The sequence below is a fragment of the Kitasatospora sp. NPDC127121 genome (assembly GCF_042677305.1).
In the GTDB taxonomy this organism is placed as follows: Bacteria; Actinomycetota; Actinomycetes; order Streptomycetales; family Streptomycetaceae; genus Kitasatospora.
In genome coordinates, this window is the sequence record NZ_JBHXTQ010000064.1 from 1 (window position 1) to 51,059 (window position 51,059).

Genomic DNA, 51,059 nt, shown 5'->3' on the forward strand with positions numbered 1-51,059 from the left:
AGGGGGGACCCTGTGGGAGAGTAGGACGCCGCCGAACAATCATTCACAGAGAACCCCCATCCGGGAAACCGGATGGGGGTTCTTTGCATTTCCGGCCCACGGGAGCACCTCACCAGGGCCCCACGAAAGTCCCCACGAAAGTCCCCACGAAAGTTCAAAAAAGTTCGGCCGGCCATGTCGAGAACCCGTGGCTGGCTCCGTCCCCGGGGTGGACGCGGCCACAATGGGTCGCACCAGCACCGAGGAGAACATCATGGCCAAGTACCTGCTGCTCAAGCACTACCGAGGCGCCCCGGCTCCGGTCAACAACGTGCCCATGGACCGATGGACGCCCGAGGAGATCTCGGCGCACGTGCGGTACATGCAGGACTTCGCGGACCGGCTGGAGAAGACCGGCGAGTTCGTCGACGGCCAGGCACTCGCTCCCGAGGGGACGTTCGTCCGGTACGACGGCGAAGGGCGCCCGCCGGTGACCGACGGCCCGTTCGCCGAGACCAAGGACCTGATCGCCGGCTGGATGGTGATCGACGTCGACAGCTACGAGCGCGCCGTCCAGCTGGCCGGGGAACTGTCGGCCGCTCCCGGGGCGGGCGGGCGGCCGATCCACGAGTGGCTGGAGCTGCGTCCGTTCCTGGCCGCGCCGCCCACCGTCACCGAGTGACCTCCCCGGTGGACGAAGTCCTGCTCCGGAGCCTCGCGCCGAGCGTGCTCGGTATCCTCGTCCGCCGCGGAGCCGACTTCGCGGCGGCCGAGGACGCCGTGCAGGACGCGATGGTCGAGGCGGTCCGCGTCTGGCCGGCCGACCCGCCGCGGGACCCCAAGGGCTGGCTGGTCACCGTGGCCTGGCGCCGGTTCCTCGACGGGGCCCGGGCGGACGCGGCCCGCCGCCGACGCGAGGACCGGGTCGAGGAGGAACCGGAGCCGGGGCCCGCGTCCGCGGTGGACGACACGCTCCAGCTCTACTTCCTGTGCGCGCACCCGTCGTTGACGCCGTCGTCGGCGGTCGCGCTCACGTTGCGGGCCGTGGGTGGGCTGACCACCCGCCAGATCGCCCAGGCCTACCTGGTGCCCGAGGCGACCATGGCGCAGCGGATCAGCCGGGCCAAGCGGACCGTCTCGGGGGTGCGGTTCGACCGGCCCGGCGACGTCGCCACCGTGCTGCGCGTGCTCTACCTGGTCTTCAACGAGGGCTACTCCGGGGACGTCGACCTCGCCGCCGAGGCCATCCGGCTGACCCGGCAGCTCGCGGAGGCGATCGACCACCCCGAGGTGGCGGGGCTGCTCGCCCTGATGCTGCTCCACCATGCCCGGCGCGGGACCCGGACCGCGTCCGACGGGAGCCTGGTGCCGCTCGCCGAGCAGGACCGTGGCCGGTGGGACACCGGGTTGATCGCCGAGGGCGTCGGGATCCTGCAAGCGGCCCTCGGCCGCGACCGGTTGGGCGAGTTCCAGGCCCAGGCCGCCATCGCGGCGCTCCACGCCGACGCGCTCACCGCCGAGGAGACCGACTGGGTGCAGATCGTCGAGTGGTACGACGAGCTCGCCCGCCTGACCGAGAGCCCGGTCGTCCGGCTCAACCACGCGGTGGCCGTCGGTGAGGCCGACGGACCGCGCGCCGGGCTGGCGGCACTCGGGGAGCTGGACGGCTCGCTGCCCCGCCACACGGCGGTGGCGGCGTACCTCCACGAGCGCGACGGCGACCTGGAGACGGCGGCCCGGCTGTACGCCGAGGCGGCCCACCGGGCCCCCAACCTCGCCGAGCGCGACCACCTGACGCGCCAGGCCGCCCGGCTCAACGCCCGTCGGCGTCGCTGACGGACCAGGTGGGTGACGCCGCGTCACCACGGCCTGCCCGTTGAAGGAACGGGACCAAGAGACGGGACCGTCCGTACGGCGAGGGCTCAGAGGCGGCCGGCGGCCTTGAGGGTGAGGTAGGTGTCCGCGAGGGCGGGGGCGAGCTGGGCGGGGGAGGCGTCGAGGACGGTGACGCCGTGGCGGCTGAGGAGGTCGGCGGTGGCACGGCGGTCGGCGCGGGTCTGTTCGGCGGCGGCGGCGCCGTAGACGGCCTCCAGGGTGCCGCGCCCGGCGGCGAGGGCGTCCAGGTGGGGGTCGGCGACGGAGGCCAGGACCACCTCGTGGCGCTTGGTGAGGAGCGGCAGCAGCGGGCGCAGGCCGTCTTCGACCGGGGCCGTGTCGAGGCCGGTGAGCAGGACGATCAGCGAGCGGTGCGGTGCCATCTTGAGGGCGGTGGAGACCAGTGAGCGCATGTCGGTCTCGTGCAGGGCGGGTTGGAGGGAGGCCATCGCGTGGGTGAAGGCCGGCAGGATCTCGCTGGGCGAGCTGCCGGCGACCGCGGCGCGCTTGCGGGCGTCGTGGGCGAGCAGGTCGACGCGGTCGCCGGCGCGGGTGGCGAGGGCGGTGAGCAGCAGGGCGGCGTCGAGGGCGGCGTCGAGGCGGGGTGCGTCGCCGACCCGGCCGGCGGAGGTGCGGCCGGTGTCGAGGACGACGAGGATGTGCCGGTCGCGTTCGGGGCGCCAGGTGCGGACGGCGACGGTGTTGCGGCGGGCGCTGGCCCGCCAGTCGATGGAGCGGACGTCGTCGCCGGGCAGGTACTCGCGCAGGGAGTCGAACTCGGTGCCCTGGCCGCGGGTCAGGACGGAGGTGCGGCCGTCGAGTTCGCGCAGCCGTGCGAGCCGGGAGGGCAGGTGCTTGCGGCTGTTGAACGGGGGCAGGGCGCGGACCGTCCAGGGCAGGTGGTGCGAGCCCTGGCGGCCGGCCAGGCCGAGTGGCCCGAGCGAACGGACCGTCACCCGCCGGGCGTGGTGGTCGCCGCGGCGGGTCGGGGTGAGTGCGGTGACGGCCCGGCGCCGCTCGCCGGCGGGGACGTGCAGGGTGTGCCGGGAGGCGGCCTCGGCGGTGCCCGGCCGCCAGGCGGACGGGGCCCAGGCGTCGCGGATCCGGGCTCGGAGGGGCCGCCCGGAGGGGTTGGTGACGGTCAGTTCGACGGAGGCGGGTTCGCCGAGCCGGACGGTGGTGTCGCCGCCCCGGCCGAGTTCCAGGCTGCGGACGGGGGCGGCGAGCACCAGGTCGATCACGGCGGCGAGCAGCACGGTGCCGGTGACGAGGCCGATCCCGGCCCAGGACGGCAGCAACAGGCCCACGACGAGCGTGCCGAGCGCGGCGAGCAGGGCGGTTCGCCCGGTGAGGGCCATGCGGTGCGCTCCTTCGGGAACGGGTGGTTCAGCGGGGGGCGGGCGTCTGGGTGAGGACGGCCTGGATGACGGAGTCGGCGGTGACGCCCTCCATCTCGGCCTCGGCGCGCAGCGCGACGCGGTGCCGCAGGGTGGGCAGGGCCAGGGCCTTGACGTCGTCGGGGGTGACGTAGTCGCGGCCGGCGAGCCAGGCCCAGGCGCGGGAGGCGGCCAGCAGGGCGGTGGCACCGCGCGGCGAGACGCCGATGGACAGCGACGGGGACTGCCGGGTGGCCCGGCAGAGGTCGACGATGTACGCGAGGATCTCGGGGGAGACGGTCAGCTTGGCGATCTGCTCGCGGGCGGCGGCGAGGTGCGCGGGCCCGGCGACCGGGCGGACGCCGGCGGCGGCGAGGTTGCGGGGGTCGAAGCCGGCGGCGTGCCGGGACAGGACCTGGAACTCCTGGTCCCGGTCGGGCAGCGGCAGGACCAGCTTGAGCAGGAAGCGGTCCAGCTGGGCCTCGGGCAGCGGGTAGGTGCCCTCGTACTCGACCGGGTTCTGGGTCGCGGCGACCAGGAACGGGACGGGCAGTGCGCGCGGCACGCCGTCGACGGTGACCTGGTGCTCCTCCATGGCCTCCAGCAGGGCGGCCTGGGTCTTCGGCGGGGTGCGGTTGATCTCGTCGGCGAGCAGCAGGTTGGTGAAGACCGGGCCGGGCTGGAAGGAGAACTCGGCGGTCCGGGCGTCGTAGACGAGGGAGCCGGTGACGTCACCGGGCATCAGGTCGGGGGTGAACTGGATGCGCTTGGTGTCCAGGTTGAGCGCGGTGGACAGGGTGCGGACCAGCAGGGTCTTGGCGACGCCGGGGACGCCCTCCAGCAGGACGTGGCCGCCGCAGAGCAGGGCGACGACGAGGCCGGTGACGGCGGCGTCCTGGCCGACCACGGCCTTGCCGATCTCGGCGCGCAGGGCGGTGAGTGCGGCGCGCGGGTCGACGGCGGTGTCGGGGGTGCCCGGGGTGGCAGCCGCCGCGCCGGGGGTGCTGGACGGGGTGGCGGTGGCCTGTTCGGTCACGGGTTCCGTACCTGCCTTTCGAGGGCGTCGAGGTCGTCGGCGAGCCGCAGCAGTGCGGCGTCGTCGGTCGGGGGCGGGCCGAAGAGGAGGGCCCGGACGTCGCCGGCGGGCTGCTCGGGGAGGCGGTCGGCCACGGCCGCGCACAGGGTGTCGGGGTCGGGCGCGCCGGCGTGGAGCGGGACGCCCAGGGCGGGGGCGAGGCGGTGCGCGGCGGCCCGGCGCAGGGCCTCGGCGGCGCGGCCGCGGGCCTTGGCGCGGCGGTAGAGCCGGGCGCGGCCCTCGGTGGTCTCGGCGGCGCGGACCACCACGGGCAGGTTCTCGCTGATCACCGGGCCGAGTCGGCGGCCGCGCCACAGGGCGGTCAGGACGGCCGCGGCGGCGAGCTGGTAGCCGGCCCAGCGCCAGCCGTCCGGGATGTAGTCGCCGAAGGTCTTGTCCCGGGTGCCCTGGGCGGGCGGGACGCTGTAGTCGGGCAGGTGCCAGGTGAGGCGGGGCTGGGAGCCGAGCAGGCCGAGGGCGAGGGCGGCGTTGCCGTCCTTGGCGAGCTGCTCGTTGTGCAGGAAGGCGCCGGTGCCGAGCACGATGACGTCGCCGCCGGCGGTCGGGGCGCTGACCAGCGGGTAGCCGTGGCCGCGCGGGTAGCAGCCGGCGCCGCGGCTGCCGCTGGTGTAGAGCATCCCGCCGATCTCGGCGCTGCCGGCCCGCACGGCCTCGGTGAGCGGGCACTGTGCGGCGGTGCTGCGGACGGAGGCGTAGGAGGGCCCGCCGTCCTCGTCGGAGGGGCGGATGCCGGGGGCCAGGGCGCTGAGTGCGGCCGGACCGGGGGCGATGAGGACGAGCCGGCTGTGCCGGGCTGCGGCGACGGCGCGCAGTTCGGCGGGGCCGAGCAGGTCGGGTTCGGGCAGGACGAGGGTGTCGGCGCCGCCCGGGTGGCTGATGAGGTCGGTGGTGAGGTCGGCCTTGAGGCCCTGGTGTTCGAGCAGCGCGAGGACGGCGTGGGTGCCGTCCTGGTCGTAGGAGCGCGGGTCGAGCGGCGGGTAGCGGCGGTCCTGGCCGAGGGCGGCCACGGCGGTGGCGCCGATCAGCAGGATGGCGAGGACGAGCAGGTACCAGCGGGCCCGGCGCCAGAGGCCGCGGCCGGTGAGGGCGAGGCTGGTCGTGGCCGTCCCGTCGGGGGCAGGGACGGCGGGCGGCTGCGGCGCGGGCGGCGCGGGGGTGGTGCTGGTCATGCCGCTCCTCCCAGGGCCGGGCGGGCGCGTTCCAGGGTCCGGTCGAGCTCGCGCAGCAGCTGGTACGCGGCCTGGTCTGCGGTGCGCTCGCCGTAGGCGATGTCGTCGAAGGTGCGGGCGGCGGCGGCCAGGGCGGCGGCGTGGTCGGGCAGGGCCCGGCCGGCCTCGGTGGCGGCCTCGTCGGCGGTGCGGCCGGGGCGGACGTCGAGCAGGGTGCGTTCCTCCAGGGCCCGGACCAGGGCTCGCATCTGCGCGCGGACGGCCTCGTTCCAGTGCCCGGCGGCGGCGTGCCGTTCGGCGTCGGCCCGGTACTGGCCGGCGCCGCGCGGTCCTTCGACGCCGTAGACGTCGAGGACGGTGCGGGCCGCGCGCCGTGGAGCGCCGAGGCGCCACCAGAGGGCGGCGCCGATCAGCAGGGCGACGATCAGGAAGAGCACCAGGCCGGTGGTGCCGCTGGTGCCGTTGCCGGAGATGCTGTCGAGCGCGTCGGTGATGTGGTCGTTGAGCCAGGTCATGACCCGTTCCAGGACGCTCGGGTCGTGCTTGTGGTACTCGGCGTTGAGCAGCTCGTCGCGGGCGGCGTCGCGGGCCGGGTCACGCGGGACGGTGACCGGGGCGCCGTCCGCGACGAGGAGCCTGTCCCCCCAGGTAGGCATCCGGGTCAGCGCCTCGCGGGGGGTCGGCCGGCCTGGTCGCCCCAGCCGGTGGCGCCGGGCTCGGCGAGGCCGGCGGCGCGGGCGAGTTCGATGTCCAGGGCCTCGCGGCGGATCCGCTGGTCGATGTAGATGAGGACGCCGAGGGCGGCCCGGAAGGGGATGGTGAGGGTCGCGGCGATGATGCCGGCGATCGCGGTGGTGATCAGCATCGCGGTGGGCTCGTGGGCCGCGGTGAGGTCGACCTGGCGGTCGAAGTCGCTGAAGCCGAGGACGAGTCCGGCGAAGCGGAACGGGATCGCGATGACCATGGCGACGATGAAGGTCAGCACCTCGCCGAGCAGCGAGATGCCGAAGATGCGCCACCAGGAGCCGAGGGTCAGGCGCCGGGAGCGGGACAGTGCGGTCCGCACGCCCTGCTTCTCCAGCATCAGGGCGGGGGCGGCCAGGCTGAACCGGATCCACAGCCAGAACCCGACCGGGATGGTCAGGATGCCGACGAGGAAGAGGAGGGCCTCCGTCCCGGGGTCGCCCGCCGAGCCGGTGGCGTAGAAGTACCAGGGGCTGAAGCCGAGCAGCACCACGCCGCCGGACATCAGGCCGGTGAGCAGGGTCAGCCCGAGCAGCTGCGGCAGCCGGCGGCGGGCGTCGCGCCAGGCGTCCCCGGCGGTCGCGGACTGCCCGAGGACGGCGCGGCTGACGACCATGGTGAGCAGCGCGGTGGCGACCACGCCGAGCAGCACCGTCAGCGGCATCGAGGCGAGCATGGTCGTCACCTGGGTGGCGGGGCCGGTCTTGCCCTTGACCAGCAGCTGGGCGGCGACGTTGCCGGCCTGCTCGACGACGGCGATGCCGAGGGAGAGGGCGAGGGTCGTCCGCCAGTGCTTGCGGATGGTGGCGACGGAGCCGTCGAGGAGTTCGCCGAGTCCGAGCGGGCGCAGCGGGATGACGCCGGGCTTGGGGCTCTGCGGAGCGCCCCAGCCGTAGGGGTGGTGGCCGCCCGGTGCGGGCCGGCTCCAGTCGGGCCGGGCCTGCTGGCCGTTCCAGCCGGGGGCCGGGGCGCCCTGCGGTGGTGCCGACGGCCCGGGCACGGCGGCGGGCGCGTCGGCCGGGGGCCGGGCGTCGTCGCGGGGCGGCTCGGGCGAGCCGGGCGAGGCCCAGCCCGGAGTGTCGGTCATCACTGCTCCTCGGAGGGGCGTCACGGGCGCGGTTCCGGGCGGATCTTTCGCCCGCGCGCAGCGCCCATCGTGCCATGGGGCCTGGGGAGGCCCCATGGGTATCCGGCCGCTGATCGGAAACGGGGGCCTTCCGGTGGTCGGGCGGTGGGCCGTGGACCGTTCGAAGGTGTTCCGGCCGGGCACATTCGCCCGGTATGGCCGGAATTAACCGGTGGGGGGAGTTGGCCGTTGTGGAGCATTGGCACTGCTGTGCGGCAGGTCACAATGCGGTAATGAGAGGATGGACGCATGAAGGGACGCGTCCTCGTCGTTGATGACGACTCCGCACTGGCCGAGATGCTCGGTATCGTGCTGCGTGGTGAGGGTTTTGAGCCGTTTTTCGTCGCGGATGGAGACAGGGCGCTAGCCGCGTTCCGGGAGACCAAGCCGGACCTGGTCCTGCTCGACCTGATGCTGCCCGGTCGGGACGGTATCGACGTCTGCCGGCAGATCCGGGCGGAGTCCGGCATTCCGATCGTCATGCTGACCGCGAAGACCGACACGGTCGACGTCGTGGTGGGCCTGGAGTCGGGTGCCGACGACTACGTCACCAAGCCGTTCAAGCCCAAGGAGCTGGTGGCCCGGGTGCGTGCCCGGCTGCGCCGTGCCGAGGAGCCGACGCCCGAGCAGCTGACCATCGGCGACCTGGTGATCGACGTGGCCGGCCACTCGGTGAAGCGGGACGGCCGGGGCATCCCGCTGACCCCGCTGGAGTTCGACCTGCTGGTCGCGCTGGCCCGCAAGCCCTGGCAGGTGTTCACCCGCGAGGTGCTGCTGGAGCAGGTCTGGGGCTACCGGCACGCGGCGGACACCCGCCTGGTCAACGTCCACGTGCAGCGCCTGCGGTCCAAGATCGAGAAGGACCCGGAGCGCCCCGAGATCGTGGTGACCGTCCGTGGCGTCGGCTACAAGGCCGGACCCAGCTGACGTGACGCACCTGGCTGACGAAGCCCCGTCGGGTTCCGCGACCGACGGGGCCGACGCGGTTCGCGGGTCCGTGCTGAGTTCGACCACCCGCCGCCGGCGCCGGGCGGCCGCGTTCGCGCTGCTGACCCGTCAGCTGCGTCGGCCCGCGCGCCGGGTGACGGCGTTGTACCGCCGGTCGATCCAGCTGCGCGTGGTGGCGGTCTCGCTGCTCGCGTCCATCGCGGTCGTCCTGGTGCTCGGCGTGGTCGTGATGGCGCAGGTGCGCACCGGCCTGCTCGGCACCAAGATGGCGGCCGCCCGCGAGCAGGCCAGGATCGGGTTCCAGGCGGAACTGAAGAAGATCGACGAGGCGAAGGACCAGCGGCTGCGGGTCGGCGCCACGCCCGACCCCACCATCGAGGAGACCGGCACCTGGCTGCTGCGCCAGGTCAACGACCTGGCCGCGAGCGGGCAGACCGTCTACTCGGTGATCGCGATGGCCGCCGGCACCGACGCCATCGTCCCGGAGAACGGCTTCGCGCCGCGCTTCTCGGGCGACATCCTGCCCAGCAGCGTCCCCGACACCCTGCGGGACAGGGTCCACTCCGAGCCCGGCCAGATGTTCGACCAGCCGGCCCGGATCCACCGGGCCGACGAGCGGACCGAGCCCGGGCTGGCCCTCGGCATGCAGTTCACCGGCCCGGCCGGCAACAGCTACCAGATGTTCTACGTGTTCTCCTTCGGCCAGGAGACCGACACCCTCGACCTGATCACCGGCACCCTGGCGACCGCCGGCGTGTTCGTGGTGATCCTGATGGGCGGCATCGCCTGGGTCGTGGTGCGCCAGGTGGTCACCCCGGTCCGGATGGCCGCCGGCATCTCCGAGCGGCTCGCCGACGGGCACCTGGAAGAACGGATGAAGGTCACCGGCACGGACGACATCGCCCGCCTCGGCGAGTCGTTCAACCGGATGGCCAATGCCCTCCAGGCGCAGATCCGCCAGCTGGAGGAGCTGTCCCGGGTGCAGCGGCGCTTCGTCTCGGACGTCTCGCACGAGCTGCGCACCCCGCTGACCACGGTCCGGATGGCCGCGGACCTCATCTACGACAGCCGCGAGGACCTGGACCCGATGGCGGCCCGCTCGGCGGAGCTGCTGCAGGGCCAGCTGGACCGCTTCGAGTCGTTGCTCGCCGACCTGCTGGAGATCAGCCGCTTCGACGCCGGCGCCGCGATCCTGGACGGCGAGCCGGTCGACCTGCGCGACATCGTCGCCCGGGTGGTGGAGGCCGCCGACCCGCTGGCCCAGGCCAAGGGCAGTGCGGTGGTGATCCGCGGCGACGGCGAGCCGGTCGTCGCCGAGGTGGACTCCCGCCGGATCGAGCGCATCCTGCGCAACCTGGTGGTCAACGCCCTGGAGCACGGCGAGGGCCGCGACGTGGTGGTCCGGCTGGGCTCGGCCGACGGCGCGGTCGCGGTCGGCGTGCGCGACTACGGCATCGGCCTCAAGCCGGGCGAGGCGTCCCGGGTGTTCCACCGCTTCTGGCGGGCCGACCCGTCCCGGGTGCGGACCACCGGCGGCACCGGCCTCGGCCTGTCCATCGCGGTCGAGGACGCGCACCTGCACGGCGGCTGGCTGCAGGCCTGGGGCGAGCCCGGCGGCGGCTCGCACTTCCGGCTCACCCTGCCGCGCACCCGGGGCGGCGAGATCAGCCGGGCACCGTTCCGGCTGGAGCCGGAGGACTCCCGCAACAACCGGGGCCTGGGCACCTACGGCGCGCCGTACCGGCGGGCGATCAGCCCGGCCGGCGCGACCGCGATGACTGCGGCCGAGGAGCAGGCGGAGACGCCGGAAGGGCCCGTCAACGGCTTCGGCAGCGGGCTCGGCGGGGTGCTGAACATCGGCCCCGACCTGGGCAAGCGCCGGTTGCCCGAAGGGCCGCGCGCGGACCCCTCGGACGTCCGGACGGCGGGGACCGGGTACGGTGCCACCGGCGCCCAGGTGATGGTGGACCCGACGCCCGGACGGCCGTCGGTGGCACAGCGGACGGCGGAGCCGGACGTGACGGGTGGGATGGGCGGGACGGACCTGGAGGGGTCGCAGCGTGCGAAGGACGAGCAGCAGGACTGAGCCGCGGTTCACGGCGGTGGCCGGCGTGGTGCTCGGCGCCCTGGTGGCGAGCGGCTGCGCGGCCATGCCGGACTCCGGCGGCATCTCCAGGGTGGAGCTGTCGCAGGGGGCGGCCGACAAGAACCTGCAGGCCAAGGTCTACCCGGTGGCGCCGGCCAAGGGCGCCAAGCCGCGCGCCCTGCTGACCGGGTTCCTGGACGCGGTGACCGCCGACGAGGGGTACGAGACCGCGCGCCAGTACCTCACCGAGAACGCCTCCGCACACTGGAACCCGGACGCCGGCATCCAGGTGCTCTCCGCCGCCACCCCGAACCTCCCGGCCGGCCAGGAGATCGCCGACACCGACACCAGCGTCTCCGCGACGGTGACCGGCTCGCTGATCGCCAGGATCGACGAGAAGCACTCGTACCTGGCCGAGGGGCAGCGGGACGTCTCGGCCGACTTCACCCTCGTCCGGGAGAAGGACGGCGAGTGGCGGATCGACAAGCTGCCGGCCGGCGTGATCATGAACGAGACCAACTTCAACAACAGCTACCGCCAGGTCGACCGGTACTTCTACACCACGCCGGACCCGTCCTCGACCGTCACCGGAAGTGCCGGCCAGCAGGTCCTGATCCCCGACCCGATCTACCTGCGGCGCCGGATAGACCCGCTGACCGCCGCCGCCAAGGCCCTGGTCGCCGGGCCCTCGACCTGGCTCGCGCCGGTCGCCCGGACGTCCTTCCCGAGCGGCGTCAGCGTCGACCGGGTGAGCGTCGACGACGGCCGGATCGCCCACGTGCAGCTCGGCGGGGCGGACGTCAGCGAACCGGTGTCCTGCCGTCGGATGGCGACCCAGCTCTTCTACACCCTCGCCGACCAGGGCAAGGGACAGGTCGAACGGCTTGAGCTGAAGGGCCAGCGGGGCAACTGCTTCGCCAGCCGCAACGACCTGCCGGCCACCGGCCCCGGCGCCCTGGCCGGGCCGCTGCCCGCGCAGCAGTACTACCAGCGCGCCGACAACGGCCTGCTGATGGTCACCGACGAGCAGCGCAACGGCGAGCCGGTGCGCGGCGTCCTCGGCAAGCCGCAGCCCGCCGGCAAGGCGCCGCTCGGCACCACGGCCGTCAGCCGGGACGGCTCCCGGGCCGCCGCCATCAGCGGGGACGGCCACCAGCTCTACTCGGTGCCGCTGGCGGACAGCGCGGTGGCGCTGCCCGACCCGGTGCTCACCTCGCCGGTGAAGACCGCCGACAAGGAGGACGGCCTCGCCTCGCCCAGCTGGGACGGCCGCGGCGACCTCTGGGTGGTGGACCGCAACCCGCAGGGCCCGCGGGTGGTGATGGTCCGCGGCAACCGGACGTACCCCGTCGCGGTCGAGGGGCTGGACGGGCAGACCGTACAGGCCCTGAAGATCTCCTCGGACGGCGCCCGGGCCGCCCTGGTGGTCAAGACCGCGGGCGTGCCCAGCCGCTCGCTGTACTTCGGCCTGGTGGTGCACGGCGGCACCCCGGAGGCGCCGACCGCGCGGATCACCGGCCTGCGCCGGGCGGCCCCCTCGCTCACCGACGTCGCCTCGGTCTCCTGGGCAGAGGCCGACCAGCTGCTGGTGCTCGGCAAGGAGGCCGACCGGATCAAGCAGCTGTACTACATCGGCACCGACGGCACACAGAGCGCCGACACCACGCTGCAGGCCGAGAACATGCTCACCGTCTCGGCCTCCGAGTCCCGGGGCAACGTCCTGGCCCAGGCGCCGGCGGTGCTCGCGGCGGCCGGAGGCGCGATCTACCGCCTGATCGGCAGTCAGTGGCGCGAGGTCCAGCTGGCCGACAAGGCCGGGTCCTTCTTCTACGCGGGCTAGGAACCCGCCGGTCACCCCCTGGCGCCCCTTTCCCTGACGCCCCGACCCCTGGTGCCCCGTCGGGCCGTTCGGCGCCTCAGCCGGGCCGGTGCGCGGTGGCGGCGACCGCGGCGCCCGCCCGGGCGGGCAGTCCGGCGTCCGCCAGTGCCCGGGCCGCCTCGGCGAGGCTGGCACCGGTGGTCACCAGGTCGTCCACCAGGACCGGTTGACAGCCCAGCAGGTCGCGCCGGGCACGCGGCAGCACGGTGAGCGCGCCGTGCAGGTTGCGGTGGCGCTCGGCCGCGCTCAGCCCGGCCTGGTCGGCGACCGGGCGGGCGTGCCGCAGCAGCGGCTCGGCCCGGGCGTCCAGGCCGGACCGGCGCAGCGAGCGGGCGGCGGCCCCGGCCAGCCGCAGCGTCGGGTCGTGGCCGCGGGCGCGGACGGCGGAACGGGCCGAGGGCATCGGGACCAGCAGCAGCGGCGCGGCCCCGGCACGCGGCCCCAGGGCGGAGCGGACGGCCCGGCCGAGCGCCTCGCCGAGCGGGCCCGCCAACCGCAGCGCGCCGCGCTCCTTGTGGGCGAGTAGCAACTGTCGGACGGGGTCGGCGTACGGGGCGGCGGCGTGCGCCCAGGGCAGCAGCGTGGGGCCGGGCCGGGTGGCGGCCAGCGCGTGCCGGCAGGCCGGGCAGAGCTGGGTGCGCTCGGCGCCGCAGCCGGCGCAGCGGGCCGGGACCAGGACGTCCAGCAGTCCGGCCAGTGCGTGGCCGAACGGCCCTTGGGCGGACGGTGGACGGGTGGGGGCGGAGGGTGGTGGCACGGCTGCTCCTGGCGACGGCAGGCACGGAGAGTGAGCAAAGGATGCGCCGTACGGGGGGTGTTGTCCAGGTATTTACCCGTGCTTCACTCGCAGGAGGGTAGACAGGGTCCAACAGCTTGACCGCCCGCCCGCAGTATCGGGTCATACCCGACTCCGCGCCTGGGGAGGCGAAAACCCCGTGTGAGGTGTTCGATAAAGCTCCAAGGGGTTTCAACCGTCCCTGGTGGGGAGGAAGTGAGGTGAGGGCCAGTCGTTTCCCGCCGCTGGCGGCGGGGGCGGGGGGCCGGCAGTGGATGGGCTGGTCCAGCTGGGTCTCAGTCCGGTCCGGTAGCACCCGGATCGGCGTCAGCACGAGGGATCGGAGTTCTGCGTGGACATCGTCGTCAAGGGCCGCAAGACCGAGGTGCCCAAGAGGTTCCGCGAGCACGTGGCCGAGAAGCTGGAGAAGGTCCAGAAGTTCGACGGCAAGGTGATCAGCCTCGACGTCGAGGTGTCCAAGGAGCACAACCCGCGGCAGGCCGACCGGTCCGAGCGGGTGGAGATCACTCTCCGTACCCGTGGGCCGGTGATCCGGGCCGAAGCCGCCGCCGCCGACCCGTACGCGGCGCTCGACCTGGCCTCGGCGAAGCTCGACGCCCAGCTGCGCAAGTCCGCGGACCGGCGCCGAGTGCACAAGGGCGGCAACGGCCGCACCCCCATCAGCGTCGCCGAGGCGACCGCGGCGCTGGCCGCGCTGCCGGACACGGCGGCGCCGGAGGGCGAGACCAACGGGGCCGTCCGCAAGACCATGATGGGATCCCTGGAAGTGGAGGGCGAAGGCCCGCTGGTGGTCCGGGAGAAGACCCACCCGGCCGCCCCCATGGCGCTGGACCAGGCGCTGTACGAGATGGAACTGGTCGGCCACGACTTCTACCTCTTCGTGGAGAAGGACAGCGGCCTGCCGAGCGTCGTCTACCGCCGTCACGGCTACCACTACGGCGTCATCCACCTGCAGACCGACGGGTCGGCCGGCGCGGGTAGTGGCGCGGGCGGGGCGATCGGCGAAAGCGACGACGAGGACTGACCGTCCGAAGACAATCCTGGAGGGGTGACCCCGGCGGCCGAGTCCGCCGGGGTCACCGGCGTTTCGGGGCAGGGCGGCTGGAGCGGGAGTCGAGGGCCGGCCCGGGAGGTCACCCGATGCGGAACGGCGGCGTCGGAGGGTGACCGCAACGGCCGCGCGGCGTGGAATGATTGGCGCACGACGACCCGCGAAGGGGGAGGAGCGGATGGGGGATCACTTCGGGCTGGGGCCCGCTACGGGGCCGGTCACCGGACTGTCACCGGGACCGGAGGAGGAACCCGCGTACGCGCCGCACCGGGGTGAGCCGATCCGCGTGCTGGTGGTGGACGACCACGCGTTGTTCCGCAGGGGGCTGGAGATCGTGCTCGCGGAGGAGCCGGACATCAAGGTCGTCGGCGAGGCCGGCGACGGCGCCGAGGCCGTGCTGAAGGCCGCCGACCTGCTGCCGGACATCATCCTGATGGACGTCCGGATGCCGCGCCGCAGCGGGATCGAGGCCTGCACCGCGATCAAGGACGTGGCACCCAGCACCAAGATCATCATGTTGACGATAAGCGACGAGGAGGCCGACCTCTACGAGGCGATCAAGGCGGGAGCCACCGGCTACCTGCTGAAGGAGATCTCCACCGACGAGGTCGCCACCGCGATCCGCGCGGTCGCCGACGGGCAGTCCCAGATCAGCCCGTCGATGGCGTCCAAGCTGCTCACCGAGTTCAAGTCGATGATCCAGCGCCGCTCCGACGACCGGGACCTGGTGCCCGCACCCCGGCTCACCGACCGGGAGTTGGAGGTGCTCAAGCTGGTGGCGACCGGGATGAACAACCGGGAGATCGCCAAGGAGCTGTTCATCAGCGAGAACACCGTGAAGAACCACGTGCGCAACATCCTGGAGAAGCTCCAACTCCACTCCAGGATGGAGGCCGTGGTGTACGCGATGCGCGAGAAGATCCTCGAAATAGGGTGACCGTGGCTGCGCCCCAAGCCCTAGCTCGCGAGGAGTTTCTCGAGGGCCGGGCGCAGCCGCTCGTCCGGCAGGGCCTCGACCCGGACGTCGTCGCAGCCCACCCAGGCGGCCGCCTCTCGCAGGGCCGCCGCCAGCGCCTCGACGTGCCGGGCACCGTGCCCCCGGTCGTCGGCCAGCGAGACCTGACGGGCCACCAGGGTGCGCCCCTCCCGGGCCGGGTCGACCCGGCCCACCAGCCGGCCGCCGGCCAGCAGCGGCATCGCGAAGTAACCGTGCACCCGCTTGTGCTTGGGCGTGTAGGCCTCCAGCCGGTGCGTCATGCCGAAGATCCGCTCGGTGCGTGCGCGGTCCCAGATCAGCGAGTCGAACGGCGAGAGCAGCGTGGTGCGGTGGCGCCCGCGCGGGGCGGTGGCCAGTGCGGCCGGATCGGCCCAGGCCGCCGCCGCGGCGCCGTCCGGGCCCCAGCCGGCCACCTCGACCGGGACGAGCCCGCAGTCCGCGAGGACCGGGTCCAGCTCCTCGGCGCGCAGCCGGTGGTAGTCCAGCAGGTCGGCCCGGGTGGCCACGCCGAGCGTGGCCCCGGCCTGGGCGACCAGGGTGCGCACGCACTCCCGGTCGGTGCGGTCCTGCCCGAACAGGGCCTCGGGGATGGCCTGTTCGGCCAGTGCGTAGACGCGCTTCCAGCTCCGGCGCTCGGTGCAGACCACGTCGCCGAAGGCCAGCGCCCGTTCCACCGCGATCTTGGTGTCCGACCAGTCCCACCACTCGGCGGTCTTCTTGGCGCCGCCCAGCTCCGTGGAGGTCAACGGGCCCTCGGCGCGCAGCTTGTCGAGCACGTGCCGGTACGTCTCGGGCGTCACCTGGTGGCCCCAGAGGTGGCCGCGCTCGCGGTAGCGGCGGCGCCGGAACGCGAACAGCGGCCACTCCTCGACCGGCAGGATGCAGGCCGCGTGCGACCAGTACTCGAAGCTTGTGCCCGCGCCCCAGTACGCCGCCTCGACGGCCGGGCGGCCGACCGCGCCGAGCCGGGCGTACGGCACCAGTTCGTGGGAGCGGGCCAGCACCGAGATGGTGTCCAGCTGGACGGCGCCCAGGTGTCGCAGCACCCCGCGCACCCCGGCCCGGCGGTCCGGCGCGCCGAGCAGGCCCTGGGCGCGAAGGGCGATCCGGCGGGCTTCGTCGGCGCTCAGGACGGTGACGGGCGGCGGGCCGGCGGGGGAGCCGGCGGCAGGCAGGGCGGTCATGTCGGCGAGGGTAGTCCGGGGCACCGACAGCCGGTCGGGGTGCGCCGGCGCGGACGTCAGGGGCGGAGGTCCGGGAGGTCCGAGGCGAGCAGCGAGGCGACCCAGGCGTCGTGGAAGGCGCCGCGTTGCTCGGCGTACGAGCGCAGGGTGCCCTCGAAGCGGTAGCCGACCTTCTCGGCCACCGCGCGGGAGCCCTCGTTGCCCACGTAGGCCTGCCACTCCAGGCGGCGCAGGCCGAGCTCGACCAGGCCGTGGCGGGCGACCGCGCGGGCGGCCTCGACCGTGTAGCCGCGGCCGCGGAACTCCTTCGTCGCCCACCAGCCGACCTCGGCGGAGCCCGGGTCGCCGTGGCGCAGCACGAGGCCCTGGGTGCCGACCAGGACGTCGGAGCCGCGCTCGAACACGCACCAGATCCGGTTCTCGCCGGTGCGCCAGCCGTGCGCGGCGAGGTCGCGGACGAAGTACTCGGCGTCCTCGCGCCGGTACGGGCTCGGGACGACCGTCCAGCGCTGGATCTCGGCGTCCTGGCAGGCGGCGAAGACGGCGTCGATGTCCGACTCCTGCGGGGCCCGCAGGACGAGGCGGTCGGTGGTGAGGGTGACGGTGCGGGGCTCTTCCATGGGCGGATTATTCCGTGGAAAGAGGAATTCGGGCATCCGAATATCGAGCCAACCCCTCGATCCGCTGACCGGTTTGTCCCGGTGGACGGTGCTATCGGATCAAGTGCTCGCGCGGGTGACACGGGAATACCGTGCTGACGCACCTCCCGGGGCATTGGACTCCTCGCATACGATGGCCCGTGCGGTGGGGTGAACCCGCCGTGCAGTCGTCCAGTGCCAATACAGGCAAGGAGCCCGCCCAAGTGTCCGTCTTCGACAAGATCCTGCGCGCCGGCGAAGGCAAGATCCTTCGCAAGCTGCAGCGGATTGCTGCCCAGGTCAACTCCATCGAAGAGGACTTCGTCAACCTCACCGACGCCGAGCTGCGCGCGCTGACCGACGAGTACAAGCAGCGGCTCGCGGACGGCGAGACCCTGGACGACATCCTCCCCGAGGCGTTCGCCACGGTGCGCGAGGCCGCCAAGCGGGTGCTCGGTCAGCGGCACTACGACGTTCAGCTCATGGGTGGCGCGGCCCTGCACCACGGGTACGTGGCCGAGATGCGCACCGGTGAGGGCAAGACCCTCGTCGGCACCCTGCCCGCGTACCTGAACGCGCTCACCGGCAAGGGCGTCCACCTGATCACCGTCAACGACTACCTCGCCGAGCGCGACTCGGAGTGGATGGGCCGGGTGCACCGCTTCCTCGGCCTCGAAGTCGGTGTGATCCTCGGCAACATGACGCCCGCCGAGCGCAAGCACCAGTACTCGATGGACATCACGTACGGCACGAACAACGAGTTCGGCTTCGACTACCTGCGCGACAACATGGCCTGGTCGAAGGACGAACTCGTCCAGCGCGGCCACAACTTCGCGGTCGTCGACGAGGTCGACTCGATCCTCATCGACGAGGCCCGCACCCCGCTGATCATCTCCGGCCCGGCCGACCAGGCGACCAAGTGGTACGCCGACTTCGCCAAGCTGGTGCTGCGCCTGAAGATCGACCGCGACTACGAGGTCGACGAGAAGAAGCGCACCGTCGGCATCCTGGAGGAGGGCGTCACCCGGGTCGAGGACTACCTCGGCATCGACAACCTCTACGAGTCGGTGAACACCCCGCTGGTCGGCTTCCTGAACAACGCCATCAAGGCGAAGGAGCTGTACCGGGCGGACAAGGACTACGTCGTCATGAACGGCGAGGTCATGATCGTCGACGAGCACACCGGCCGCATCCTGGCCGGCCGCCGCTACAACGAGGGCATGCACCAGGCGATCGAGGCGAAGGAGGGGGTGGAGGTCCAGAACGAGAACCAGACGCTGGCCACCATCACCCTGCAGAACTTCTTCCGCCTGTACGACAAGCTCGCCGGCATGACCGGTACCGGCACCACCGAGGCCGCCGAGTTCCACCAGATCTACAAGCTCGGCGTGGTGCCGATCCCGACGAACAAGAACCCGCTGCGCATCGACCAGCCCGACCTGATCTACAAGTCGGAGCCGGCCAAGTTCGCCGCCGTGGTCGAGGACATCGCCGAGAAGCACGAGAAGGGCCAGCCGGTGCTGGTCGGCACCGTGTCGGTGGAGAAGTCCGAGTACCTGTCGCAGGAGCTGCGCAAGCGCGGCATCCCGCACGAGGTGCTGAACGCCAAGCACCACGAGCGCGAGGCGCAGATCGTCGCGCAGGCGGGCCGCAAGGGCGCCGTGACCGTCGCCACCAACATGGCCGGCCGCGGTACCGACATCATGCTCGGCGGCAACTCCGACCACCTCGCGGCGGCCGAGCTGGCGCAGCGCGGGCTCACCCCGACCGAGACCCCGGAGGAGTACGAGGCCGCGTTCCCCGCCGCCCTGGAGAAGGCCAAGGCCTCGGTCAAGGCGGAGCAGGACGAGGTCAAGGAGGCCGGCGGCCTCTACGTGCTGGGCACCGAGCGGCACGAGTCCCGCCGGATCGACAACCAGCTGCGCGGCCGCTCCGGCCGTCAGGGCGACCCGGGCGAGTCCCGCTTCTACCTGTCGCTGGGCGACGACCTGATGCGCCTGTTCAAGGCCGGCATGGTCGAGCGCGTGCTGTCGATGGCCAACGTGCCCGAGGACGTGCCGATCGAGTCCAAGATGGTCACCCGGGCGATCGCCTCCGCGCAGACCCAGGTCGAGCAGCAGAACTTCGAGATCCGCAAGAACGTCCTCAAGTACGACGAGGTGCTGAACCGCCAGCGCGAGGTCATCTACGGCGAGCGCCGCCGCGTGCTGGAGGGCGAGGACCTGCAGGAGCAGGTCGGCCACTTCATGGACGACACCGTCGAGGCCTACGTCAAGGCGGCCACCGGCGAGGGCTTCGAGGACGACTGGGACCTGGAGAAGCTCTGGACCGCGCTCAAGCAGCTCTACCCGGTCACCCTGGACCTGGAGGAGCTGGAGGAGGAGGCCGGCGGCCCCGCCGCGATGACCTCCGAGTTCCTGGTCAAGGTCGTCCAGGAGGACATCCAGGCGCAGTACGGCGCCCGCGAGGACCAGCTCGGCGCCGAGATCATGCGTGAGCTGGAGCGCCGGGTCGTGCTGTCGGTGCTGGACCGCCGCTGGCGCGAGCACCTCTACGAGATGGACTACCTCCAGGAGGGCATCGGCCTGCGGGCCATGGCGCAGCGCGACCCGCTGATCGAGTACCAGCGCGAGGGCTTCGACATGTTCACCGCGATGATGGAGGGCATCAAGGAGGAGTCCGTCGGCTACCTGTTCAACCTGGAGGTCCAGGTCGAGCAGCAGGTCGAGGAGGTCCCGATCGCGGACGCCGAGGTGCTGCTCGACAAGCTGGAGAAGGACGCCGCCCGCCCGGAGATCAAGGCCAAGGGCCTGGAGGCCCCGAAGCCGCAGCGGCTGCACTACACGGCCCCCTCGGACGAGGTCGGCGGCGGTGTCATCGAGGGCGACTTCGAGGACCTCGGGCCGGAGGACGAGGGCGACGGGCTGACCCGCGCCGAGCGCCGCAAGGCCGCGAAGTCGGCCAAGGGCCGCCGCCGCAAGGGCTGAGCAGGCCGCAGGACGCCGCACAGGGCGCCGCTCCCGGACGGGGGCGGCGCCCTGCGCCGTCCCGGGCCGCCGCGCGGTCGTGGGGGCCGCTGTGGCCGCCCTGGCCGCTGAGACTGCCGTGGTCGCTGCGACTGCCGTGGTCATCGGGCCTCCACGGCGGTGCACTGCCACTGCCCGGCCTGGCCGCGCTGCTCCAGCCGGAAGGCCACCATGTGGTGCCGCCGGCCGAGGTCGACCCGGACGCAGGCCTCGACCGCGTCGGGCGAGGGCGACCGGTCGTGCACCGGGCCCAGCCGGGGCCGGTCGGCGGCGCCGCCGCGGCGCAGCGCGCCGGCCCGGACCAGGGAGGCGAGCTGCCCGTAGCCGTCCAGGCTGGTGTGCCGCATCAGCTGGCCGGAGGGCCGGGCGCCGGTGAGCACCTCGACCAGCTGGTGGGCGAAGCGGGAGGCCAGTGCCCGGGGGTCGTGGCCGCCCGGGCCGGTGCAGGCGGCGCGGGGGTGGCGCGGGCGGCGCCCGGCCGGGTCGTGGGCGGCGGTCGTGCGCGGCCGGCGGTGCGGGCGGGCGGTGAGCGGTGCGGTCACGGCGGGCTCCTGGGCAAGGTGGTACGGGTGCGGACGGGTCCTTGCTAGCGGTGCGCCGCGTCGGGCGGCAAGGGCTTTTGCCGCTGCTCCAGGAGTGACCGACAAGTTCACCTATCCGAGTGAATCGATCAGTGCGGTGCCGGGCCCGGCGCGCGGTCGTGCGGTGCCCGATTGACGTGCGTGGGCGGGCCGTACGGTCCGAAAGAGGACGGTTCGATGCGCCGGACCGGGTGGCCCGAACCGCCGCCCCCGTTGCGGTGCCCGGCCGTCGGCGCGCACCATCGGAGCCTGATCGGGAACCGCGCGGAGCGGGACGGGGCCGGGCGGCCACGACCGCACCCACGACGACGGGCGGTCGCGATGACGACACGGGTAGCGGCGGTTCCGGCTCCGGCAGCCGCGGGCACCGCCCCGCCGACCGGGGACGCACCCCGGCGCGGCCTGGTGCTGGGCGGCGGCGGGATGCTCGGCGCGGCCTGGACGGTCGGCGCGCTCTGCGCCGTCGAGGAGGCCACCGGCTGGCGGCCGGGCCGCGCGGACGTGCTGCTCGGCACCTCGGCGGGCTCGATCCTCGGCGCGATGCTGGCCGGCGGGGTCCGCACCGAGCAACTGCGCGACCACCAGCGCGGCCTGCCGATCACCGACGGCCCACTGGCCGGGGTGGACTTCGACTACGACACGGCCGCCGGTGGCGCGCTGCCGCCCCGCCCCGGGGCCGGCATCGGCTCGCCCGGCCTGCTGCGGGACGCCGTCCGGCACCCGCGCGAGTACCCGCTGCTGACCATGGTGTCGGCGATGGCGCCGCCCGGCCGCGGTTCGCTGGCCCCGGTCGGCGAGCTGGTGCGCGGCCTGCTCGGCCCGGGCGGCTGGCCGCCGCCGGGCGCCGACGGCGAGGCCGACGCCGGGGCCGGAGCGGCGGCGCTGCGGGTGGCGGCCGTGGACTACCGCAGCGGCCGCCGGGTGGTCTTCGGGGACCCGGACGCCCCGGTGGTCGCGGTCGCCGACGCGGTGATGGCCTCCTGCTCGATCCCCGGCTGGTTCGCGCCGGTGCGGCTGAACGGCTCGGCGTACGTGGACGGCGGCTGCTGGTCCGCCACCAACGCCGACCTGCTGCTCGGCCGCGGCCTGGACGAGGTGTACGTGCTCGCCCCGATGGCCCTGCGGCTGCGCCCCCGCGCCGACCGCGCCGACCGCGCCGACAGTGCCGACAGTGCCGACGCCGACGCCGGCGGGGTCGCCGGCACCAGCGGGCTCGCGGGCTCCCTCGCCGCGCTGCGCGAGTGGCGCGCCCGGGACCGCCCGCGCGGCGTGCTGGCCCAGCTGGTCAGCCGCTACCGCCGCGCCGTCACCCGGCAGCTGCTGCGCGAGGCCGTGCTGCTGCGGGCCGAGGGCGTACGGGTGCGGCTGCTCGCGCCGACGCCGGCCGACCTGGCCGTGATGGGCCCGAACATGATGGACCCGGCCCGCCGCGACGCGGTACTGGAGAGCGCCCTGCACACGTGCGGCGAGGCCCTGCGGGCCGCCCGCTGAGTCGGGCCGAGGTGATCACGCCCGGCCCGGCGGCGCTTATTCTTGGGGCGCTGGAAGCTGTGCCGCTGGACGAACCGGAGAGTGCCACCGATGCGCGTGTACGTGCCCACCACCCTGAACGGCCTGGCGGCGGCGCACCCGGGTGGTGCCCTGGACCAGTCCGCGGCCTACGCCGTGACGCCCGCGCTGCGCGAGTGGTACGTCAGTGACGACCTGGAGGAGCTGGAGTACGCGGCGCTGAACCGGGCCGCGCAGTCCTCCCTGCGGCTGCTGGCCGCCGACCCGGACGCCCCGCGCCGCCGGGTCGTGGTGGCCCTGGACGTGGCCGACTCGGCCGTCCGGCCGTTCCCCGGCGACGAGTACCAGGACCAGGCCTCGCTCGGCCGGGTGGTGCTGGCCGGCCCGCTGCCGCTGGCGAAGGCGGCGGCGGTGCACGCGGACGTCGCCGACGGCGAGGTGGTCGAGGACGTCGCGGCGGCGGTGGCGGCGGTGGCCGCGGCCGACGCGGGCGACCAGGACGCCCAGTTCACCGTGGACGGGGCCGAGGACCACGACCTGCTCTGGTTCGCCACCCAGGAGATCTCCGCGCTGCTGGCCTGAACGGCCGGGCGCACCCGAGCGGAGCAGAGGGGCGCGTGAGCCCCGTCCTACCGGCGTGTCGGTGGTCGGGGCTACCGTTTCGCGCGTGGCTACACACATCGTTTGGGACTGGAACGGCACGCTCTTCCACGACATGGAGGCGGTGCTCGGCGCGAGCAACGCCGCGTTCGCGACCATCGGCGTCGGGCCGATGACCATGCGGGAGTACCGCGAGCAGTACGAGATCCCGATCCCCCGGTTCTACGAGCGGCTGCTCGGCCGGATGCCGTCCCAGGAGGAGTGGCTCCGGCTGGACGAGGCCTTCCACGACCGCTACCGGGAGCTGAGCCCGGCCTGCGGGCTGACGGACGGCGTGCACGAGCTGATGGACGGCTGGCGGGAGGCCGGGCACAGCCAGTCGCTGCTGTCGATGTACGAGCACGAGAAGCTGCTGCCGCTGGTCGACGCCTTCGGCCTGACCGGCCGGTTCCTGCGGGTGGACGGCCGCAGCGGCCCGTCCGGCGGCCAGAAGGCGGAGCAGTTGGCCCGGCACCTGGCCGCGCTCGGCGAGCGGGTGGATCCGGCCCGTACGGTGCTGATCGGCGACGCGGCGGACGACGCCCGGGCGGCCCTGGGCGCGGGTGCGCGCGCGGTGCTCTACACCGGCGGCTCGCACACCCGGGAGAAGCTGGAGCCGCTCGGGGTGCCGGTGGTGGACAGCCTGGCGGAGGCGGTCGAGCTGGCCGGGCGGCTGGGGCGGGGCTGACCGGCCGGGGCGGGCGTGGCGGGCGCCACGTCCGCCGTCCGCGTGTCTGAGCGGGCGGATCGCGCGGCCGCTGGTCAGGCTGGACCAGGGCCTGTCCGGTGGGATCGGGCCCTCCCACCGGAGCAGTCAGCAGGACGGAGCCGCCATGCCGATCGACGCAGTCACCGAGGTGCCCCTCCCGGTCAACGAGCCGGTGCTGGGGTACGCGCCCGGCAGCCCGGAGCGGGGCCGGCTGGTCCGGCGGCTGGACGAGCTGGCGGCCGAGCAGATCCCGTTGCCGATGACCATCGGCGGCGAGCAGCGGTTCGGCGGCGGTGAGCGGATCGACGTGGTCCAGCCGCACCACCACGCCGCCAAGCTGGGGGTGCTCGGCAACGCCACCCGGGAGGACGCCCGCGCGGCGGTGGACTCGGCGCTCGCGGCGGGCCGGCAGTGGCGGTCGCTGTCCTTCGACGACCGGGCGGCGGTCTTCCTGCGGGCCGCCGACCTGCTGGCCGGGCCCTGGCGGGAGACCCTCAACGCGGCCACCATGCTCGGCCAGTCCAAGACCGCGCAGCAGGCCGAGATCGACTCCGCCTGCGAGCTGATCGACTTCTGGCGGTTCAACGTCCAGTTCGCCCGGCGGATCCTGGCCGAGCAGCCGATCTCCGCGCCGGGCGTCTGGAACCGGGTGGACCACCGCCCGCTGGAGGGTTTCGTCTACGCGATCACCCCGTTCAACTTCACCGCGATCGCCGGCAACCTGCCGACCGCGCCCGCGCTGATGGGCAACACCGTGGTCTGGAAGCCCGCGCCGACCCAGACCCTGGCCGCGTACTACCTGATGCGGCTGCTGGAGGCGGCCGGTCTGCCGCCCGGGGTGATCAACCTGGTCACCGGCGACGGCGTCCAGCTGTCCGCGGTGGCCCTCGCCGATCCGGCGCTCGCCGGGCTGCACTTCACCGGCTCCACCGCCACCTTCCAGTCGCTCTGGCAGACCATCGGCGCCAACATCGGCGGCTACCGGGCGTACCCGCGGATCGTCGGCGAGACCGGCGGCAAGGATTTCCTGCTGGCCCACCGCTCGGCCGACCCGGCGATCCTGAAGGCGGCGCTGGTCCGCGGCGCGTTCGAGTACCAGGGCCAGAAGTGCTCGGCGCTCTCCCGGGCCTACCTGCCGCGCAGCCTCTGGCAGAAGATCAAGGACGAGCTGCTGGCCGAGGTGGACGCGCTCACGGTGGGCGACGTCACCGACCTCTCCAACTTCATGGGCGCCCTCATCGACCGGCGCGCCTTCGAGAAGAACCGGGACGCCATCGAGCGGGCCAAGGCCGATTCGACGATCGAGCTGGCGGCGGGCGGCCAGTACGACGACGCGATCGGCTGGTTCGTCCGGCCGACCGTGCTGGTCTCCTCCGACTACCGCAACGAGATCTTCCGGACGGAGTACTTCGGCCCGATCCTGGCCGTCCACGTCTACGAGGACGCCCGCTGGGAGGACGTGCTGCGCCGGGTCGACTCCGGCGCCCCGTACGGCCTGACCGGCTCGGTGATCGCGCAGGATCGTTACGCCATCGCCCAGGCGGTGGAGGCGCTCCGGTTCACCGCCGGGAACTTCTACATCAACGACAAGCCGACCGGCGCGGTCGTCGGCCAGCAGCCCTTCGGCGGCGGCCGGGCCTCCGGGACCAACGACAAGGCGGGCGCCGCCCAGAACCTCCTGCGCTGGACCTCGGCCCGCGCGATCAAGGAGACCTTCGTTCCCCCCACGGACCTGCGGTACCCGCACATGGGCTGAGAGTGAACGGGAAGCTCCGGTTTGGACATGGTGTCCAGGACGGACCGATCATCCTGTGAGTTTGCGCCTCCCTGTCCCTGTCCACCTTCGATTGATCCGGTTAGGCTGGCTGGCGTCGTCGGGTGGCTCCGCAGGACGAATCGTCCTACCCATTGCGAAGGAATTTCATGCGCGCCATGAAGCCTTTTCAGTCGGAAGGTGCGGCAGGATTGCGAGTGACCCGTCGGTGTACACCCACACACCACCGAGTCACGCAACGGCGCGCGACAGGAGCCAAGAAGTCATGCAGACCAAGCTGGACGCAGCCAAGGCCGACCTGCTCAAGAAAGCAGCCGCAGCCGCTGAGAACAGCCAGGTGGGGGGAGCGGCGCCGGGGGAAGGTCTGAGCAACGGCGCTCTGACCGCGTACCTGCACCACTACTACCTCCACACCGCGCCCGAGGACCTGGTCGACCGCGACCCGGTCGACGTCTACGGCGCGGCGGCCTCCCACTACCGGCTGGGCCTCAAGCGCCCGCAGGGCACCGCCGAGGTGCGGGTGCACACCCCCTCGGTCGAGGAGAACGCCTGGTCCTGCGGCCACACCGTGGTCGAGGTCGTCACCGACGACATGCCCTTCCTGGTCGACTCCGTCACCAACGAGCTGTCCCGCCAGGACCGCGCCATCCACGTCGTGATCCACCCCCAGCTGGTCGTCCGCCGTGACATCACCGGCAAGCTGCTGGAGATCCTGGACGTCGACGCCTGCTCCCGCAGCCAGGCCGCCGGCGCCGAGTGGCCCGCCGACGCGAGCGTCGAGTCGTGGATGCACATCGAGATCGACCGCGAGACCGACCGCGACGACCTGCGCGCGATCGAGGCCGACCTGCGCCGGGTGCTCGGCGACGTCCGCGAGGTCGTCGAGGACTGGAGCAAGATGCGCGAGAGCGCGCTGCGCCTGGCCGACGAGCTCGCCGAGGAGCCCCCGACCGGCCTGCCCGAGCAGGAGGTCGGCGAGGCCTGGGAGCTGATGCGCTGGCTCGCCGACGACCACTTCACCTTCCTCGGCTACCGCGAGTACGACCTGGCCGGGCACGAGGGCGAGGAGGTCCTGAAGGCCGTCGCCGGGACCGGCCTCGGCATCCTGCGCTCCGACCCGCGCGGCCACGACGACCACCACCACCCGGCCAGCGAGGCCTTCGGCCGCCTCTCCGCGCCGGTCCGCGCCAAGGCCCACGAGAAGAAGCTGCTCGTCCTCACCAAGGCCAACAGCCGCTCCACCGTGCACCGCCCGTCCTACCTGGACTACGTCGGCGTGAAGAAGTTCAACGCCGCCGGCGAGCCGATCGGCGAGCGCCGCTTCCTCGGCCTGTTCTCCTCCGCCGCCTACACCGAGTCGGTCACCCGCATCCCGGTCGTGCGCCGCAAGGTGCAGGAGGTGCTCGAAGGCTCCGGCTTCTCCAGCGAGAGCCACGACGGCCGCGACCTGCTGCAGATCATGGAGACCTTCCCGCGGGACGAGATGTTCCAGACCGCAGCCTCCGAGCTGATCTCCATCGCCACCAGCGTGCTGTACCTCCAGGAGCGCCGTAAGCTGCGGCTCTTCCTGCGCCAGGACGAGTACGGGCGCTACTTCTCCGCGTTCATCTACCTGCCGCGCGACCGCTACACCACCCGGATCCGGCTGCTGCTCACCGACATCCTCAAGGAAGAGCTGAACGGCGCCACCATCGACTACACGGTGTACGCCACCGAGTCGGTGCTGACCCGTCTGCACTTCGTGGTCCGCGTCGCCCCCGGCACCGAACTGCCGCAGCTCACCGACTCCGACATCGAGCGGATCGAGAACCGCCTCGCCGAGGCCGCCCGGTTCTGGATGGACGGCTTCCACGACCAGCTGCACACCGAACTGGGCGAGGAGAAGGCCGCCGAGCTCGGCCACAAGTACGCCAACGCCTTCCCCGACGGCTACCGCGCCGACTTCCCGCCGCGCACCGCCGTCGCCGACATCAAGCAGATCGAGTCGCTGCACGGCGAGGGCGACTTCCGCCTCAACCTGTACCAGCCGGTCGGCGCCGGCGCCGACGAGCGCCGCTTCAAGGTCTACCGGGTCGGCGGCCCGATCTCGCTGACCGAGGTCCTGCCGGTGCTCCAGCGCCTGGGCGTCGAGGTGCTGGACGAGCACCCGTACGCGCTGCGCCGCTCCGACGGCACCACCGCGTGGGTGTACGACTTCGGCCTGAAGCTGCGCGAGGCCACCGAGCTCACCGACGAGGCCCGCGAGCGCTTCCAGGAGACCTTCGCCGCCACCTGGACCGGCAAGGCCGAGAACGACGGCTTCAACGAGCTGGTCCTCACCGCCGGGCTGACCTGGCGCCAGGCGACGGTGCTGCGCGCGTACGCCAAGTACCTGCGCCAGGCGGGCTCCACGTTCTCCCAGGACTACATGGAGGACGCGCTCCGCAACAACACCCACACCACCCGGCTGCTGGTCAACCTGTTCGAGGCCCGGCTGAGCCCCAGCCACCAGCAGGGCGCCGCCGAGCTGACCGAGGGCATCCTGGAGGAGCTGTCCGGCGCGCTCGACGAGGTCGTCTCGCTGGACGAGGACCGCATCCTGCGCTCCTTCCTGCACCTCATCACGGCCACCCTGCGGACCAACTTCTTCCAGCACGACGGCTCCGGTGACTGGCACTCCTACGTGTCGATGAAGTTCGACCCGAAGGCCATCCCGGACCTGCCGGCCCCGCGCCCCGCGTTCGAGATCTGGGTGTACTCGCCGCAGGTCGAGGGCGTGCACCTGCGCTTCGGCAAGGTCGCCCGCGGCGGTCTGCGCTGGTCCGACCGGCGCGAGGACTTCCGCACCGAGATCCTCGGCCTGGTCAAGGCGCAGATGGTCAAGAACACCGTCATCGTGCCGGTCGGCGCCAAGGGCGGCTTCGTCGCCAAGCAGCTGCCGGATCCGTCGGTCGACCGGGACGCCTGGCTGGCCGAGGGCATCTCCTCGTACAAGACGTTCATCTCCGCGCTGCTCGACATCACCGACAACCTGGTCGCCGGCGAGGTCGTCCACCCGGCCGACGTCGTCCGCCACGACGAGGACGACACCTACCTCGTCGTCGCCGCCGACAAGGGCACCGCGACCTTCTCCGACATCGCCAACGGCGTCGCCGAGTCCTACGGCTTCTGGCTGGGCGACGCGTTCGCCTCCGGCGGCTCGGCCGGCTACGACCACAAGGGCATGGGCATCACGGCCCGCGGCGCCTGGGAGTCGGTCAAGCGCAACTTCCGCGAACTCGGTGTCGACACCCAGACCGAGGACTTCAAGGTCATCGGCATCGGCGACATGTCCGGCGACGTCTTCGGCAACGGCATGCTGCTCAGCGAGCACATCCGCCTGGTCGCCGCCTTCGACCACCGCCACATCTTCCTCGACCCGAACCCGGACGCCGCCGCCTCCTACGCCGAGCGGCGCCGGCTCTTCGAACTGCCCCGCAGCTCCTGGGACGACTACGACAAGTCGCTGATCTCGTCCGGCGGCGGCGTCTTCCCGCGCACCGCCAAGTCGATCCAGCTCAGCACGCAGGTCCGGGCCGCCCTCGGCGTCCAGGACACCCGGCTCACCCCGGCCGAGCTGATGAAGGCGATCCTCCAGGCACCGGTCGACCTGTTCTGGAACGGCGGCATCGGCACCTACGTCAAGGCCTCCACCGAGACCAACGCCGAGGTCGGCGACAAGGCCAACGACGCCATCCGCGTCAACGGCGACCAGGTCCGGGCCCGCGTCATCGGCGAGGGCGGCAACCTCGGCTGCACCCAGCTCGGCCGCATCGAGTACGCCGCGGTCGGCGGCCCCGAGAGCGCCGGCGGCTGGATCAACACCGACGCCATCGACAACTCGGCCGGCGTGGACACCTCGGACCACGAGGTCAACATCAAGATCCTGCTCAACCAGGTCGTCACCGACGGCGACATGACGGTCAAGCAGCGCAACGTCCTGCTCGCCGAGATGACCGACGAGGTCGGCCACCTGGTGCTGCGCAACAACTACGCGCAGAACGTGGTGCTGGCCAACGCCGTCGCCCAGGCGCACAGCATGGTCAACGTCCACTCCCGGATGATCAACCGGCTGGAGTCGGCCGGCCAGCTCGACCGGGGCCTGGAGTTCCTGCCCACCGAGCGCCAGATCCGCGAGCGCCAGCAGAACGGCCGCGGTCTCTCGCAGCCCGAGATGTCCGTCCTGCTCGCGTACACCAAGATCACGCTGGCCGACGAGCTGCTCGCCACCGCGCTGCCCGACGACCCGTACTTCCACACCGCGCTGCACGACTACTTCCCGAGCGCGCTGCGGGCCCGGTTCGCCGACGCGATCGACAGCCACGCGCTGCGCCGCGAGATCATCACCACCCTGATCGTCAACGACACGATCAACCGCGGTGGCTGCACCTTCGCCTTCCGGCTGAAGGAGGAGACCGGCGCGACCTACGAGGAGATCGCCCGGACCCACACCGCCGCCCGGGCCGTGTTCGGCCTGGAGGACATCTGGGCCGAGATCGAGGGCCTGGACAACGAGGTCACGGCCCGGGTCCAGACCAAGATGCGGCTGCACTCGCGGCGCCTGGTCGAGCGCGCCACCCGGTGGATGCTCAACAACCGCCGCCAGCCGCTCGACATCGCCGGCACCATCGAGTTCTTCCACGACCGGGTCGACCAGGTCTGGGGCTCGCTGCCCAAGCCGCTGCGCGGCGACGACCTGGTCTGGTTCGAGGCCGTCTACAACGAGCTCGCCTCGGCCGGGGTGCCGGAGGAACTGGCCACCCGGATCGCCGGCCTCTCCTCGACCTTCCCGACGCTGGACATCAGCGAGGTCGCGGACCGCTCCGACAAGGACGTCGCCGAGGTCGCCGAGCTCTACTACGACCTCGCCGACCGCCTCCAGATCACCCACCTGCTCGACCGCATCATCGAGCTGCCCCGCACCGACCGCTGGTCGTCGATGGCCCGGGCCGCGATCCGCGAGGACCTCTTCGCGGCGCACGCGGCGCTGACCGCCGACATCCTCGCCTGCGGCCCCGAGGGCGCCACCCCGGAGGAGCGCTACACGGCCTGGGCGGACCTCAACGCCACCCTGCTGAACCGCGCCAAGAGCACCCTCGACGACATAAGGGGTTCGGACAACTACGAGCTGTCCAGCCTCTCGGTCGCGATGCGCGTCATCCGCACCCTCCTGCGCACGGGCTCCATGCGCTGACGGCCGGCTGCACAGCAAGGCCCTGTCCGGCCGATCTTGCCGGGCCCGCGACTCCCCCAGCCTTCGGCCGGGAGGTACCCCCATTACGCATCCCGCCTGGACGCACGCCCGAATCGCCCAAGTACGTCCAGTACGAGGATGATTCGGGCGCACGCCCAGCCGGGCGCCCAACGCCGCGGGCTGATCCGCCAAGATCGACCGGACAGGACCTAAGCGGCGGGTGGCGGTTGGTGGATTCCGGACGGTGACGGATCCATCACGCTGCGCGCGAGCCGGGGTGGGGTCGGGAAGTGTCCCCGCGATTAACGTCGCGCTACGAACTCCTCCCATTCCCACCGGAGTTCCCGTCCGGTCGCGAAATTTCGCCCCAACTGCCCTTTTTGGCAGCTGTTCTGACCTACCAGGAGTTGCAGTAGGCTGACCCCGCGATAGGCGTCGCCGCAGGTCCCGTGCCGGAAAGCACCGCGATGTGATGTGACATCAGGTGTCTTTCGGAGGGGGTTCAGGCCGCCAGTCCCATTCGCGCCTTGGGGCCCGGACCGGCTCCACACGGTGCCACCTGAAGAGAGTTTCATGACGTCATTTGTGCAGGAACCCTTTTTCTGGGTCTTCATCGTGGTGATGCTCGCAGCCGTCGGAGCGGCCCTCCAGGCCCGCAGGACGAACCTCGCCCTGCGGAGGCGAAACGTTTCCCTGGAGGAGGCCAGCGCCCTGGCACAGCGGCAGCGCGACGAGTTCGCCGTGCTGCACGACCAGCTGCGGAACCAGCACGCATCCGAGCTGACGGACGTCCGCCGCGACGCCGAGGAGGACACCAAGGCCGTCCTCAAGGCGGCGATGCGGACGCTGCAGGGCTTGGCCGACGAGCAGCAGGTCGTCATCGACAAGGTGCAGCGGAAGTACGGCGACAGCCCGCAGATCCTGGCCGACCTGATGACGATCGACCACACGAACAGCCAGTTCGGCCGACGCGCCCAGGGCATCGCGGTGCTCTGCGGCGGCTGGCTGGGCCGCCGTGAGAGCGTCGCCTCGGTCTACGACGTGGTCCGCAGCGCCCAGGGCCGGATCCGGCACTTCGACCGGGTGCGGATCCACTCCCAGGTCAGCGTCGCGCTCGTCAGCAAGGTCGTCGAGCCCGTCGCCGTCGTGCTGTCCGAGCTGCTCGCCAACGCGACCAACTACTCCGCCCCGGACACCCCGGTGGAGGTCAGCGTCCAGGCCGTCCCCACCGGCGTCTGCCTGATCGTCGACGACGCCGGCCTCGGCATGGGCCAGGAGGAGAAGGACCGCGCGGCGGTGCTCCTGAACCCGGGCGCGCCGATCGGCCTCACCAGCCTGGGCAACCCCCCGAAGTTCGGCTTCGCCGTCTCCGGCATGCTGGCCGCCCGCTACGGCTTCCGGGTCTCCGTCGACTCGGTCTCCCCGTACGGGGGCGTGCGGGCCGTGGTGCTGCTGCCGGCCGAGCTGCTCAGCAGCGAGGTCGCGGCCCCGGCCCCGGCCGCCGCCGTGCACGGCGAGCACCAGGCCGCGCACGGTGACCACCAGGACGCGCGCGGCGACTACCAGGCCCCGCCGGCGGAGCAGCCCGCGCAGGCCTGGGCGCAGGCCCCCGGTCAGCGGCTCGTGTCGCTGCCCGAACCGGCGGCGCCGCTGGCCCCGGTGCCGGCGGCGGCGGTGACGGAACCGGAGATGACCGCGGACGGACAGCTGCCCCGCCGCCGCCGCAACCGCCCGGTGTCCGTCCTCCCGTCCCCGCAGGACCCCGGCCGGGCCGAGGCGCCGGTGCGGAGCCCCGTCCAGAACACGCCGTCCCGCCTCGGCGCGTTCCAGCGCGGCACGCTGTCCGGGCGCAACACCACGAACACGGAAGGAACCGAGATCCAGTGAGCCGCGATCTTTCCTGGGTGCTCAACGACGTACTCCAGGTACCCGGCGCCCGGCACGCCATCCTCGTCTCCGCCGACGGCCTCCTGCTCGAACGGTCCAGCGAGATAGGCCGTGACGAGGCGGAGACCAACGCCGCCGCGATGAGCTCGATGCAGTCGCTGAGCCGCGCGGTCGCCCCGTTCGTCGGCGCAGACGGCGCAGGCGCCGGGGTCTGGCGCCAGACCCTGCTGGAGTACGACCACGGCTGGATCTTCCTGATCGCGGCCGGCAGCGGCGCGTACCTGGCCGCCTCCACCGCCCCCGACGTCGACATGGAGGCGATGTCCTTCCGGATGCAGCAGCAGGTCGGCGCGCTCGGACGGGCGATGTCGGCGGCGCCGCGCCAGAGCACGCTCAGCGGCTCATGACGGCCGGCGGCGAGGAACAGCGGGTCACCGGCGGCTTCATCCGCTCGTACGTGATCACCGGTGGGCGCGAGTTACCGAGTGCGGAGGCCCTGTCTCTGATCACCTTGGTCACCGTCGCGCCCGAGCAGGACCTCCCGGCCCTGCCGAGCCCGGAGACCCGGGCGATCTGGGAGCTGTGCTCCGGCGGCTACCTCTCGGTGGCCGAGGTCGCGGCCCGGCTGGAGCTGCCGGTGGGGGTCGTGAGGCTGCTGCTGACGGACCTGATCCATGAGGGACGGTTGCTGTGCCGGTCGGCCCCGCCCCCGGCCCAGGCCCCGGATCCGAGACTTCTAGAGAAGGTACTGCATGGACTTCAACGCCGGTTCGCCTGAGGACATCTACGTCCCGGGCGCGGTGACGACCGCGGTCAAGATCCTGGTCGTGGGGCACTTCGCGGTCGGCAAGACCACGCTCATCGGGGCCTTGTCGGAGATCGCCCCGCTGAGCACCGAGGAGAGCATGACGCAGGCGTCCATCCGCGTCGACGACCTCCGCGGCGTACCGGACAAGAAGACCACGACCGTCGCCCTGGACTTCGGCCGGCTGACACTCGGCGACGACCTGGTGCTGTACCTGTTCGGCACTCCGGGGCAGCAACGGTTCATGCAGCTCTGGGAGGACATGGCGCGGGGCGCGCTGGGAGCGCTGCTGCTGGCCGACCCGACCCGCCTCGCGGACACCTTCCCCGTCATCGACCTGATCGAGCAGTACGGCCTGGAGTACGCCGTGGCGGTCAACAGCTTCGACCGGCAGGACGAGTACACCGAGGACCAGCTGCGCGAGGCACTCGACCTGCTGCCGCACACCCCGGTGGTGTTCTGCGACGCGCGGGACCAGCGTTCCTCGGCCGACGCCCTGCTGACGCTCGTCCGGCACCTGCTCGCCCGCGCCTCCTGACCTCCCCCGCGCCTCCCTCCCCGCACGCCTCCCGGGTCCGCACCCGCCCGGGGCCACCTCCAAGGAACGACCCATGGATTCTCCGCAGCGACCCGCCCCGCAGTCGCCTCCGCAGGGCTGCCCGATGCACGTCGGCGTGAGCACACCGCTCTACGGGGAGATGTTCTCGTCCGACCCCGGCGCGGTCTACGACAAGCTGCGCGCCAACGGCCCCGCCGCGCCGGTGGAGTTGGCCCCTGGGGTGGAGGCCACCCTGGTCACCTCGCACGAGGCCGCCCTGCGGGTGCTGCAGAACCCGGGGATGTTCGCCCGGGATTCGCGGCGCTGGGCGGCGCTCAACGAAGGACGGGTGCCGATGGACAGCCCCGTCCTGCCGATGATGTTCTACCGGCCCAACTGCCTCTTCACGGACGGCGCCGAGCACCTGCGGCTGCGCAAGGCCGTCACCGAGAGCCTGGGCCGGCTCAACGACAACCGGCTCAACCGGCACGTCGAGCGGATCGCCGGCTACCTGATCGACCAGTTCAGTCCGCTGGGCCGGGCCGACCTGCTCAACGACTACGCCAAGCTGCTGCCGCTGCTGCTGTTCAACCAGCTGTTCGGCTGCCCGGCCGACATCGGCGACCGGCTGACCCGCAGCATGTCCGCGCTCTTCGACGGCCTCGACGTGATCCAGGCCAACGAGGAGCTGACCGCCTGCCTGATGGACCTGGTCGCGCTGAAGCGCCGCCAGCCCGGCGACGACATCACCTCGTGGCTCATCCAGCACCCGGCCGGCCTGCGGGACGAGGAGCTCAAGGACCAGCTGGTCATGTTGATGGGCGCCGGCGTCGAGCCCGAGCGCAACCTGATCGGCAACGCGCTGCTCCTGCTGCTGTCCGGCGAGGGCCGCTCCGGACTGCGCATCGAGGACGCCCTCGACGACGTGCTGTGGAACAACCCGCCGATCGCCAACTACGCCACGCACTACCCGATGCAGGACCTCGACGTGGGCGGGGTCCCGATGGACGCGGGCAGCCCGGTGGTGATCAGCTTCGCCGCCGCCAACAGCGACCCCGCGCTGACGGACGCCCGGCTGACCCTCAGCAAGGGGGCCCACCTGGCCTGGGGCGCCGGCCCGCACGCGTGCCCGGCCAAGTCCCCGGCCCAGCTGATCGCCCTGAGCGCGATCGAGTGCCTGCTCAACGCCCTCCCGGACGTCACGCTCGCGGTGCCCGCGGAGAGCGTGGAGTGGCGACCGGGCCCGTTCCAGCGCGGCCTGGTCTCGCTGCCGGTCCGGTTCAGCCCGGCGCCCGCCCGGACCACGCGGCCGGCCGCGGGCGCGGACACCGCGCCGGGCGGATCGCCGGTCGGCGCCGAGGCGACGCAGGCGTACCCGCAGGCCAGTGCCCCCGCGCCGGGCCGGGCCGGGCAGAAGAAGGGGTGGTGGAGCTCCTTCCTGGACGTCTTTCGGGTCTGACACGCCCCGGGCTCCGATCCGACGCGCCGTCGGAAGCCGTTCCGCCACCGCGGCGTGAACGGAGTCCGACGGCGGTGCGGGTACGTGACGGGGGCAACACGGATCGACGCTTGAGCGCGCTGTTGCTGGGTAGATCGCCGCCGTACTGCCCGCCCGCGCGTAAGGAGCCCCGTGTGACCGCCACGTTGGAAGCCCGCCCCGCAGACCCGGAGCGCCCGGACGGAAGGGTGGTCGACCGCCGCGCCGCCGTGCCGCTCCTGCGCAGGCTGCGGTCGGCCGAGGGACTCGCCGACCCGAGCCCGGTCTACGACGGGCTGCGGGCGCTGGGAGACCTCGTCCCGGCGCCCTGGGGCGGCTACCTGGTCACCGGGTACGACGCGTGCGACCAGGTCCTGCGCGGCAGGACCTGGCTCGTCCCCGACTTCGCCTGGCAGGAACGGCAGACCGAGACGGGGCGCTGGGACGCCGTCGCCACCCAGGAGATGAGCCGGACCCTCTCCCGGCTCAACGCCCCCGACCACACCCGGCAGCGGCGCAGCCTCGGGAACCTCTTCGACCGGAACACCCTCCGGGACATGGAGCCGCAGATCGAGGCCGACGTCGCCGAACTGCTGGACCGCCTGGCCGAGCGAATACGGACGGACGGCGAGGCGGACCTCTCCGCCCTGGTCAGCGAGCAGCTGCCGATCGGCACCGTCGGGCGCTGGCTGGACATCGCCCCGGCGGACTACCCGCACATCCTGACGATGACCCACAACCAGGTGCACGCCCAGGAACTCCTGCCCACCAAGAGCCAGCTGGCGGTCTCCGAGCAGGCCACCATGGACCTGCGCGAGTACTTCACCCGCCTCGTCCGGGAGCGTCGCGACAACGACGGCGACGACGTGATCGCCGGCTGGATCCGCACCTGGGACGCGCTGGAGTCCGACCGCGAGGCCACCGACCGGATGGTCTACCAGCTCACCATGTTCGTCACCATCGCCTCGCTGGAGACCACGGCGACGCTGCTCTCCTCGCTGGTGTGGTCGCTGCTGCGGTCGCCCGGCCGGTGGGAGTGGCTGCGGGAGCGGCCGGAGCACATCGACGACGCGATCGACGAGGCGCTGCGCTACGACCCGCCGGTCCGCGTCAACAGCCGCGTCGCGGGCGAGGACACCGAGCTGGCCGGGGTGTTCCTGCCCAAGGACACCATGGTCCACGTGATGTACGGCGCGGCCAACCGCGATCCGCGCCGCAACCCGGACCCGCACACCTTCGACGTGCTCCGCCGGGGCACCCACCTCACCTTCGGCGGCGGCGCCCACTACTGCCTCGGCGCGGGCCTGGCCAGGCTGGAGGCGCGCGCCCTGCTCGGCCAACTGCTGCGGCGCTTCCCGACCCTGCGGGTGGCGAGCCCGCCCGAGTACGCACCCCGGATGGTCTTCCACCGGGTGACGTCCCTGAGAGTGGCCGCATGAATGTTCCTCCGCAGGCTCCCCAGTACCCCCCGTACGCGATGCAGCCGCCGCCGTACGTCCCGTACCCCTCGGCGTCGGCCGGCTGGTACCCGCCGGTCCCTCAGTCCTCGTCGGCCCCCGAGCCCGTGCCGGCCCCTGCGCCCGCCCGTACGGTCCGTTCCGAGCTCCGGGGCGCGGTGCTCCACGTCGAGCTGGACAGCCCGGAGACCGGGAACGCCGTCACCATGGCGATGCTGGACGAACTCCTCGCCGTCCTCGCCGTCCCCGACCCGGCCGTGCGGGTGATCGTGCTGTCCGCGGCCGGCCGGGACTTCTGCCTCGGCGGCGACCGCGACGAACTCCTCGCGGGCCTGGACGAGGACCCGACCGGCGGCCGCATACGGGCCTACGGGGACAAGGCCCGCCGGGTCTGCGACGCCCTCGTCAACAGCCCCGCCGTCACCGTCGCCCGGGTCCAGGGCCGGGCGACCGGCGCCGGCTTCGCCCTGGCGCTCGCCTGCGACCTGCGGGCCGGCGCCGACAACGCCGTCTTCCGGCTGCCCGAGCTGGCCCTCGGCCTGCCCGTCGCCTGGGGCGGCCTGCTGCCCCGGCTGCTGCACGAGGTCGGCGCGGCCCGGGTCCGCGAGATCATCCTCACCGGCCGCCCGGTCGGCGCGGCGGAGGCGCGGGAGCTCGCCATCCTGCAGCGCGTCGTCCCCGAGCAGGAGCTGGACGAGGCGGTGGCCGAGTGGGCCCGGCCCATCACGCGCCGCCCCGAGGCCGCCCTGCGGGTCACCAAGACGCTGCTCGCCTCCCACGCGTCGGCGACCCGGATGGCCGACGCCTCCATGCTCGACGCCGAGCTGATGGCCTCGGTCCTGGCCGCCGCCCACTACACCCACACCGCCGCCGGCCGGGGGCCGGCCTCCTGACCGGTGCGTGCGAAGGGGCCCGCTAGAACCCAAGGAGGATGCGGGCCCCTTCCGCGTGTGTGGGGACCGGTGGTGGATCGTGTCCGAACGTCCGCTACCGTGTGCGGTCGACGAAGCGGAGATGATCATGGCGGGGATGACGCGCGGCGTGCGCGTAGCGGGGGCCGTGCTGACGACGGCCCTGGTCGTGGCCGGAGCGGCGGCCTGCGCGGGGGACGAGGGCGGAGCCGCTGCGGCGGCCAGTACACCGCCGCAGCCGTTCGGCGCCGCAGGCTACCGCGGGCTCCAGCTCTCGATGACCAAGGAGGAGGCGCTCACCTCCGGGGCCCTGGAGCCGTCGCCGGTCTCGCTGCTCAACGGCTGCACCGACTACGCGTACAAGGGCGGCCCGGCGCCGGACCCGGTCCGGATGGCGGCCGAGGCGGAGGTCCGTACGAAGGTCGACAAGGCTCGGGCCAGGATCGACGAGATCAAGGCGGCCAGGAAGCCGGTCGCGCCCCTGGCCCCCGGGGCCTCCTCGAAGGAGCGGCAGGAGTACCTCGCGGGCCTTCGGGAGCAGCTCGATCAGACCGAGGCGGGGCGGCAGGAGATGGCCGTGCTCTACAAGGACCTGGACCTCATCGGCCCGGCCCGCAAGAACCGGGACCAGGCCTTCCTGGCCACCGGCCGGGTCAACTTCGGTACCGAGGGCCTGCGCCAGCTGGTCGCCCCGGCGGACGCCCGCACCGCCGAGGGAGTCGGCGCCGGCTCGGCGGAGGACGAGCTCAAGCGGGCCTACGAGGGCAAGGACCTCAAGCCGACCAAGGACGGCACGTACGAACTCCCGGCCGAGGGCGGCAACGGCGGCCCGGACTGGTTCTACGAGTTCACCATGGCCGAAGGCAAGGTCGCAGGCCTCGCCCTGGTCAAGCACAACACGTACTGCTCCTGACGTACTGCTCCTGAGAATCGACGGCGACGCCTCGGCCGAGGAAAGGCGCACGGCGCCAGGACCTCCGTCCGGTCGAGGCGGCGCGTACGTGGCTCCGCTCTCGGCGGCCCCGGCCGACCCCGGCCGGGGCCGCCGTCGTGTTCGCGGTTCCTGGGAAGTGGGTGGCGCGCTGGTGCGAGCCGGTCAGTGGGCGGCCGCGCGTTGGAGGGCGCTGGCGAGGAGGGCGAGGTCGGTGGGGCCGTTGCCGAGTTCGCGGACCGGGCGGCGGGCGGGTGGGGCGCCGAGTTGGAGCGGGTCGATCGCGACGACGGTGGGGCGCAGGGTGGCGGTGCGCGGGATGCGGCCGCTGATCCGGGCGGTCTGGAAGGCGGTGACGCCGCCGTCCGGCAGGCGCAGGTAGCCGCGGCCGGGGGTGTCCTCGGGCAGGGCGGCCGCGTCGCCGAGGTGGATCAGCAGGTCGGAGTCGGCCGGGTCCTCGGTGCGCAGCGCGATGCGGAGCAGGGCGGCCTCGTCGACCTCGGTGCCGGCGCTCTCCTCCGGGTGGCCGGTGGTGACCGCGAGGTGGACGCCGAGCGGGCCGCCGTGGCGGGCGACGGCGGCGAGGGCGCGGGCGAGCGGGCGGCCGGCCGGGGAGGTGGGGGAGAGGAGGGCGTCGTAGTCGTCCACGACGACGACCAGGCGGGCGGGGCAGGGGGCGGCGGCGGGGGAGGTGACCGGCCGGGGGCCGTCGCCACCGCTGCGCGGGTGGATGATCTTCGGGGTGGCGGCGGAGGCCGCGCCGACGACGGCGGGCACCGGGACGGCCGGGTGTCCGGCGAGGCTCTGTCCGGCCAGGCCCTGTCCGTCCAGGCTCTGCGCGTCCAGGCTCTGCCCGTCCAAGATGCGGGCGGCGTGCCAGGAGGCGAAGTCCAGTCCGTCGAACAGCCGCTCGCGCAGGGCGAGTTCGTCCTCCAGGGCCTCCGCGGCGAGCAGCGCGGCCCGCGGGTCGTCGGCGGCGTTCACCAGGCCGGTGACGTGCGGCAGTTCGGTGCAGCCGTCCAGGCCGTCCTCGGTGGACCGGCCCTCGATGAGGGTGACGGTGAGGCGCTCGGGGCGTTCCGAGACGGCGAGCGAGGCGACCAGGGTGCGCAGCAGCTCGGTCTTGCCGGAGCCGCGGGCGCCGCCGATGAGTAGGTGCGGGCCGCCCGGGTCGGGGGAGGGGAGGGCGAGTTCGGGGTCGGCCAGGTCGAGCGTGCAGAGCTCGTCCCGGGTGGTGCCGAGCAGCGCGGTGGCGGCGCCGATGCCGCCGGCGTGCGCTGCCCAGCGGGCGGACAGCTTGGCCGGGGTGACGGTGTCGAGCTGGAGCAGGTCGAGCAGCCGCAGTGCGTCGGGCAGCGGGCCGCGGGCGGCCGGGGCGGCCTCGCGCAGCGGGGCGAGCACGCGGGCGAGCCGTTCGGCCCAGGCGTCGGAGACGGCGTCCAGGGAGACCTCGTGCAAGGTCTCCCGGCCGCGGGCGACGGGGCGGTCGAGGGAGAGCTGGGTGCCGACCTCGCCGGTGATCAGGGCGGTGGCGCCGAGGCCTCGGGGGAGCAGTTCGGGCTGCTCGGCGAGGCAGACCGGGAAGATGCCGACGGCCGGTCCCTGGCGCAGCAGCAGGTCGACGGCCTGCCGGGCGGTCTCGGTGGTCGGGCGGCCGTCCACCACGACGACGGTGGCGGGGTGGCCGCCGAGGCCGGCCGGGCCGCTGAGCCGGGCGGTGAGTTCGGTCAGCCGGGCGGTGGCCTGTTCGTCGTCGAGGCCGAGCAGCAGCCGGCAGTCCTGGCCGTCGGCGGGGCGCAGGTGGGGCAGCCAGAGGGCCCAGGCCCAGGTGTCGGCGCGTTCTTCGGGGGTGCGGGCCTGGTCGGCGTCGACGACGACCAGGCTCAGGCCGGTCGGCGGGTGCAGGGCGGCGAGCTGGGCGACGACGGCCCGGGTGAGTGCGTCCAGGCGTTCGCGCGGGCCGCTGAGGCCGAGGCTGCCGGCGGTCTGCAGGTCGAGGGTGACGGGGACGGCGGGCAGCATGGTGCCGGGTGCGGTGCCGGGGCCGCCGGGGCGGTCGGCGGTGCCCAGGCGCAGGGTGAGCGCGTCGGGGTGGCCGGGGCCGCGCTCCCAGAGCCGGGGGCCGGGGCCGACGGCGTTGAGCAGCAGGGTGGCGAGATCCGGCCACCGTTCGCGCTGGGCGGCGGCCTGGCGCAGTCGTACGGCGGTGTGGTGGCGTTCGGCGCTCTCCTGGCCGGGCGGTTCGGCGGTGCGGCCGAGTCGCAGCGAGAGCAGGCCGCGGCTGCGGCCGGGGGCGGGTTCGGGGGCGGCGGGGGGTTCGGCTACCGGCGGGGTGGGGCGGACCGGTCCTGGGGCGGCGAGCTGGAGGTGGCCGTGGCCGTCGGGCAGGGCGGCGCGGCCGGTGCCGTCGGCCGGGTCGGGGGTGGCCACGTGCAGGGTGGATTCGCCGATGCGCAGCAGGGCGCCGGCTTCCAGCGGGACGGCTTCCTCGGGGGCTCCGGGCGGGACGAGCCGACCGTCCAGGGTGGTGCCGTTGGTGGAGCCGAGGTCGCGGACGGTGATCCTGCCGTCGTCGGCGAGGTGCAGGGCCAGGTGCAGCCGGGAGACGTCGGGGTCGTCGAGCGGGACGTCGGCTTCGCCGGAGCGGCCGATCCGGATCTCCCGGCCGTGCAGCCGGTGCACTCCGCCGGCGTCGGGGCCGCCGACCACGCGAAGTTCGGCGGCGGCAGGGGTGTCGTCGGGGTCGTCGGCGGTCGGGTCGGGCTCGTTGAGGCTGAGGACGGCCCCGTCGAGGAGCGGGGGGTGGCCGAGCAGCGTGTGCTCGTCGACCCGGTGCGCCCCGGCGTACAGGTGCACGTGGGTGGCGGCCCGGGGCCCGCGCACGCCGACGGCGCCGGCGAGGGCGCCCGCGAGGGAGCCGAGCGCGGTGCCGACGGGGGCGGTGACCAGCACGTCCACGTAGGGGATGGCGGAGCCGGCGGCGGCCGGGCCGCTGCGCGGTCGGAGGACGGTCAGCCGGATCTGCATCTCGCCCGCGGGTCCCTTCTGCTGGTGTGGAGCCTGGTACCGCTGCCCGGTGTCGTCGCGGGCGCGCGGGGCGGCCGCGGCGACCCTTTGGGCCACACGAGTGGCGAGTGTCCATCCTGCCATCCGTCACGGACAGTCCGCGCACCGTACCGGATTTGACGATCTTGCGATCATCGCCATGGTGGAGGCGACGGAGGGTCAGGTCAACCGGTGCGGCGAGGGCCCCGTCGGCGGGCCCGCCGAACCGGTCCGGGAACTCCCCTAGGGGATGTCCCCCAACCCCTCCGGGATGGCCTGCCGGTCGCCCCAAAAACCTGAACGGACACCGTTAGAGTGGCCGCAGACACGGGCCCGGCAGGCTCACCGCACCGGCGGAGGAGCGCCCCGCGCGGGCGGCACGACGAGGAGTGCGACAGGTGCGGCCAGTCGGCAGCAAGTATCTGCTTGAGGAGACCCTCGGACGGGGTGCCACCGGGACGGTCTGGCGCGGCCGGGTGCGCCCCGACGTCCAGGTGCCCGGCAGCGAGCCCGGGCAGCTGGTGGCGATCAAGGTGCTGCGCGAGGAACTGGCGTCCGACCCGGACGTCGTGATGCGCTTCCTGCGCGAGCGCTCGCTGCTGCTGCGGCTGACCCACCCGAACATCGTCCGGGTCCGCGACCTGGTGGTCGAGGGCGAGCTGCTGGCCCTGGTGATGGACCTGATCGACGGCCCCGACCTGGCCCGATACCTGCGTTCCAACGGCCCGTTCAGCCCGATCGCCGGCGCCCTGCTGATGGCCCAGGTCGCGGACGCGCTGGCGGCCAGCCACGAGGACGGGATCGTCCACCGCGACCTCAAGCCGGCCAACGTGCTGCTCGCCTCCACGGTGCTGGACGGCACCGAGCAGATGCACCCGATGCTGACCGACTTCGGCATCGCCCGCCTCGCCGACTCCCCGGGCATCACCCGCACCCACGAGTTCGTCGGCACCCCCGCCTACATCGCGCCGGAGTCCGCCGAGGGCCGCCCGCAGACCTCCGCGGTGGACGTCTACGGCGCCGGGATCATGCTGTACGAGCTGGTCACCGGCCGCCAGCCGTTCCAGGGCGACAGCGCGATCGCGCTCCTCCACGCCCACCTGGCGCAGGAGCCGCAGCGGCCCAGCACCATGCCCGAGCCGCTGTGGACGGTGATCGAGCGCTGCCTGCGCAAGGACCCGGCGCAGCGGCCGTCCGCGACCTCGCTGGCCCGCGCGCTGCGGGTGGTGGCGGCCGGCGTCGGGGTGCACGCCTCCCCGTCGGCGGTGGACGAGGCGCTCGCGGTCGGCTCGCTGCTGCTGCCGGACCCGCGCCCGACCTCCGTCCCGAGTGCCGGCGCGGGCGTCCCCGGCCTGTCGCCGGCCGCCCCGGCCGCCCCCGCGGCCCCGCAGTACGACCCGGCCGGGGCGACCCAGGTGATGGGCACCCAGCCGCCGCCCGCCCCGCCGTTCGGGGCCCCGGACCGCACCCAGGTGATGCCGCCCACCGTCGTGCCGCCGCCCCCGCCGGGCGCTCCGGGTGTTCCGGGGTCTCCGGGGGAGGAGACGCCGCACCCGTGGCAGACGCAGCTGCGGGCGGCCCGGGACCGCAACCAGCAGACCCAGGTCGGCTACTTCGGCCCGGAGGACTTCGAGGACCCGCAGGTCGCCCCGAGGCCCTTCCAGGCCGGCCCCCCCGGCTACCAGCCGCAGCCGCCGGCCGGCTACCACCCGGACCAGCGGCGCCAGGGCCCGCCGCCGCCCGGGTACGCCCAGCGGCCGCCGGTGGCCCCGCCGCCCTACCAGGGCGGTCAGGGCTACCAGGCCGGGCAGTCCGGTCACGGCGGCCCGCCGCAGCCCGGGCCCGGTGGACGCCCGCAGCCGCCCGGCGGCTACCGGCCGGCCCCGGCCGCGTACGGGCAGTCGCAGGGCGGCTACCCGCCCCCGCCCGCCCCGGTCCCGCGCCGGGCCGAGCCGCCGGCGCCGCAGCACCGCGAATCGCCGCAGCACCGCGAGCCCCCGCAGCGCCGGGACGAGCCGCGTCGGGACGAGCCGCGCGAGCAGGACCGCCGCGAGCCCGCCCCGCCGCGCGAGCGGCGCCCGCGCAGCCGCAACCGGATGTACATCCCCGGGCTCGGCTGCCTCAAGGGGTGTCTGGTGGTGGTGCTGGTGCTGGTGGTGGCCGGGGTGGCGCTGTGGAACTTCACGCCGCTGCCGCACTACTGGGACAACATCCAGGGCTGGTTCAACACCGTGCGCGACTGGGCGGACGCCCTGTTCGGCAGCTCGAAGAACTGACGCCGGGCCAGGCCCTGCCGTGCGGGCCCGCCCGGTCCAGGGCCGGGCCCGCGCGGCGGGATTGACGCTTTGTCGACAATTCGCAAGATTTCTCGCCCGCGCGGGCCGCCCAGGGCCCTCGGGCGGCCCGCGCGGGGCGCCGGGGCGCGTAGGTTGGTCGCTGTTGTCCCGCCCCATCGAGCGCACCGGACCCCCGGGCGCGCTCCCGCGCCGCCCACGGAGCAGCATTGGCACGCAAGATCGGCAGCCGGTACACCGTCCACCAGGTGATCGGCCGGGGTTCGGCCGGGACGGTCTGGCTCGGTGAGGGGCCCGACGGCCCGGTGGCGGTCAAGCTGCTGCGCGAGGACCTGGCCGCCGACCAGGTGCTGGTCGGCCGCTTCGTCCAGGAGCGCGCCGCGCTGACCAGCCTCGACCACCCCCGGGTGGTCGGCGTGCGTGACATGGTCGTGGACGGCAGCGACCTCGCCCTGGTGATGGAGCTGGTCCAGGGCACCGACCTGCGCTCCCGGCTGGAGCGTGACGGCGCGCTCCCGCCGCAGACCGCCGCCTCGGTCATCGCGGACGTCGCCGACGGCCTGGCCGCCGCGCACGCCGCCGGCATCGTCCACCGCGACGTCAAGCCGGAGAACGTCCTGCTCGACCTCGCCGCCGCCCCCGGCCCCGGCGGCGCCCCGCGCGCCAAGCTCACCGACTTCGGCGTGGCCCGCCTGGTCGACGCCCCGCGCCGCACCCGGGCCACCCGGATCATCGGCACCCCCGACTACCTCGCCCCGGAGATCATCGAGGGCCTGGAGCCGCGCGCCGCCGTCGACATCTACGCCCTCGCCACCGTGCTGTACGAGCTGCTGGCCGGGTTCACCCCGTTCGGCGGCGGCCACACCGGCGCGGTGCTGCGCCGGCACGTCACCGAGCAGGTGCCGCCGATCCCCGGCCTGCCGGACGGGCTGTGGCGGATCATCTCCGAGTGCCTGGCCAAGGCCCCGGCCTCCCGGCTGCGGGCCGCCGAGCTGGCGGCCCGGCTGCGCGAGCAGCTGCCCTCGCTGGCCGGCCTGCCGGTGCTGGCCGTGCCCTCCCAGGGCCGCGCCCCGGCGGAGGAGGCGCTGACCCCCGGTGAGGCCGTGTACGCCGAGGTGGACGCCGGCCCGGGAATCCACAAGCGCCGCCGGGGCCCGGCCGTCCCGCTGGTGCCCGGCGTCGCCCCCGACTCCACCCGGGACACCCACACCAGCCTGCGCCGCCCCTCCGCGGACGAGCTGGCCGCGTACGCCGCGGAGTCCCGTGCCCAGCGCACCGCCCCGGGCACCGGGCACCGCCGGGACCGGCAGGCGCTGCTGCGCCGCCGCCGGGTGCTGGCCGTCCTGCTGGCCACCGTCCTGCTGCTGGCGGGCGCCGCCGCGGCCTGGACGGCCTTCGCGGCCACCGCCCCGGACGCCGGTCACCCGGCCCGTCCGACGGTGTCCGGCACGGCCCCGCGGGCGCCGTAGCGGGCCGTCGGGCGGGTACCGCGAGAGCCGGAGGACCCCGGTGTCGTCATGACCACCCCCGGAACCATTACCCTGGGGGCGTGGCAGCCGTCGATCCTTCCGAAGAGCTCAAGAACCTCGAAACGACCATGGGGTCGATCGAGGCCGTCCTCGACCTGGACAAGATCCGGGCCGACATCGCTGTCCTGGAGGAGGCGGCAGGCGCCCCCAACCTGTGGGACGACATCGCGAACGCGCAGAAGGTGACCAGCCGGCTCTCCTTCCTCCAAGGCGAACTGCGCAAGGTCGAGGGCCTGCGCAGCCGCATCGACGACCTGGGCGTGCTGTTCGAGCTGGCCGAGGCCGAGGACGACGCGGACACCCGGGTCGAGGCCGAGTCCGAACTCGTCTCCCTCCAGAAGGCGGTCGAGGAGCTGGAGGTCCGCACCCTCCTGTCCGGCGAGTACGACGCCCGCGAGGCGCTGATCAACATCCGCGCCGAGGCCGGTGGCGTCGACGCCGCCGACTTCGCCGAGCAGCTGATGCGCATGTACCTGCGCTGGGCCGAGCGGCACGGGTACCCCACCGAGGTGTACGACACCTCGTACGCCGAAGAGGCCGGCATCAAGTCCGCGACCTTCACGGTCAAGGCGCCGTACGCCTACGGCACCCTGTCGGTCGAGCAGGGCACCCACCGCCTGGTCCGCATCTCGCCCTTCGACAACCAGGGCCGCCGGCAGACCTCCTTCGCCGGTGTCGAGGTGCTCCCGGTCGTCGAGCAGTCCGACCACGTCGACATCGACGAGGGCGACCTGCGGATCGACGTCTACCGCGCCTCCGGCCCCGGCGGCCAGGGCGTCAACACCACCGACTCGGCGGTGCGCATCACGCACCTTCCGACCGGTGTCGTGGTCTCCTGCCAGAACGAGCGCTCGCAGATCCAGAACAAGGCGTCCGCGATGAACGTCCTCCAGGCGAAGCTGCTGGAGCGGCGCCGCCAGGAGGAGCGGGCGGCGATGGACGCGCTCAAGGACAGCGGCAGCTCCTGGGGCAACCAGATGCGCTCCTACGTGCTGCACCCGTACCAGATGGTCAAGGACGTCCGGACGGAGTACGAGGTCGGCAACCCGCAGGGCGTGCTGGACGGCGACATCGACGGCTTCATCGAGGCCGGCATCCGATGGAGGAAGCAGCGGGAAACCGCGAGCTGAGCGTGAGGATGCCGGCCTCGATGAACATCAAGCACAGCATCGAGGCCGGCATCCGCTGGCGCAAGCAGCGCGAGACCGCCGCGCAGTAGGCGCAGGCATACGAAAGGGCCCCCGACCGCAGTGGTCGGGGGCCCTTTCGTATGCCTCGGTGGGTTCAGGCCAGTGCCTGCCGGGCGATCAGCGCCACCGCGAGCAGACCGGCCAGCAGGGCCAGCAGCATCGCGGGGGAGAACGCCGCGAACGGACCCTGCTGCTCCTGCAGCCGGGCCCGGTTGGCGCGGCAGACCGCGCAGCGCCCGTCACTCACGCGGCCGTTGCAGTTGGCGCACACCAGATGGTCGCAGGTCATGCGATCTCCTCCTCGCTGCTACAGCCAACGCACCGGACGGGGCTTTGGTTCCTCTTCTTGCCCTGTGCGGGGGAGCGCCCGAACACGGACGCCACCTCCACTCTGCCAGGTTCTGACCGTTCCGGCTCCCGGGCTGTGAGATGCCTCCCAATTTTCGGGGCATAACCAGACATTCTCCCCCAGATTTCGACGGCTGTCCTGGGCGGGCCCTGCACGCCGACCGACGATTCGCGTATGGTCCCAGACCGGGAGCGGCCCTTTCCGCTCCCGCCACCCGCCCCAGGGCCGGGCGCCCGGGGTGGACCGACCGAGGACTGGCGCCGCCTAGGATGGCCTCCGTGATGCAGCCGTGATCAGATTCGACAACGTCTCCAAGACCTATCCCAAGCAGAACCGTCCCGCCCTGGACAACGTCTCGCTGGAGATCGAGAAGGGTGAGTTCGTCTTCCTGGTCGGCTCGTCCGGCTCGGGCAAGTCCACCTTCCTGCGCCTGTGCCTGCGCGAGGAGCGCCCCTCCACGGGCGAGGTGCACGTGCTGGGCAAGGACCTCGGCAAGCTGTCCAACTGGAAGGTGCCGCACATGCGCCGCCAGCTGGGCACCGTCTTCCAGGACTTCCGCCTGCTGCCCAACAAGACGGTCGCGCAGAACGTCGCCTTCGCCCTCGAAGTGATCGGCAAGCCCAAGAGCGCCATCAACAAGGTGGTGCCCGAGGTGCTGGAGCTGGTCGGCCTCGGCGGCAAGGAGGACCGCATGCCGGGCGAGCTGTCCGGTGGTGAGCAGCAGCGCGTGGCGATCGCCCGCGCGTTCGTGAACCGTCCGATGCTGCTGATCGCGGACGAGCCCACCGGCAACCTCGACCCGCAGAACTCGGTCGGCATCATGAAGCTGCTCGACCGCATCAACCGCACCGGCACCACGGTGCTGATGGCCACCCACGACCAGGCCATCGTCGACCAGATGCGCAAGCGCGTCATCGAGCTCGACAAGGGGCTGCTCGTCCGCGACCAGGCCCGCGGCGTCTACGGATACCAGCACTGACCGACCGGCGCAGCCGGCGCTGAACCCGTAGGGCCGTCCGCCCGCGTCGCCAGACCAGCAGTACCGACCCTGGAGTTGTTACCCGCATGCGTGCCCAGTTCGTCCTGTCGGAGATCGGTGTGGGTCTCCGCCGCAACCTGACGATGACCATCGCGGTCGTGGTCAGTGTCGCGCTCTCCCTCGCCCTGGCCGGTTCCTCGCTCCTGGTCCGCGACCAGGTGAACTCCATGAAGGGGTACTGGTACGACAAGGTCGAGGTGAGCATCTACTTCTGCACCAAGTCGGACGCGCGCAACTCGCCGCAGTGCGACAAGGGTGCGGCCACCGACCAGCAGGTGCAGGACATCAAGGCCCAGCTGGACAAGATGGACTCGGTGGTCCAGTCGTCGGCCTTCGAGAGCTCCGCCGAGGCGTACAAGCACTGGAAGGAGATGAACCCGGACAACCCGCTCATCTCCGTCCTGGGCCCGGACGCGATGCCGCAGTCCTGGCGGGTCAAGCTGAACGACCCGACCAAGTACGACGTCATCCAGAGCGCCTTCGCCGGCAAACCCGGCGTCAAGTCGGTGGAGGACCAGCGGAAGATCCTGGAGAACCTGTTCGGCCTGCTCAACGGCCTCCAGACGGCGGCCTTCGTGATCATGGTGCTGATGCTGTTCGTCGCCCTGCTGCTGATCGTCAACACCGTCCGGGTGTCGGCGTACAGCAGGCGGCGCGAAACCGGCATCATGCGCCTGGTCGGTGCCTCGAACTTCTACGTCCAGATGCCGTTCATCGCCGAGGCCGCGTTCTCCGCGCTGCTCGGCGCGGCCATGGCCTCCGGGCTGCTGGTCGGCGGGCACTTCTTCGTCCAGAACTGGCTGGCCGACCGGGTGCAGTTCATCCACTTCATCGGCCTCGGCTCGGTGCTCGCGGTGATACCGCTGCTGATCGTGGTCGGTATGGGCATGGCCGGCGTGGCGGCGTTCTTCACCCTGCGCAAGTACCTCAAGGTCTGACCACCTCCGGCCCCGGCGGCCCCGGACGGCACTGCGCCGTCCGGGGCCGCCGTCGTTTCGCCCGCCGTTGTGGCCCGTCGCGCCCGACACGGTGTCTACACTCCGGTGCCATGCTGGAAACTCCGCGCAGGGCACGTCAGGTGGCCACCCTCAGCCTGGTGTTCGGTGTCGTGCTGATCGCCGGGGCCGCCACCGGCGCCTGGGGCGACCCGCCACGGCACCCGGCCGCCGGCGCCGCCCCGGTCGCGGGCGCCGCCCCGGGCCTCCCGGCGGACCCGGCCGGCACCGCGCTGTCCGAGCAGCAGGCCGAGCACCTGCTCGGGGCCAACGGCGACCGCTGGGGCGCGTACTACAGCGCCCAGGAGTACGCCGCGTTCAGCCAGGGACTGGACGGCCGCTACCTGGGCGTCGGGCTCTCGGTCGGCCGCGGCGAGGACGGCGCCACCGCGGTCTCCCAGGTCGCGCCCGCCGGGCCCGCCGCCACGGCCGGGATCGAGGCCGGCGACCGGCTGCTGCGGATCGACCAGGACCAGGCCGACCACCTGCCGGTCACCGAGGTGGTGGCCCGGCTGCGCGGGCGCGACGGCGAGCGCGGGGTGGGCTCCGAGGTCACCCTCGCCGTGCGGCGCGGTGCCGGCGAGGTCCGCGAACTGCGGCTGCGGCGCGCCCTGTTGGACAGCCGGCAGGTCACCGCCGAGCAGCTGGAGAAGGGCGTGCTGCGGATCGCCGTACGGGCCTTCACCAGCGGCGTGACCGATCAGGTGCGCGCCGCTCTGCGCGCCCCGCACGCCGGTGTGGTGCTCGATCTGCGCGGCAACTCGGGCGGGTTGGTCGAGGAGGCCGCCGGCACCGCCGGGATCTTCCTGGACGGCGGCCCGGTCGGCTCGTACCAGGAGCGCGGCGAGACCAGGGAGTTGACCGCCCCGCCCGGGGGCGACCAGCGCACCCCGCTGGTGGTGCTGGTCGACGGCGGCACGATGAGCGCCGCCGAACTGCTCACCGGCGCGCTCCAGGACCGCAGCCGCGCCGTGGTGGTGGGCTCCCGGACCTTCGGCAAGGGCACCGTCCAGCAGCCCAGCCGGCTCGCCGACGGCGCCGTGCTGGAGCTGACCGTCGGCCGCTACTACACCCCGGCCGGCCGCTCCCCGGAGGGCTCCGGCCTGACCCCGGACGTCCCGGCGGCGGCCGGCGAGGACGCCGACGCGCTCGCCCTGCGGGTGCTGGCCGGGCTCGGCACCCGCGCCTAAAGGGGCTGCCCCGAACCGGCCGAAGTGCGAGAATGGCCGCGCTATGGCAAAGGAAACCGGACAGAAGCTGATCGCGCAGAACAAGAAGGCGCGACACGAGTACACGATCCTCGACACCTATGAGTGCGGCCTCGTGCTCACCGGCACGGAGGTGAAGTCACTGCGCGAGGGGCGGGCCAACCTGGTCGACGGCTACGCCTACATCCAGAACCACGAGGCCTGGATCGACAACGTGTTCATCCCCGAGTACACCCAGGGGACGTGGACCAACCACGCGGCCCGGCGCAAGCGCAAGCTGCTGCTGCACCGGCTGGAGATCCGCAAGATCGAGAGCACGGTCCGCGACGCGGGCCACACGCTCGTCCCGCTCTCGCTGTACTTCAAGGACGGCCGGGTGAAGCTCGAACTGGCGCTCGCGGTCGGCAAGAAGCTGTACGACAAGCGGCAGACGCTGCGCGAGAAGCAGGACACCCGCGAGACGGCCCGCGCGGTGGCGGCCGCCCGGCGGCGCCAGGGTTAATCCGCTGGACCCTCACCCGCCGCCTCGCGTACTATGGCGTCAGCAACACGGACGGTCACCGTCCGGCTGTTTCTCAACAAAACATGGGGATGATCGGTTTCGACAGGGGATGTTGAAACAGGGGAAGCGAGCCGAGGAACGCGGCAATGATCTCGTTAACCACGTGTCGCAAAAAAATAATCGCCAACTCTAAGCGCGATTCCCAGCAGTTCGCTCTCGCTGCCTAATAAGCACCGATAGCGCTTGGGTGTCAGACCGGGGAGTTCCCGACCCGGACCCTGGCATAATCTAGGGAACTCAACCGTCCGCCCGGGCTGCGAGGGTGGATGGGAAATCAAACAGCAGCTGGGCCTGTTGGCGGCTTGTCCGTGTGACTGCCAGGGCCGAGAAAATCACAGCGGACTGCGCTCGGAGAAGCCCTGAATTAACTCCACTGGACCCGGGTTCGATTCCCGGCATCTCCACCACCCCATGTTGACAGTGAAGGGCCGCCCCCCCCGGAGGGGTG

Annotated in this window: 39 protein-coding genes and 1 other RNA gene; 29 read left to right on the forward strand and 11 right to left on the reverse strand. The window is 73.1% G+C overall.

Annotated features, from left to right (window positions below):
- Positions 1–253 precede the first annotated feature (253 nt).
- Together ACFVHI_RS26945 and ACFVHI_RS26950 are read left to right on the forward strand one after the other, a co-directional pair.
- On the forward strand, positions 254–661 hold the full coding sequence (locus ACFVHI_RS26945) for a YciI family protein (RefSeq protein ID WP_380343631.1): 408 nt from the start codon (positions 254–256) through the stop codon (positions 659–661).
- A gap of 8 nt (positions 662–669) precedes the next feature.
- Positions 670–1,815, forward strand: a complete 1,146-nt coding sequence (locus ACFVHI_RS26950) for an RNA polymerase sigma factor (RefSeq protein ID WP_380343633.1) — start codon at positions 670–672, stop codon at positions 1,813–1,815.
- An 86-nt stretch (positions 1,816–1,901) separates the two neighbouring features.
- Here the strand turns inward: ACFVHI_RS26950 and ACFVHI_RS26955 are convergent, their stop codons facing one another.
- From ACFVHI_RS26955 to ACFVHI_RS26975, 5 genes are all read right to left on the reverse strand, one after another.
- A complete protein-coding gene (locus ACFVHI_RS26955) occupies positions 1,902–3,212 on the reverse strand; it encodes a DUF58 domain-containing protein (RefSeq protein ID WP_380343585.1) in 1,311 nt (436 codons plus the stop codon).
- Between the two features lie 28 nt (positions 3,213–3,240).
- Entirely contained in the window at positions 3,241–4,161 is a 921-nt protein-coding gene (locus ACFVHI_RS26960; RefSeq protein ID WP_380343635.1) for an AAA family ATPase, read from the reverse strand.
- A gap of 101 nt (positions 4,162–4,262) precedes the next feature.
- Complete coding sequence (locus tag ACFVHI_RS26965; protein WP_063349150.1) at positions 4,263–5,495, reverse strand: DUF4350 domain-containing protein; 1,233 nt, start codon at positions 5,493–5,495, stop codon at positions 4,263–4,265.
- Positions 5,492–6,151, reverse strand: coding sequence for a DUF4129 domain-containing protein (locus ACFVHI_RS26970; RefSeq protein WP_063349151.1), 660 nt, complete (start codon positions 6,149–6,151; stop codon positions 5,492–5,494). The genes ACFVHI_RS26965 and ACFVHI_RS26970 overlap by 4 nt, the downstream gene beginning before the upstream one ends.
- A 5-nt stretch (positions 6,152–6,156) precedes the next feature.
- The gene (locus ACFVHI_RS26975; protein WP_380343589.1) at positions 6,157–7,326 is read right to left on the reverse strand and encodes a hypothetical protein; all 1,170 of its coding nucleotides are present in this window, start codon (positions 7,324–7,326) and stop codon (positions 6,157–6,159) included.
- A 288-nt stretch (positions 7,327–7,614) separates the two neighbouring features.
- Between ACFVHI_RS26975 and mtrA the strand changes: the two genes are divergently transcribed.
- From mtrA to ACFVHI_RS26990, 3 genes are all read left to right on the forward strand, one after another.
- Positions 7,615–8,292 carry an MtrAB system response regulator MtrA gene (gene mtrA / locus ACFVHI_RS26980; RefSeq protein ID WP_030247322.1) on the forward strand — a complete coding sequence of 226 codons (678 nt, stop codon included), beginning with the start codon at positions 7,615–7,617 and terminating at the stop codon, positions 8,290–8,292.
- A 70-nt stretch (positions 8,293–8,362) separates the two neighbouring features.
- Entirely contained in the window at positions 8,363–10,399 is a 2,037-nt protein-coding gene (gene mtrB, locus ACFVHI_RS26985; protein WP_244293445.1) for an MtrAB system histidine kinase MtrB, read from the forward strand.
- Complete coding sequence (locus ACFVHI_RS26990; RefSeq protein ID WP_208869098.1) at positions 10,374–12,239, forward strand: LpqB family beta-propeller domain-containing protein; 1,866 nt, start codon at positions 10,374–10,376, stop codon at positions 12,237–12,239. Before mtrB ends, ACFVHI_RS26990 begins: the two co-directional genes overlap by 26 nt.
- A gap of 76 nt (positions 12,240–12,315) precedes the next feature.
- Here the strand turns inward: ACFVHI_RS26990 and ACFVHI_RS26995 are convergent, their stop codons facing one another.
- Entirely contained in the window at positions 12,316–13,035 is a 720-nt protein-coding gene (locus tag ACFVHI_RS26995) for a ComF family protein (protein WP_380343594.1), read from the reverse strand.
- A 370-nt stretch (positions 13,036–13,405) separates the two neighbouring features.
- On the opposite strand from ACFVHI_RS26995, the gene hpf reads away from it, so the two are divergent.
- Both hpf and ACFVHI_RS27005 read left to right on the forward strand, forming a co-directional pair.
- Positions 13,406–14,098 (forward strand): ribosome hibernation-promoting factor, HPF/YfiA family, encoded by a 693-nt coding sequence (gene hpf / locus ACFVHI_RS27000; RefSeq protein WP_063349155.1) that lies wholly within the window; start codon positions 13,406–13,408, stop codon positions 14,096–14,098.
- 205 nt (positions 14,099–14,303) lie between these two features.
- Positions 14,304–15,062 (forward strand): response regulator transcription factor, encoded by a 759-nt coding sequence (locus ACFVHI_RS27005; protein WP_079135841.1) that lies wholly within the window; start codon positions 14,304–14,306, stop codon positions 15,060–15,062.
- Between the two features lie 20 nt (positions 15,063–15,082).
- Here ACFVHI_RS27005 and ACFVHI_RS27010 read toward each other — a convergent pair whose 3' ends face one another.
- Positions 15,083–16,306, reverse strand: a complete 1,224-nt coding sequence (locus ACFVHI_RS27010) for a winged helix-turn-helix domain-containing protein (protein WP_380343598.1) — start codon at positions 16,304–16,306, stop codon at positions 15,083–15,085.
- A gap of 56 nt (positions 16,307–16,362) precedes the next feature.
- The gene (locus ACFVHI_RS27015; protein ID WP_380343601.1) at positions 16,363–16,926 is read right to left on the reverse strand and encodes a GNAT family N-acetyltransferase; all 564 of its coding nucleotides are present in this window, start codon (positions 16,924–16,926) and stop codon (positions 16,363–16,365) included.
- 242 nt (positions 16,927–17,168) lie between these two features.
- Here ACFVHI_RS27015 and secA point away from each other — a divergent pair, with 242 nt between their 5' ends.
- On the forward strand, positions 17,169–19,931 hold the full coding sequence (secA, locus tag ACFVHI_RS27020) for a preprotein translocase subunit SecA (RefSeq protein ID WP_063349158.1): 2,763 nt from the start codon (positions 17,169–17,171) through the stop codon (positions 19,929–19,931).
- A gap of 140 nt (positions 19,932–20,071) precedes the next feature.
- Here the strand turns inward: secA and ACFVHI_RS27025 are convergent, their stop codons facing one another.
- A complete protein-coding gene (locus ACFVHI_RS27025) occupies positions 20,072–20,512 on the reverse strand; it encodes an Rv3235 family protein (RefSeq protein WP_063349159.1) in 441 nt (146 codons plus the stop codon).
- Positions 20,513–20,872: 360 nt separating this feature from the next.
- Between ACFVHI_RS27025 and ACFVHI_RS27030 the strand changes: the two genes are divergently transcribed.
- From ACFVHI_RS27030 to ACFVHI_RS27090, 13 genes are all read left to right on the forward strand, one after another.
- Positions 20,873–22,042 carry a patatin-like phospholipase family protein gene (locus ACFVHI_RS27030; protein WP_380343605.1) on the forward strand — a complete coding sequence of 390 codons (1,170 nt, stop codon included), beginning with the start codon at positions 20,873–20,875 and terminating at the stop codon, positions 22,040–22,042.
- A gap of 90 nt (positions 22,043–22,132) precedes the next feature.
- Positions 22,133–22,642: a DUF6912 family protein gene (locus ACFVHI_RS27035; RefSeq protein WP_350881082.1), complete on the forward strand. Its 510-nt coding sequence runs from the start codon at positions 22,133–22,135 to the stop codon at positions 22,640–22,642.
- Between the two features lie 85 nt (positions 22,643–22,727).
- Positions 22,728–23,387 (forward strand): HAD family hydrolase, encoded by a 660-nt coding sequence (locus tag ACFVHI_RS27040; protein WP_079135844.1) that lies wholly within the window; start codon positions 22,728–22,730, stop codon positions 23,385–23,387.
- A gap of 151 nt (positions 23,388–23,538) precedes the next feature.
- A complete protein-coding gene (gene pruA / locus ACFVHI_RS27045) occupies positions 23,539–25,164 on the forward strand; it encodes an L-glutamate gamma-semialdehyde dehydrogenase (protein ID WP_063351360.1) in 1,626 nt (541 codons plus the stop codon).
- A 283-nt stretch (positions 25,165–25,447) separates the two neighbouring features.
- Entirely contained in the window at positions 25,448–30,394 is a 4,947-nt protein-coding gene (locus ACFVHI_RS27050) for an NAD-glutamate dehydrogenase (protein WP_380343609.1), read from the forward strand.
- 573 nt (positions 30,395–30,967) lie between these two features.
- Entirely contained in the window at positions 30,968–32,281 is a 1,314-nt protein-coding gene (locus ACFVHI_RS27055) for an ATP-binding protein (protein ID WP_380343612.1), read from the forward strand.
- Positions 32,278–32,688 carry a roadblock/LC7 domain-containing protein gene (locus ACFVHI_RS27060; protein WP_063349165.1) on the forward strand — a complete coding sequence of 137 codons (411 nt, stop codon included), beginning with the start codon at positions 32,278–32,280 and terminating at the stop codon, positions 32,686–32,688. Before ACFVHI_RS27055 ends, ACFVHI_RS27060 begins: the two co-directional genes overlap by 4 nt.
- Positions 32,685–33,059 carry a DUF742 domain-containing protein gene (locus ACFVHI_RS27065; protein ID WP_350881090.1) on the forward strand — a complete coding sequence of 125 codons (375 nt, stop codon included), beginning with the start codon at positions 32,685–32,687 and terminating at the stop codon, positions 33,057–33,059. Before ACFVHI_RS27060 ends, ACFVHI_RS27065 begins: the two co-directional genes overlap by 4 nt.
- A complete protein-coding gene (locus ACFVHI_RS27070) occupies positions 33,034–33,624 on the forward strand; it encodes an ATP/GTP-binding protein (protein ID WP_063349167.1) in 591 nt (196 codons plus the stop codon). Before ACFVHI_RS27065 ends, ACFVHI_RS27070 begins: the two co-directional genes overlap by 26 nt.
- 73 nt (positions 33,625–33,697) lie before the next feature.
- Positions 33,698–35,083 (forward strand): cytochrome P450, encoded by a 1,386-nt coding sequence (locus ACFVHI_RS27075; RefSeq protein ID WP_380343615.1) that lies wholly within the window; start codon positions 33,698–33,700, stop codon positions 35,081–35,083.
- Between the two features lie 266 nt (positions 35,084–35,349).
- Positions 35,350–36,540, forward strand: a complete 1,191-nt coding sequence (locus ACFVHI_RS27080; RefSeq protein ID WP_380343638.1) for a cytochrome P450 — start codon at positions 35,350–35,352, stop codon at positions 36,538–36,540.
- Positions 36,537–37,451: an enoyl-CoA hydratase/isomerase family protein gene (locus ACFVHI_RS27085; RefSeq protein ID WP_244293446.1), complete on the forward strand. Its 915-nt coding sequence runs from the start codon at positions 36,537–36,539 to the stop codon at positions 37,449–37,451. Before ACFVHI_RS27080 ends, ACFVHI_RS27085 begins: the two co-directional genes overlap by 4 nt.
- 127 nt (positions 37,452–37,578) lie before the next feature.
- Positions 37,579–38,382: a hypothetical protein gene (locus ACFVHI_RS27090; RefSeq protein ID WP_380343618.1), complete on the forward strand. Its 804-nt coding sequence runs from the start codon at positions 37,579–37,581 to the stop codon at positions 38,380–38,382.
- A gap of 183 nt (positions 38,383–38,565) precedes the next feature.
- Here the strand turns inward: ACFVHI_RS27090 and ACFVHI_RS27095 are convergent, their stop codons facing one another.
- Positions 38,566–41,523, reverse strand: a complete 2,958-nt coding sequence (locus ACFVHI_RS27095; protein WP_380343620.1) for an FtsK/SpoIIIE domain-containing protein — start codon at positions 41,521–41,523, stop codon at positions 38,566–38,568.
- 320 nt (positions 41,524–41,843) lie between these two features.
- On the opposite strand from ACFVHI_RS27095, the gene ACFVHI_RS27100 reads away from it, so the two are divergent.
- From ACFVHI_RS27100 to prfB, 3 genes are all read left to right on the forward strand, one after another.
- A complete protein-coding gene (locus ACFVHI_RS27100) occupies positions 41,844–43,721 on the forward strand; it encodes a serine/threonine-protein kinase (protein ID WP_380343623.1) in 1,878 nt (625 codons plus the stop codon).
- Between the two features lie 227 nt (positions 43,722–43,948).
- On the forward strand, positions 43,949–45,208 hold the full coding sequence (locus ACFVHI_RS27105; protein WP_063349170.1) for a serine/threonine-protein kinase: 1,260 nt from the start codon (positions 43,949–43,951) through the stop codon (positions 45,206–45,208).
- An 80-nt stretch (positions 45,209–45,288) separates the two neighbouring features.
- Positions 45,289–46,398 (forward strand): peptide chain release factor 2, encoded by a 1,110-nt coding sequence (gene prfB / locus ACFVHI_RS27110; RefSeq protein WP_380343626.1) that lies wholly within the window; start codon positions 45,289–45,291, stop codon positions 46,396–46,398.
- A gap of 154 nt (positions 46,399–46,552) precedes the next feature.
- On the opposite strand, the gene ACFVHI_RS27115 is transcribed toward prfB, so the two are convergent.
- Positions 46,553–46,747 carry a hypothetical protein gene (locus ACFVHI_RS27115; RefSeq protein ID WP_063349172.1) on the reverse strand — a complete coding sequence of 65 codons (195 nt, stop codon included), beginning with the start codon at positions 46,745–46,747 and terminating at the stop codon, positions 46,553–46,555.
- Positions 46,748–47,096: 349 nt separating this feature from the next.
- Here ACFVHI_RS27115 and ftsE point away from each other — a divergent pair, with 349 nt between their 5' ends.
- The 5 genes from ftsE to ssrA all read left to right on the forward strand — a co-directional run bounded on the left by ftsE (position 47,097) and on the right by ssrA (position 51,018).
- Complete coding sequence (ftsE, locus tag ACFVHI_RS27120; RefSeq protein ID WP_063349173.1) at positions 47,097–47,786, forward strand: cell division ATP-binding protein FtsE; 690 nt, start codon at positions 47,097–47,099, stop codon at positions 47,784–47,786.
- An 86-nt stretch (positions 47,787–47,872) separates the two neighbouring features.
- Positions 47,873–48,784 carry a permease-like cell division protein FtsX gene (ftsX, locus tag ACFVHI_RS27125; protein WP_063349174.1) on the forward strand — a complete coding sequence of 304 codons (912 nt, stop codon included), beginning with the start codon at positions 47,873–47,875 and terminating at the stop codon, positions 48,782–48,784.
- 110 nt (positions 48,785–48,894) lie between these two features.
- Positions 48,895–50,031, forward strand: coding sequence for a S41 family peptidase (locus ACFVHI_RS27130; protein ID WP_063349175.1), 1,137 nt, complete (start codon positions 48,895–48,897; stop codon positions 50,029–50,031).
- A 43-nt stretch (positions 50,032–50,074) separates the two neighbouring features.
- Positions 50,075–50,551 (forward strand): SsrA-binding protein SmpB, encoded by a 477-nt coding sequence (gene smpB / locus ACFVHI_RS27135; RefSeq protein ID WP_063349176.1) that lies wholly within the window; start codon positions 50,075–50,077, stop codon positions 50,549–50,551.
- An 85-nt stretch (positions 50,552–50,636) separates the two neighbouring features.
- Positions 50,637–51,018, forward strand: a transfer-messenger RNA (tmRNA) gene (gene ssrA, locus ACFVHI_RS27140).
- The last annotated feature ends 41 nt before the right edge of the window (positions 51,019–51,059 follow it).

Coding starts and splice junctions, on each gene's coding strand:
- ACFVHI_RS26945 (WP_380343631.1), top strand. CDS start 254: ATGGCCAAGTACCTGCTGCTCAAGCACTACCGAGGCGCCCCGGCTCCG.
- mtrA (WP_030247322.1), top strand. CDS start 7,615: ATGAAGGGACGCGTCCTCGTCGTTGATGACGACTCCGCACTGGCCGAG.
- ACFVHI_RS26970 (WP_063349151.1), bottom strand. CDS start 6,151: ATGCCTACCTGGGGGGACAGGCTCCTCGTCGCGGACGGCGCCCCGGTC.
- ftsX (WP_063349174.1), top strand. CDS start 47,873: ATGCGTGCCCAGTTCGTCCTGTCGGAGATCGGTGTGGGTCTCCGCCGC.
- ACFVHI_RS27090 (WP_380343618.1), top strand. CDS start 37,579: ATGGCGGGGATGACGCGCGGCGTGCGCGTAGCGGGGGCCGTGCTGACG.
- ACFVHI_RS27030 (WP_380343605.1), top strand. CDS start 20,873: ATGACGACACGGGTAGCGGCGGTTCCGGCTCCGGCAGCCGCGGGCACC.
- ACFVHI_RS27065 (WP_350881090.1), top strand. CDS start 32,685: ATGACGGCCGGCGGCGAGGAACAGCGGGTCACCGGCGGCTTCATCCGC.
- ACFVHI_RS27005 (WP_079135841.1), top strand. CDS start 14,304: ATGGGGGATCACTTCGGGCTGGGGCCCGCTACGGGGCCGGTCACCGGA.
- ACFVHI_RS27015 (WP_380343601.1), bottom strand. CDS start 16,926: ATGGAAGAGCCCCGCACCGTCACCCTCACCACCGACCGCCTCGTCCTG.
- ACFVHI_RS27075 (WP_380343615.1), top strand. CDS start 33,698: ATGGATTCTCCGCAGCGACCCGCCCCGCAGTCGCCTCCGCAGGGCTGC.
- ACFVHI_RS27055 (WP_380343612.1), top strand. CDS start 30,968: ATGACGTCATTTGTGCAGGAACCCTTTTTCTGGGTCTTCATCGTGGTG.
- ACFVHI_RS27130 (WP_063349175.1), top strand. CDS start 48,895: ATGCTGGAAACTCCGCGCAGGGCACGTCAGGTGGCCACCCTCAGCCTG.
- ACFVHI_RS26955 (WP_380343585.1), bottom strand. CDS start 3,212: ATGGCCCTCACCGGGCGAACCGCCCTGCTCGCCGCGCTCGGCACGCTC.
- ACFVHI_RS27070 (WP_063349167.1), top strand. CDS start 33,034: ATGGACTTCAACGCCGGTTCGCCTGAGGACATCTACGTCCCGGGCGCG.
- ACFVHI_RS26975 (WP_380343589.1), bottom strand. CDS start 7,326: ATGACCGACACTCCGGGCTGGGCCTCGCCCGGCTCGCCCGAGCCGCCC.
- ACFVHI_RS27115 (WP_063349172.1), bottom strand. CDS start 46,747: ATGACCTGCGACCATCTGGTGTGCGCCAACTGCAACGGCCGCGTGAGT.
- ACFVHI_RS27050 (WP_380343609.1), top strand. CDS start 25,448: ATGCAGACCAAGCTGGACGCAGCCAAGGCCGACCTGCTCAAGAAAGCA.
- smpB (WP_063349176.1), top strand. CDS start 50,075: ATGGCAAAGGAAACCGGACAGAAGCTGATCGCGCAGAACAAGAAGGCG.
- ACFVHI_RS26965 (WP_063349150.1), bottom strand. CDS start 5,495: ATGACCAGCACCACCCCCGCGCCGCCCGCGCCGCAGCCGCCCGCCGTC.
- ACFVHI_RS27085 (WP_244293446.1), top strand. CDS start 36,537: ATGAATGTTCCTCCGCAGGCTCCCCAGTACCCCCCGTACGCGATGCAG.
- ACFVHI_RS27035 (WP_350881082.1), top strand. CDS start 22,133: ATGCGCGTGTACGTGCCCACCACCCTGAACGGCCTGGCGGCGGCGCAC.
- ACFVHI_RS27010 (WP_380343598.1), bottom strand. CDS start 16,306: ATGACCGCCCTGCCTGCCGCCGGCTCCCCCGCCGGCCCGCCGCCCGTC.